52 protein-coding genes and 2 riboswitches (2 of these 54 cut by a window edge) are annotated in these 55,307 nt (G+C 67.8%); of the genes, 18 read left to right on the forward strand and 34 right to left on the reverse strand.

All coding sequences use genetic code 11. From position 1 onward, the window contains the following. Positions 1-774, forward strand: partial view of a long-chain fatty acid--CoA ligase gene (locus tag BM070_RS14075; protein ID WP_092940050.1) — the end only. The gene continues 915 nt to the left of window position 1, outside the view; only the last 774 of its 1,689 coding nucleotides appear in the window; its start codon lies beyond the left edge, outside the window; its stop codon occupies positions 772-774. Between the two features lie 37 nt (positions 775-811). Here the strand turns inward: BM070_RS14075 and BM070_RS14080 are convergent, their stop codons facing one another. Continuing rightward, the gene (locus BM070_RS14080; protein ID WP_092940051.1) at positions 812-1,192 is read right to left on the reverse strand and encodes a PilZ domain-containing protein; all 381 of its coding nucleotides are present in this window, start codon (positions 1,190-1,192) and stop codon (positions 812-814) included. A gap of 145 nt (positions 1,193-1,337) precedes the next feature. Between BM070_RS14080 and BM070_RS14085 the strand changes: the two genes are divergently transcribed. Together BM070_RS14085 and BM070_RS14090 are read left to right on the forward strand one after the other, a co-directional pair. After that, a complete protein-coding gene (locus BM070_RS14085) occupies positions 1,338-2,105 on the forward strand; it encodes a 2OG-Fe dioxygenase family protein (protein WP_092940052.1) in 768 nt (255 codons plus the stop codon). Between the two features lie 121 nt (positions 2,106-2,226). Then, positions 2,227-2,664, forward strand: a complete 438-nt coding sequence (locus BM070_RS14090) for a universal stress protein (protein ID WP_092940053.1) — start codon at positions 2,227-2,229, stop codon at positions 2,662-2,664. 141 nt (positions 2,665-2,805) lie between these two features. Here the strand turns inward: BM070_RS14090 and BM070_RS14095 are convergent, their stop codons facing one another. The 16 genes from BM070_RS14095 to gcvT all read right to left on the reverse strand — a co-directional run bounded on the left by BM070_RS14095 (position 2,806) and on the right by gcvT (position 20,475). Next, positions 2,806-3,789 carry a Bug family tripartite tricarboxylate transporter substrate binding protein gene (locus tag BM070_RS14095; RefSeq protein WP_092940054.1) on the reverse strand — a complete coding sequence of 328 codons (984 nt, stop codon included), beginning with the start codon at positions 3,787-3,789 and terminating at the stop codon, positions 2,806-2,808. A gap of 130 nt (positions 3,790-3,919) precedes the next feature. Further along, on the reverse strand, positions 3,920-4,720 hold the full coding sequence (locus BM070_RS14100; RefSeq protein WP_092940055.1) for an SDR family NAD(P)-dependent oxidoreductase: 801 nt from the start codon (positions 4,718-4,720) through the stop codon (positions 3,920-3,922). A gap of 180 nt (positions 4,721-4,900) precedes the next feature. Continuing rightward, on the reverse strand, positions 4,901-5,614 hold the full coding sequence (locus BM070_RS14105; RefSeq protein ID WP_092940056.1) for an RluA family pseudouridine synthase: 714 nt from the start codon (positions 5,612-5,614) through the stop codon (positions 4,901-4,903). Next, complete coding sequence (locus BM070_RS14110) at positions 5,601-7,850, reverse strand: PAS domain-containing hybrid sensor histidine kinase/response regulator (protein ID WP_092940057.1); 2,250 nt, start codon at positions 7,848-7,850, stop codon at positions 5,601-5,603. The genes BM070_RS14105 and BM070_RS14110 overlap by 14 nt, the downstream gene beginning before the upstream one ends. 113 nt (positions 7,851-7,963) lie before the next feature. Next, complete coding sequence (locus BM070_RS14115) at positions 7,964-8,392, reverse strand: FKBP-type peptidyl-prolyl cis-trans isomerase (protein ID WP_092940058.1); 429 nt, start codon at positions 8,390-8,392, stop codon at positions 7,964-7,966. A gap of 275 nt (positions 8,393-8,667) precedes the next feature. Continuing rightward, positions 8,668-9,414, reverse strand: coding sequence for a formyl transferase (locus BM070_RS14120; RefSeq protein WP_092940059.1), 747 nt, complete (start codon positions 9,412-9,414; stop codon positions 8,668-8,670). 18 nt (positions 9,415-9,432) lie between these two features. Further along, entirely contained in the window at positions 9,433-10,050 is a 618-nt protein-coding gene (locus BM070_RS14125) for a cold shock and DUF1294 domain-containing protein (RefSeq protein WP_092940060.1), read from the reverse strand. Positions 10,051-10,797: 747 nt separating this feature from the next. Next, the gene (locus tag BM070_RS14130; protein ID WP_175518500.1) at positions 10,798-11,178 is read right to left on the reverse strand and encodes an RDD family protein; all 381 of its coding nucleotides are present in this window, start codon (positions 11,176-11,178) and stop codon (positions 10,798-10,800) included. 149 nt (positions 11,179-11,327) lie between these two features. Beyond that, a complete protein-coding gene (locus BM070_RS24265) occupies positions 11,328-11,711 on the reverse strand; it encodes a hypothetical protein (RefSeq protein WP_139222833.1) in 384 nt (127 codons plus the stop codon). Positions 11,712-12,642: 931 nt separating this feature from the next. Further along, a complete protein-coding gene (locus BM070_RS24270; RefSeq protein ID WP_139222834.1) occupies positions 12,643-13,152 on the reverse strand; it encodes a hypothetical protein in 510 nt (169 codons plus the stop codon). A gap of 211 nt (positions 13,153-13,363) precedes the next feature. Next, a complete protein-coding gene (locus BM070_RS14135; RefSeq protein WP_092940062.1) occupies positions 13,364-14,005 on the reverse strand; it encodes a Type 1 glutamine amidotransferase-like domain-containing protein in 642 nt (213 codons plus the stop codon). Positions 14,006-14,106: 101 nt separating this feature from the next. Then, positions 14,107-14,475 carry a hypothetical protein gene (locus BM070_RS14140; RefSeq protein WP_139222835.1) on the reverse strand — a complete coding sequence of 123 codons (369 nt, stop codon included), beginning with the start codon at positions 14,473-14,475 and terminating at the stop codon, positions 14,107-14,109. Positions 14,476-14,599: 124 nt separating this feature from the next. After that, the gene (locus tag BM070_RS24275; RefSeq protein ID WP_139222836.1) at positions 14,600-15,010 is read right to left on the reverse strand and encodes a hypothetical protein; all 411 of its coding nucleotides are present in this window, start codon (positions 15,008-15,010) and stop codon (positions 14,600-14,602) included. Between the two features lie 803 nt (positions 15,011-15,813). Further along, a complete protein-coding gene (gene gcvP, locus BM070_RS14145) occupies positions 15,814-18,705 on the reverse strand; it encodes an aminomethyl-transferring glycine dehydrogenase (RefSeq protein WP_092940064.1) in 2,892 nt (963 codons plus the stop codon). A gap of 79 nt (positions 18,706-18,784) precedes the next feature. Continuing rightward, positions 18,785-19,159 carry a glycine cleavage system protein GcvH gene (gene gcvH / locus BM070_RS14150; RefSeq protein WP_092940065.1) on the reverse strand — a complete coding sequence of 125 codons (375 nt, stop codon included), beginning with the start codon at positions 19,157-19,159 and terminating at the stop codon, positions 18,785-18,787. A gap of 173 nt (positions 19,160-19,332) precedes the next feature. Next, a complete protein-coding gene (gcvT, locus tag BM070_RS14155) occupies positions 19,333-20,475 on the reverse strand; it encodes a glycine cleavage system aminomethyltransferase GcvT (protein WP_092940066.1) in 1,143 nt (380 codons plus the stop codon). Between the two features lie 66 nt (positions 20,476-20,541). Beyond that, positions 20,542-20,679: riboswitch (glycine riboswitch) on the reverse strand. Between the two features lie 16 nt (positions 20,680-20,695). Next, positions 20,696-20,795, reverse strand: a riboswitch (glycine riboswitch). A 204-nt stretch (positions 20,796-20,999) separates the two neighbouring features. On the opposite strand from gcvT, the gene BM070_RS14160 reads away from it, so the two are divergent. From BM070_RS14160 to BM070_RS14170, 3 genes are all read left to right on the forward strand, one after another. After that, the gene (locus BM070_RS14160; RefSeq protein ID WP_092940067.1) at positions 21,000-21,578 is read left to right on the forward strand and encodes a DUF3455 domain-containing protein; all 579 of its coding nucleotides are present in this window, start codon (positions 21,000-21,002) and stop codon (positions 21,576-21,578) included. Between the two features lie 117 nt (positions 21,579-21,695). Continuing rightward, on the forward strand, positions 21,696-22,262 hold the full coding sequence (locus BM070_RS14165) for a sigma-70 family RNA polymerase sigma factor (protein WP_092940068.1): 567 nt from the start codon (positions 21,696-21,698) through the stop codon (positions 22,260-22,262). After that, positions 22,259-23,032, forward strand: coding sequence for an anti-sigma factor (locus BM070_RS14170; RefSeq protein WP_092940069.1), 774 nt, complete (start codon positions 22,259-22,261; stop codon positions 23,030-23,032). Before BM070_RS14165 ends, BM070_RS14170 begins: the two co-directional genes overlap by 4 nt. Before the next feature lie 92 nt (positions 23,033-23,124). Here the strand turns inward: BM070_RS14170 and BM070_RS14175 are convergent, their stop codons facing one another. The 4 genes from BM070_RS14175 to BM070_RS14190 all read right to left on the reverse strand — a co-directional run bounded on the left by BM070_RS14175 (position 23,125) and on the right by BM070_RS14190 (position 27,872). Further along, positions 23,125-23,919: an ABC transporter ATP-binding protein gene (locus tag BM070_RS14175; protein ID WP_092940070.1), complete on the reverse strand. Its 795-nt coding sequence runs from the start codon at positions 23,917-23,919 to the stop codon at positions 23,125-23,127. 175 nt (positions 23,920-24,094) lie between these two features. Beyond that, entirely contained in the window at positions 24,095-24,976 is an 882-nt protein-coding gene (locus tag BM070_RS14180) for an ABC transporter permease (RefSeq protein ID WP_092940071.1), read from the reverse strand. Between the two features lie 91 nt (positions 24,977-25,067). Then, positions 25,068-26,036 carry an ABC transporter substrate-binding protein gene (locus BM070_RS14185; protein ID WP_092940072.1) on the reverse strand — a complete coding sequence of 323 codons (969 nt, stop codon included), beginning with the start codon at positions 26,034-26,036 and terminating at the stop codon, positions 25,068-25,070. A 129-nt stretch (positions 26,037-26,165) separates the two neighbouring features. Then, the gene (locus BM070_RS14190) at positions 26,166-27,872 is read right to left on the reverse strand and encodes an electron transfer flavoprotein-ubiquinone oxidoreductase (protein WP_092940073.1); all 1,707 of its coding nucleotides are present in this window, start codon (positions 27,870-27,872) and stop codon (positions 26,166-26,168) included. A gap of 136 nt (positions 27,873-28,008) precedes the next feature. On the opposite strand from BM070_RS14190, the gene BM070_RS14195 reads away from it, so the two are divergent. Both BM070_RS14195 and BM070_RS14200 read left to right on the forward strand, forming a co-directional pair. Beyond that, positions 28,009-28,791 (forward strand): SDR family oxidoreductase, encoded by a 783-nt coding sequence (locus tag BM070_RS14195; RefSeq protein ID WP_092940074.1) that lies wholly within the window; start codon positions 28,009-28,011, stop codon positions 28,789-28,791. 7 nt (positions 28,792-28,798) lie between these two features. Then, complete coding sequence (locus tag BM070_RS14200; protein ID WP_092940075.1) at positions 28,799-29,692, forward strand: DMT family transporter; 894 nt, start codon at positions 28,799-28,801, stop codon at positions 29,690-29,692. Positions 29,693-29,761: 69 nt separating this feature from the next. Here BM070_RS14200 and BM070_RS14205 read toward each other — a convergent pair whose 3' ends face one another. Further along, entirely contained in the window at positions 29,762-30,676 is a 915-nt protein-coding gene (locus BM070_RS14205) for a metal-dependent hydrolase (protein WP_092940076.1), read from the reverse strand. Positions 30,677-30,793: 117 nt separating this feature from the next. On the opposite strand from BM070_RS14205, the gene BM070_RS14210 reads away from it, so the two are divergent. After that, positions 30,794-31,471 carry a TetR/AcrR family transcriptional regulator gene (locus BM070_RS14210; RefSeq protein ID WP_092940077.1) on the forward strand — a complete coding sequence of 226 codons (678 nt, stop codon included), beginning with the start codon at positions 30,794-30,796 and terminating at the stop codon, positions 31,469-31,471. An 86-nt stretch (positions 31,472-31,557) separates the two neighbouring features. On the opposite strand, the gene garD is transcribed toward BM070_RS14210, so the two are convergent. Next, positions 31,558-33,132 (reverse strand): galactarate dehydratase, encoded by a 1,575-nt coding sequence (gene garD, locus BM070_RS14215; RefSeq protein WP_092940078.1) that lies wholly within the window; start codon positions 33,130-33,132, stop codon positions 31,558-31,560. Between the two features lie 215 nt (positions 33,133-33,347). Between garD and BM070_RS14220 the strand changes: the two genes are divergently transcribed. Next, positions 33,348-34,373, forward strand: a complete 1,026-nt coding sequence (locus BM070_RS14220; RefSeq protein WP_092940079.1) for a LacI family DNA-binding transcriptional regulator — start codon at positions 33,348-33,350, stop codon at positions 34,371-34,373. 96 nt (positions 34,374-34,469) lie between these two features. Here the strand turns inward: BM070_RS14220 and BM070_RS14225 are convergent, their stop codons facing one another. Further along, positions 34,470-35,060, reverse strand: coding sequence for a peroxidase-related enzyme (locus BM070_RS14225; protein ID WP_092940080.1), 591 nt, complete (start codon positions 35,058-35,060; stop codon positions 34,470-34,472). Between the two features lie 253 nt (positions 35,061-35,313). Between BM070_RS14225 and katG the strand changes: the two genes are divergently transcribed. Both katG and BM070_RS14235 read left to right on the forward strand, forming a co-directional pair. After that, positions 35,314-37,542: a catalase/peroxidase HPI gene (gene katG / locus BM070_RS14230; RefSeq protein ID WP_092940081.1), complete on the forward strand. Its 2,229-nt coding sequence runs from the start codon at positions 35,314-35,316 to the stop codon at positions 37,540-37,542. A 161-nt stretch (positions 37,543-37,703) separates the two neighbouring features. Then, positions 37,704-38,984, forward strand: a complete 1,281-nt coding sequence (locus BM070_RS14235; protein WP_092940082.1) for an NAD(P)/FAD-dependent oxidoreductase — start codon at positions 37,704-37,706, stop codon at positions 38,982-38,984. A gap of 51 nt (positions 38,985-39,035) precedes the next feature. On the opposite strand, the gene BM070_RS14240 is transcribed toward BM070_RS14235, so the two are convergent. Next, positions 39,036-39,431 (reverse strand): VOC family protein, encoded by a 396-nt coding sequence (locus BM070_RS14240; RefSeq protein WP_092940083.1) that lies wholly within the window; start codon positions 39,429-39,431, stop codon positions 39,036-39,038. A 65-nt stretch (positions 39,432-39,496) separates the two neighbouring features. After that, on the reverse strand, positions 39,497-40,042 hold the full coding sequence (locus BM070_RS14245; protein WP_092940084.1) for a PAS and helix-turn-helix domain-containing protein: 546 nt from the start codon (positions 40,040-40,042) through the stop codon (positions 39,497-39,499). A gap of 81 nt (positions 40,043-40,123) precedes the next feature. Here BM070_RS14245 and BM070_RS14250 point away from each other — a divergent pair, with 81 nt between their 5' ends. Then, positions 40,124-40,930 (forward strand): CoA transferase subunit A, encoded by an 807-nt coding sequence (locus BM070_RS14250; RefSeq protein WP_092940085.1) that lies wholly within the window; start codon positions 40,124-40,126, stop codon positions 40,928-40,930. 1 nt (position 40,931) lies between these two features. Continuing rightward, positions 40,932-41,570: a 3-oxoacid CoA-transferase subunit B gene (locus tag BM070_RS14255; protein ID WP_092940086.1), complete on the forward strand. Its 639-nt coding sequence runs from the start codon at positions 40,932-40,934 to the stop codon at positions 41,568-41,570. Between the two features lie 80 nt (positions 41,571-41,650). Here the strand turns inward: BM070_RS14255 and BM070_RS14260 are convergent, their stop codons facing one another. Further along, entirely contained in the window at positions 41,651-43,309 is a 1,659-nt protein-coding gene (locus tag BM070_RS14260) for a glucan biosynthesis protein G (RefSeq protein ID WP_092940087.1), read from the reverse strand. A gap of 356 nt (positions 43,310-43,665) precedes the next feature. On the opposite strand from BM070_RS14260, the gene bglX reads away from it, so the two are divergent. The 4 genes from bglX (at position 43,666) to BM070_RS14280 (ending at position 49,756) form a co-directional block, all read left to right on the forward strand. Next, a complete protein-coding gene (gene bglX, locus BM070_RS14265) occupies positions 43,666-45,963 on the forward strand; it encodes a beta-glucosidase BglX (RefSeq protein WP_092940088.1) in 2,298 nt (765 codons plus the stop codon). A gap of 135 nt (positions 45,964-46,098) precedes the next feature. Beyond that, positions 46,099-47,427: an HD-GYP domain-containing protein gene (locus BM070_RS14270; RefSeq protein WP_092940089.1), complete on the forward strand. Its 1,329-nt coding sequence runs from the start codon at positions 46,099-46,101 to the stop codon at positions 47,425-47,427. A gap of 153 nt (positions 47,428-47,580) precedes the next feature. Next, on the forward strand, positions 47,581-48,429 hold the full coding sequence (imuA, locus tag BM070_RS14275) for a translesion DNA synthesis-associated protein ImuA (RefSeq protein WP_139222837.1): 849 nt from the start codon (positions 47,581-47,583) through the stop codon (positions 48,427-48,429). Next, positions 48,395-49,756, forward strand: coding sequence for a DNA polymerase Y subunit UmuC family protein (locus BM070_RS14280; RefSeq protein ID WP_092940090.1), 1,362 nt, complete (start codon positions 48,395-48,397; stop codon positions 49,754-49,756). The genes imuA and BM070_RS14280 overlap by 35 nt, the downstream gene beginning before the upstream one ends. 81 nt (positions 49,757-49,837) lie before the next feature. On the opposite strand, the gene BM070_RS14285 is transcribed toward BM070_RS14280, so the two are convergent. The 7 genes from BM070_RS14285 to BM070_RS14310 form a co-directional block, all read right to left on the reverse strand. Further along, on the reverse strand, positions 49,838-50,905 hold the full coding sequence (locus tag BM070_RS14285; RefSeq protein WP_092940091.1) for an NAD(P)/FAD-dependent oxidoreductase: 1,068 nt from the start codon (positions 50,903-50,905) through the stop codon (positions 49,838-49,840). 12 nt (positions 50,906-50,917) lie between these two features. Continuing rightward, a complete protein-coding gene (locus BM070_RS24280) occupies positions 50,918-51,100 on the reverse strand; it encodes a hypothetical protein (protein WP_139222838.1) in 183 nt (60 codons plus the stop codon). A 4-nt stretch (positions 51,101-51,104) separates the two neighbouring features. Further along, complete coding sequence (gene fdxA / locus BM070_RS14290) at positions 51,105-51,428, reverse strand: ferredoxin FdxA (protein WP_092940092.1); 324 nt, start codon at positions 51,426-51,428, stop codon at positions 51,105-51,107. A 104-nt stretch (positions 51,429-51,532) separates the two neighbouring features. Continuing rightward, complete coding sequence (locus BM070_RS14295) at positions 51,533-52,906, reverse strand: sulfate adenylyltransferase subunit 1 (protein ID WP_092940093.1); 1,374 nt, start codon at positions 52,904-52,906, stop codon at positions 51,533-51,535. Next, on the reverse strand, positions 52,906-53,853 hold the full coding sequence (cysD, locus tag BM070_RS14300) for a sulfate adenylyltransferase subunit CysD (RefSeq protein ID WP_092940094.1): 948 nt from the start codon (positions 53,851-53,853) through the stop codon (positions 52,906-52,908). The genes BM070_RS14295 and cysD overlap by 1 nt, the downstream gene beginning before the upstream one ends. Before the next feature lie 54 nt (positions 53,854-53,907). Beyond that, positions 53,908-54,294 (reverse strand): DUF934 domain-containing protein, encoded by a 387-nt coding sequence (locus BM070_RS14305; RefSeq protein ID WP_092940095.1) that lies wholly within the window; start codon positions 54,292-54,294, stop codon positions 53,908-53,910. A gap of 28 nt (positions 54,295-54,322) precedes the next feature. Further along, positions 54,323-55,307, reverse strand: partial view of a nitrite/sulfite reductase gene (locus BM070_RS14310; RefSeq protein WP_092940096.1) — the 3' portion only. It continues 863 nt past the right edge of the window; only the last 985 of its 1,848 coding nucleotides appear in the window; its start codon lies off the right edge, out of view; the stop codon is at positions 54,323-54,325.

Raw genomic sequence — 55,307 nt, forward strand, 5'->3', positions numbered from 1 at the left:
ATCCCCACCATGGTCATCGACCTGCTGGGCAGCCCGCGCTTCGCCGAATACGACCTGTCGAGCCTGAGCTACATCGGCGGCGGCGGCGCGGCCATGCCGCAGGCCGTGGCCCAGCGCCTGTTCGATCAGTACGGGCTGCGCTATTCCGAAGGCTACGGCCTCACCGAGACCGCCGCGCCCTCGCATTCCAACCCGCCCGACCATCCCAAGCAGCAATGCCTGGGCATTCCCTTCATGAGCACCGATGCACGCGTGGTGGACCCGGACACGCTGCGCGAGCTGCCCGTGGGCGAGCAGGGAGAGATCGTCATCCACGGCCCCGAGGTGTTCGACGGCTACTGGAAGCGGCCCGACGCCACCGAGGCCGCGTTCATCGAACTGGACGGCAAGCGCTTCTTCCGCTCGGGCGACCTGGGCCACATGGACGAGGAGGGCTACTTCTTCCTCACCGACCGGCTCAAGCGCATGATCAACGCCAGCGGCTTCAAGGTCTGGCCGGCCGAGGTGGAGGCGCTGATGTTCCGCCACCCGGCGATCCAGGAGGCCTGCGTGATCGCCGCGCGCGACGCCTATCGCGGCGAGACCGTCAAGGCGGTGGTGGTGCTGCGCAGCGAGCAGCGCGGGCAGGTGTCCGAGGCCGACATCGTGGCCTGGTGCCACGACAACATGGCCGTCTATAAGGCCCCGCGCATCGTGCAGTTCGCCGACGCGCTGCCCAAGAGCGGCAGCGGCAAGGTGATGTGGCGCGCGCTGCAGGAGGCCGAGCCGGCCTAGGGCCCGTGCAGGCCCCGATCTGGCGAGCTTGGCCCGATCAAGCCCCTGGGTCCGCCAGTTCGGCCAGCTCCCGGTCCAGCAGGGCCGGGTCGTCCATCTGCAGCTCGATCAGGCGGCGCAGATGGGTCACGCTGTCCAGATCGATCACCCGGCACAGCAGGCCGGCCAGGGTGCCGTCCGCGCGGCTGTCCACATGCGCGAGCTCGGCTGACATGGAGATGTGCGCGTCCTCCGGCCCCAGCGGGATCGCCAGCAGGCAGGGCATGCCCACGGCCAGCGCCAGATCGGCCGGCACGCGCAGCAGCGCGCCCTTGAGCGAGAGGTCCAGTACCTGGGCCGCGACGGTGCCGTGGCCGGTGGTGAACTGGGCGGGTGCGTCGAACGCGATGCGGATGAACTGGCGGCGCTCTGAGGCCATGGGTGAACTCCTGGTGCTTGCCCGGCATGCTAGCGCAGGGCGTCCGGTACGGGCGCTGGCGTTCGATGCGCGAGCGTGATTTTCATCGCGTGGAGCGTCCCGCCCCGGCCAGCGCCCATCCGCCTTGCCTTAAGCTTGCCGCCCTATGAGCCAAGTGACCTTCTCGCCTCCCTACGCCCAACTGGGGGGCCTCGCCCAGCAATTGCAATCCGCCGGGCATGCCGTCGTCCGCCCGCAGGACGTGGCCGCCTGGGCCGGCGTTGAGTTGGCCGGGCTGCAGGCGCTGGGCGCGGGCTGGAGCGATCTGCCGCCCGATGAATTCCTGAAGGATGGCGGCCGCTACCGCCGCCGCCGGCACGCGAGCTTCGTGGCGGAGCCCGGCGCCGTGGGCGAGCCCTTCGCCCTGCACGCCGTGCCGCACCGCGCGCACTGGCAGCCTCTGGAATACAACGCGCTGCACGGCGGCATGGAGCGCTGGTTCACGCCCATGGAAGAGGCGGTGCTGGCCGCTCCGGCCTGGCAGCGGCTGATGGCCGCCCTGGCGGGGCTGGCGCAATCGGCGCTCGCATCCACGCCCGAGCGCTGGTTCATGGAGGCGCACCAGTTCCGCATCGACACCGCCGGCGGCATCGGCCGGCCCACGCCCGAAGGCGCACACCGCGACGGGGTGGATCTGGTGGCCGTCTTCCTCGTGGCGCGCGAGGGCGTCAAGGGCGGCGAGACGCGCATCTTCGAAGCCACGGGCCCGTTCGGCCAACGTTTTACCCTGACCGAACCCTGGTCGGTGCTGCTGCTGGACGATGCCCGCATGATCCATGAGACCACGCCCATCCAGCCCTTGGCAGAGGGCGGCTGGCGCGATACGCTGGTCGTCACCTGCCGGCGTGGCGGCTTTCAGCAGGCGGCCTCCTGAACCCGGGCCGAAAGCCCCGGGCTATGACAGACATCAAGAGGCAGGCCGGGCGGTGCTGCCACACTGTCGGCATGAACCCGGCCCTGCGGGGCCGTTCATCCACTTTCAAGGAGCACATCTCATGTTCAAGCACATTCTGATTCCCGTCGATGGTTCTGCTACCGCGCTGAACGCGGCGACCAAGGCGGCCGGCCTGGCCAAGGCTTTCGGCAGCAAGGTGACGGCGCTCTACGTGGTGGACCCGTACCCCTTCACCGGCGTCGGCGCCGACTTCGCCTACGGCCAGTCGCAGTACCTGACCGCTGCCACCGCAGAAGCCAACACCGCGCTGGATGCCGCCAAGGCGGTCTTCGAGCAGGCCGGCGTGGCGGTGGAGACCACCATCGGCGAAGGCCATGCCATCCATGACGGCATCGCCCGCGCGGCCGAAACCACCGGCGCCGACCTGATCGTCATGGGCTCGCACGGCCGGCGCGGCCTGGAAAAGCTGGTGCTGGGCAGCGTGACCCAGCGCGTGCTGGGCGTGGCCCACGTGCCGGTGCTGGTGGTGCGCGACTGAGCGTGCACCTGCGCGCTCGGCGCGCTGTTCTGTGATGCTCCTGCGCCCCGGGCTTTTGGGGGGCGACAGGGCGCTGCGGCTCCTGCGGGAGCCGCTTTCTTTGGTGCACAGCCTGGGCCCCGCGCCGGGGCCCTCCCAGGGTCAGTCGATCTTGGCGCCCGAGGCTTCGACGATGCCCTTCCACTTCGCGTGGTCGGCCTTGATCAGGGCGCCGAACTGCGCCGCCGTCATGGTTTCGGGCTCTGCGCCCTGGGCCTGGATGGCCGCCTTCACGTCGGGCATGGCCAGCAGCTTGTTGACTTCGGCATGGATGCGGTTGACCACGGCGGGCGGCGTGTTGGCGGGCGCGAGCAGGCCGTACCAGGTGCTGACGTCGAAGCCCGCGTAGCCCGATTCGGCCACCGTCGGCACGTCAGGCAGGCTGGAGCTGCGCTTGGCCGAGGTGACGGCCAGCGGGCGCAGCTTGCCGGACTTGATCTGGCCCATGGCCGAGGGCACGGACGACACCAGCAGGTCCACATTGCCCGAGAGCGCATCCATCAGCGCGGGGCTGGAGCCCTTGTACGGCACATGGACCAGCTTCACGCCTGCGGCCTTCTCGAACAGGTCGCCCGCCAGCTGGATGGAGGTGCCGTTGCCGGGCGAGCCGTAGGTGATGCTGCCGGGCTTGGCCTTGGCGGCGGCCACCACGTCGGCCAGCGTCTTGAAGCGCGAGTTGGCGCTGGTGGCGATCAGCACCGGCGTGTAGGCCACATGGGCGATGGGCGTGAGGTCGCGCGTCGGGTCCCAGGGCAGGTTCTTGTAGAGCCAGGGGCCGATGACCAGATTGTCCTTCTGGCCCATCACGATGTCGTAGCCGGTGGGTGCGGCCTTCACCGCTTCGGTGATGCCCAAGGTGCCGCCCGCGCCGGCGCGGTTGTCGGCCACCACCGTCCAGTGCGCGGTCTCGCCCAGCTTGGTGCCCACCAGGCGGGCCAGGATGTCGGTGCCGCCGCCGGGCGGGAAGGGCACGATCATGCGGATAGGCTTGGTGGGGTAGTCGGCCGGCGCGGCGGCGCCTTGCGCGTGCGCGCCGGTGGCGGCCACGAAGGCGAGGGCGGTGAAGGACAGCAGGGTGCGGATCATGTTGCTTTGTCTCCGTTGCAGGTGTTGGTCGGGTGGCAAGGGCGGATTGTGCCCGCAGCGCTTGCCGTTCAGGCGTCTTCAGCTATGGAATTGGTAGCGAATGCCGGATGGCTCGTAGCGCCTGGGGGGCTCAGCCCTCGCGCACGTCCGCCACCGGCTGCTGGCCGAAGTCGGGCCGCTGCAGCCAGGCCAGCACGCGGCGTGCGGCTTCTTCGGGCGAGGTGAGCATGCCCTGGCTTTTCAGCGCGGCGAAGTTGCCGGCGTCCGGAAAGCGCTCCGGCGCGGCGCCGCGCAGTTGGGTCTGCATGGCGGTGTCGATCACGCCTGGGGCCAGCGAGCACACGCGGGCCCCGTGGGGCCGGGCGGCCTCGTCCAGCGCCACGCAGCGGGTGAAATGGTCCATGCCGGCCTTGGCCGCGCAATAGGCCGATTGCGAGGCCATGGGGCGGCGGCCCAGGCCGGAGGAGATGTTAAGCACCTTGCGCGGCAGCGTCCAGCCGCTGGTCGCGCCCAGGAAGGCGCCCGTCAGCAGCATGGGCGCTTCCAGGCCCACGCGCAGGGCCTGGGCCAGGACAGCGGGGTCGCTGTCCGAGAGCGGCGCGATGGGCGGAATGACGCCTGCGTTGTTGATGAGGGCGGCACTGGCGAAGCGGCTGGCGTCCAGGCCGTCCAGCCACTGGCGCAGGCGATCGGCGGCGGCGGGTGCATCGGCCAGGTCCAGCGTCCACTGCTCCAGCGTGGCGCCTTGCGGCGCCTGTGCCTGCAGCTCGGCGCTGGCGGTGCGGGCGATGCCGATCAGCGTGTGGCCGGGCTGCAGCAGCTGCTGCGCCATGGCGAGGCCCATGCCGCGCGAGGAGCCGGAGAGGATGAAGAGGTGCTGGGGCGGCTGGGCGTGGGCCGCGTCGTTCGTGATGGGGGCGGAGGAGGGCATGCCGCGATGCTACTGCCATCCTCGCGGGGGCGAGGGCGCAGCTTTGCCGTGCGACGAGGTGGCGGAGAAAAGCGACACCAGGCATGAAGTTCGCATCGAAATAGGCCTGTAGCGCTTATTCAGATAGGGCTTATTGCTATGTTATTGATAGCAAATCGATGCTTGCTGCCGCGATGCCGCTCAGAAATCCGGGGCGGAGTGGAATGCACACCAGCCACCATGCCTTGGATGCGACAGGCCCATCTCGCAGGCGTGCAGCAGCAGGCGGGGCGCAGCGGCCAGCGCCTCGGCGCCGGCATAGAGCGCATCGCCCAGGATGGGGTGGCCGATGGCGGCCAAATGCACGCGCAGCTGGTGGGTGCGGCCGGTGACGGGTTCCAGTTCGACGCGGGTCGTCGGGCCGAGTGGGTTGTTGTTTGCCGCCGCGCCCTGCGCCAGCGCGCGCCAGTGGGTGAGGCTGGGCTTGCCCTGGGCGGCATCGACGATGCGCAGCGGGCGGCGCTCCCAGTCGGCGGCGATGGGCAGGTCGATCGACTGCCATTCGCTGCCTTCGGGCGGCGCGGGCATCAGGCCCTGCACCACGGCCTGGTAGCGCTTGTGGATCTGCCGCTGCTCGAAAGCCAGGCTCAGGCGGCGCTGGACCTCGGGGTGGCGGGCCATCAGCACGAGGCCCGAGGTGGCCTGGTCCAGCCGGTGGACGATCAGCGCGCCGGGCCAGTGCTGCTGGGCGCGGGTGCTCAGGCAGTCCTGCTTGTCGGGGCCGCGGCCGGGCACGCAGAGCAGGCCGGAGGGCTTGTCCAGCACCAGCAGGTCGTCGTCCGCATGCAGGCAGCGGGGCGGCGGGTAGCGGCCGGGCGGCGGCGCAGCTTCGCCCGGGGTCTCACTCGCCGCCATGGACCAGGCGGTGGACGGTGGCGCAGAGCTCTTCCACGTCGTTGGGCTTGTGGATCAGCGCCTGAGCGCCTTCGGCGAGCGCGGCCTGTTCGATCTCGGTCGTGATGTAGCCCGAGGCCAGCGCCACCGGCAGGCCGGGGCGGATGCGCCGGGCCTCGCGCACCAGGTCCACGCCGCAATAGCCGGGCATGTTGTAGTCGGTGACCACGAGGTCGTAGGCCTGCGGATCGGCCCGCAGCGCGGCGGTAGCCTCGTGCGGATCGGTGAAGCCGCTGACGCGGTAGCCGCGCCGGCGCAGCAGCCGCTGCACGAGGAAGACCAGGGCCTGGTCGTCGTCCACGTACATGACGTGGCGCAGGCGGGGCTCTTCCTCTGCCTGCGTGGCGGCGGCTTCTTCCGTGGCGGGCGGTGCGGGCGCGATGGCCGCCGGGGGCGGCACAGCGGGCGCTCTGGTATCCGCCACGCTGGCGCCAGCGTCCTGCGGTAGGGAGTCGGTGGTGCCCGGCCCGGCGCTGGGAAAGTAGAGCGTGAAGCTGCTGCCTTCGCCCGGCAGGCTATAGACATCCACCGCGCCGCCGTGGGTGCGCATCACGCCGTGGACCACGGCCAGGCCCAGGCCCGTGCCCTGGCCGACCGGCTTGGTGGTGAAGAAGGGCTCGAAGATGCGCTGCTGGGTGGCGGCATCCATGCCCGGGCCGTTGTCGCTCACGCGCAGGCAGACGTAGTCGCCGGGCAGCAGCGACAGCCGCTCGCACACGCGCGGGTCGGGCTGGGCGTAGGTGGCCTGCAGCAGCACGGTGCCGCGCTGGTCGCCCAGCGCGTGGATGGCGTTGGTGCAGAGGTTGAGCAGGGCCTGCTCGACCTGCGTGGGGTCGGCCAGCATGGGCGGCACGCCGGGGTCGATGCGCACCTGCAGGTCCACGGCGGGCGGCACGGTCACGCGCAGCAGGCGCACGGTGTCGTTCAGCGTCTCCTGCACCGGCACGGCGGTGCGTTTGGGCGGCTCGTTGCGGCTGAAGGTGAGGATCTGCCGCACCAGGTCGCGCGCGCGGCGGCCGGCTTTCTCGATCTCCAGCAGGCTCTCCAGCATGGGCGCATCGGCGCCGGCATCGGCCTTGGCCAGTTCCACGTTGCCGAGGATGGCGCTCAGGATGTTGTTGAAGTCGTGCGCGATGCCGCCGGCCATGGTGCCCACGGCCTGCATCTTGTGCGATTCGCGCAGCTGCGCTTCGAGTTCGTTGCGGTGCGCCTCGGCCTTCTTGCGGCCGGTGAGGTCGCGCGCGAACACGGTGGCGCTGGTGCCGTCGCCCTGGTTCTCGAACGACAGGCTCACTTCCACCGCCAGCTCGCGGCCGGTGGCCGTGAGGGCCGTCACCTCGCCCAGCACGGCCTGCGTGGTGACCTGCGCCATCGCCATGGCCTGGGCCGCGTCGGGCAGAAAGCGCTCCAGCGGGCTGCCCAGGGCGTCTTCCTGCGCGCACACGAAGAGCGCCGAAGCCGTGGGGTTGAACACCGTGATGCGGTGCTGCGGGTCCACGCAGATGATGGCGTCCAGCGCGGAATTGATGACCGCCTCCAGCCGCCGCTCGCTCGCCAGGATCTGCGCATTGCGCTCTTTGAGCGTCGCCGCGCTGTCCTGCAGCGCACGGCGCTCGGCCAGCAGCGGGCCCTGGTCGATCACGGCGCAGAGGAACTGCAGCGCGGTCGGGTCGTCGTCTTGCTTGGCCTCGATGCGGGCTATGTGCAGGTCGCCATTGATGCGGGCGCTCTCGCCGGTGTGGAAGACCACCTCCGTGACCTCGGCGCTGCCGGCCGAGCGGGCGGCATCGAAGGCCTCGCGCACGCGGGGCGCGTCGGCCTCGCTCACGAAGGGCATCAGCGAGGTGAGCGGCCGGTCGGCCTCGGTCGGCTGGAAAGACCGGTGGGCCATGGAGTTGGCCTGCACCACCATGTCGTGCTCGTCCAGCACCATCAGCGCCAGGGGCACGCTGGCGAACAGCGTCTCGAAGCGCTCGGAGGCGCTCTCGGCCGCGGCCTGGCTGAAGCTCAGGACCCGGTTCTGCACCTCCAGCTCGGCCTGCGAGGCGCGCAGTTCGGCGATGAGCTGGCCCACCTCCTCCGTGGCGCGGCCGGGCCGCCGCCGCTCGGGCTGGCCGGGCGGCAACGAACTTCCGCCGTCTGCGGAGGAGGAATCCTGCAGATGGCGGAACAGCGAGGACAGGTCGGGGCGCGTCATGAAGGCTCGGCAGGCGAGTCAGCCCGGCATGCTTGCGGGCAAGCCGCCGAGTGTACGGGGACGGCGAGAGGAAGGGCGCGGGCAGGCAGGCGCGGCACAGCCCGCGCGGCCGCTCAGCGCTTCACGGAAATCAGCTCGATCTCGAAATTCAGCGTGGCGTTGGGCGGGATCACGTTGCCGGCACCGCGCGCGCCATAGGCAATCGCCGGCGGGCAGGTCAGCCGCGCCTTGCCGCCCGGCTTCATGCGCTGCACGCCTTCGGTCCAGCAGGGGATGACGCGGTTGAGCGGGAACTCGGTGGGCTCGCCGCGCTTGTAGGAGCTATCGAACTCCTTGCCGTCGGGGAAGCTGCCGCGGTAATGCACCTTGACGGTGTCGGTGGCCTTGGGGGATTCGCCGCTGCCTCCCTTGAGGGATTGGTAGATCAGGCCGGTGGAGGTGGTGACGGGCGCGGCTGCGGTGGTTGCCGGAGCCGTGGCGGTCTGTGCCATGGCTGCCGGGGCGATGGCGAGGCAGGCGAGCAAGGGGAGGATGAGGCGCATGAATGGAGCTTCTTTAAGAGGCAAAGGGCTGATGTTAGGGCCTGATGACGAATGGGCTCCGATGAGCCCCCGCTCGACACGGCCGGACGTGCTGGGCCCTATCTCTCTGCGCTCGGGAAAAGATCGCAAACCAAGTCGAATGTCTTGGTCGCAATGGCCACCTGCGTGGCGCTTCTTTCGACGATGAAGCCCGGTGGGTGGACGCTCTGGTGGTCTGTGACCCGAGGGTTGCTCAATTGGAGGCCCTCGACCGTCGGCACCTGGAAGGCTGGAAATTAAAAGGCACGCAATTGCCTTGATAGCTCTTCGGCAGTCACATTGCAGTCGATATTCAAGTTGCCGTAATCTATCGATGCCTTGGAGAAATAGGTCGCCCCCTCTCCCTGTGGCTTTCCTATGGCCGTGCCATCCAGCAAGGTCGGTAGGTTTTTTTGCAGCAGAAGAATCCCTTGGGTCTGGTATTTTTCATAAAGGGATTCTGCCGTTTCATCGGTTGAAAGCGCGAAGTGGGCTTGATCGACGATGGGCCCGGTATCGATCCCGCTGTCGATTTCATGCAGGGAAACGCCTGAGTGGGATTCTCCGTTGAGAATAGGCCATGCGGAAGTGTAGACGCCGCGATATCGGGGCAGCAGCGAGAAGTGGATGTTGTAGGCCCTGCAGCCTTCGATGTGCTCGGCCTTGATGATTCGATCGAACTCAAGCGATATGAACAGATCGACATGGGACTGCGCAAGGGCATCAAGCTCAATCAACTCGATGCCCAGTTGAGCCGCGGCTTTCTTGAATGAAGGCTGCGATCCATCATGGCCCTGATCGGTTCTGTTGGCGATTGCCAGGAATTCGTTCGAGGGGTGGTTCTTCGATATGAAGCGAAGGGAATCAACGGCGATTCTGTTTTTTCCTGCGATGCACACTCTCATCTTTTGATCCTTCGTTTTTTGGGTGGATGGATTGGGCTGCTCATAAAAAATCCGGTGTATGGCCTGGGCCACTATCCAGTTTTCCAGCCGATCATCCATCCAGGCGGAATTTGATGCCTAGTGCCTGATGATGTGCGATGCATATGGGCTTGCCAAGAAGATGAACGCCATGACGTTGAGGCCAACTGTGCCCCAGAAGACCGAACGGAACTCCTGCTTCGCGGACTTGTGCCGCAGCATTTGTTGGGCAAGCAAGGCTCCAGGCCAGCCGCCTGCCAGCGCCAGAAGATGCAATGTCTGCTCCGATATTCGCCATGCGCCACTTTGCGCGGCTGATTTGTCAATGGCATAGACCAGGAAGGTCAAGATGCTGGCTCCCAGGTACACCCCAAGCAGCCAGAGCGGCGGTTGGCCCAATGCATAGCCCAGCAGGACGACGATGCCAAATGCCGGAATGACAAAGAGAGTGGCTGTTCCCCATGAGGCTGGATTGCCGCGACGTGTAGATGGTCGTGATGCAGGGGCCGCCCGGATCAGCTCGGCATTGATCGCTCGCTTCTTGCCCTGCGGCCCCACTTCGACCTGAAAGCTGACGCGTTGGTGGGTGCGTGGACGCTCATGAAGGCCTCTGAAGGCCTTTATATGCACGAAGATTTCCTGCCCGCCTTGAGTGGGCTCGATGAAGCCAAAACCGCGTTCATCGTTCCATGACTTGATTTTTCCGTCGAAACGCATGGTGTAAGCTGCTTGGTAGTGATTTCCGTAGGTGTTGAATGTGATTTGCTATGAAAATATTTATTTCATATCGAGGTGATTTTAATATGTTGGTGATTGTGTTGAGGTGATTTTGTTGCGCTGCATTGAATTCCAAAAATTAAAAGGACCAGGCTTTGCGTGTCTCGGCGTGTCGTAGATCGAGTGGCCGAAATGACTTGGGAATTCGGGGTGCTCCAAATCTTGAGAAGGTGGCCTTGCAATCAATGCAAAGTATTCACCAAAAGAGGGCGGTTGGTTCGATTGGTGCTGAAGTATCAGGACGAATGCTAATCGCACTGATTGGCGATCGAATCGATTTTCGGGGGGCGTCTGTTTGGTGGAGACGCTATGCAACTGGGCGCGTCACTCCAAGCGTAATACAGACGAATGGCAAAGGCTGATAGGCGCTGGGCCCGCTGAGCTGGTGTGTAGGTAAGAGAGCCGGTCGGTGTACGGCGTGCGCAAGGTCGGGCGGGTGGGTTTGGTGTATTGGTGCAAAAAACGCTTGCTGTGGTCGATCGGAATCGTTCCGGCAGCAAAAGCCGAAGATGCTCACTAACGACAGAAAACTGCTTAAGCCGAAGCTGCGTGAATCAAGCCAACCAGTCTCCTAAATTCCCGGGGTGGTTCAAGATCTCGAATAATAATAAGGCACCTAACGTTTGAGTTAACCGGCCCGAACGCCGCAATGGTTTCGTGTGAGCGAATAGTTAGGTTGCATTCGTTTTAATTGACTGCCTTGACGACTTTCGTTTTGGCCAGGAAGTCCCCAAGCCGTCTTCGCTGTTTTCCGACAATGAAGAGTGCATCGATGACACCGAGCACAAGGATTGGAGAATTTCTGACCACTGATTGCCAGTACCTACATGGTTCTTCCGTCTCAACATGCACAACCGATGACTTGGTGAATCGTTTGCCCAAGCTTTGTCCGCCGGGGAGGGCGTCGCAAACGAGTAGGTAGAGAAGCCAGCCCAGGAACATGATTTCAATTGGCCACGAAAGAGCTTTTGCCGTGTAATAGAAGACTGCGCCAACGGCGAAGGCAACCAGTCCGTCTATGAATTGAGCGGTAAATCGCTCGCCTATGGATGCAAGGGGTCTAGCCATGTTTTTTGGACTGCTGGAGGGTGGAGGGTGTGGACCTGTGCGGCCTAACGCCCAGGTTATCCGGCAAAAATGCAGAGCATTTTTGTCCGCGTTGAACTGTCGGTTAGGCATCGACGCGCCATGAAATTCTTGGATTTGTGCATTGACATTTATGCCGGTTCGATGTTGATTAAGAAGGCCCAGTCAGAGACTTCAACAGGTGACTGCTCAATTTTTCCAGGGTGCTCCTCGGCGTTCACGACGAACGCTCGGCCATCCGCAAGTTTGACCGTGTAATCGAGTCCGTGTGTGTCGATGGATTGAACCTCACCAAGTTGCAGATGCGTGATGGATAAAATTTTGCAACGGTAATTTGCTGTGTGAATGGCCGGGCCTAAAAGTGTATTTGCGAACACTAGGGTCATATCATTTTGGATAGGCGCATTCATTGCTGCAGCGTAGTGCGGATCGACAAAAAAATCGAAGTTCCGATCTGCGCCGACTTCAATCGGCTGGTCTAGCTCATAGAAGCGGAATTTGTAAAGCGCAATCATGTCAATGCGATGCCTAACGTTTGAGGTAAGCGGCTTGCGGTAGGCAAGTCCGCTTGACCGAATGGTTAGGTCTCATTCGCACAAGCACCCCTGCGTTGACCATGGTCTTTTGCTCTCTGGAGAAGATCCTTGATTGGGCGGGAGGCACTCTTGGGGTCGCACCGCTCAAAGAATGCATCCATAAACTGATGAGCCGCCTCCGCAGCCCACCGAGCGCACCCTGCGCCTAGACATTTGTACGGCCAAAACGGAGCGTCCTTGTGGCAAAGAGGGTTCTCCGCAAACTTGCCCCGGAGTCTCCGCATGAGCTTGTGTGGTGGGAACTCACCACTACTCTCGTGGGCCGGAACTGGCTCCCAAGTAGGTTCGTAGTGCACTAGCCAGTTGCGCAACTCGACCAGCAATCGGGCACTCTGAAATGGCTCGGAGCCTTCGTCGAACTCGGCAGAGCCTGTGAGGGCTAGACCTATCTGATACTTCTGAAGTATCTGGAACGAGGCAGTCCTAGGCACTCCCAGTGCCCACAGGCGCTGGATCCGAAGCCCATTTGCGGGGCGTGGTCTTGACGCAATCTCCTCGGGATAACTAAACCACTCATTAATCGTGGACTCGAGCGCGCAAGCGGACGATAGAAGACTGCTTGTCACGAAAGACCGATGGACCAAGGTCCACTCAAAACCGTCCGGCGGGGGCGATGCTTCTACCTGACCTGCTTGTTCAGCGAGGAAGAACGCGGACTTCAGGTAGTCCGCGCCCATTGGCGAAGAGATCGCACCGACTTCGCGTGCCTGCATGTTTGAGACCTAACGCCCGCGTTAAGGGGCGGCGACCCGCGTAGCGGGTTGACGTCCCCTTGAAAAACCAGTTAGGCCAATTTCTTTATTGCTCATTTTTGGTGTTGCACTTGATGTATTAATCTGCATGTGTCAATCTAAGCCACATGCACTGCACATGCGGCCTCTAGTTCAGGAACGAGCGTGCGTAAGATGACGAGACTTTCTTGAACCAGCATTCGATCTCGCTCGACGCTTGGGTCTTTAGAGCCATGGAGAAGATTGCAGCGAACTTGATAAATCACTGCGGCAACGGCAGCAAGTCTGCCGACTGTTGATTCAGCCTTGTTGCGATACATGGCGCTGTACCGTTGAGATGCAGCGCGAAAGCCTGGGTGCCAGCGATCTAGCTGCGTGTTGCCCGGAGGAATGGCAAGAATACGATCAACTGCTTTGGTGACCTTCCGAAGCACCCTGAGCGCGGATCGTTCAGTCATATGCCGCCGTATAGAAGCAATTACACGAGCCCTCTCTCTTGCGTCTGGTTCGCCCCCGTATATCGCATTGAATGCCATCCAGAGATTAGAGAACTCGTTCCATTCAGCCGGCGCGGCTGTGCGGATGCGGAATGCAAGCTCGGCACGTAATGCATTCGTCAAAGTAGCCATAGCTGCTCCATGAGGCCTAACGCCCGGGTTAACCGGCGCCGGAGCGCGAAGCGCGTAGGGCACCAACACTGGCCATAAAAATGCCGAAGGCATGGCCAGTGTTGGCGTCCGCGTTGAACCGACAGTTAGGCTGGGGCACGTAGGCAGGGTATGGCAATTTCACTCCAAATGCGTTAGGTTTGGCTATCCACAAAAATCGGGCAAGCGCCGGTTAGGCGCCACCATTCAGGATTTCAACCTGGCCATAAAGTTCTACCGTTCCGGCGTCGACAATGATTCCGCCACCGTCGGCACAAGCATAGACCGGCTCATTCGCATCCTTAAGCGGCTTCCATAGAGAATCTGGAACACTGGTCGGTGTGAAGTGCGGGAGAAAATGGAACTGGGTAAGGCCCAACGAAGTGTGGTCGGTGAGCAGTGGGTCGGGAGCGTCGCCACACAGTGCAGCGGTGGAGATGTTTGGAGACATCAGGATTGCTCCAGCGCTAACTCCGATGAGGACGCCGCCCTGCACAACGTACTTACGAAGTTCGGGTAAAAGGCCATGCTGTTGCAACCACCGAAGGAATCCGTAGGTGTTGCCGCCTGAGAGGTGCACAGCATCGCATTGAAGCGCGGTCGCTGTGAGGTCGCCAATGTTCTGCGAGTCTGGACCGACATAGAAGTCAAGGCTTACACCGCGATCAGCGTAGTAGGCACGCGCTGTCTCGAAGTATTGACGATTCGTCTCTGCGCTAGAGGCGAAATATGCGATCCGAGGACTGGATTTGCCAATGAGCCGAAGCAATCGAGCGTCGAGCACCGGGTTTCCAAGTGCTTGTTGATCGCTGTATAGAGCGAGTCGGGGAGTCATGGCGTTTGCGATGCCTAACGAATAGATATGCCTGGTGATTTGGGAAAGCCTAACGCCTGAATTAAGCCGCGCCGCGAAGCGGCGTCGGCTTGGACGAATTGTTAGCTGACAACCGTGGAAAGGAAGACCGCCAGTTCACGGTTGCCGCGAATCAGCCCGGCGGCAACTGCGTAAGGATCGAACTCTCGTGCCACACCCGGGATGATAGATAGCCTTACGGCGGGACGAGCTTCCACCACTAGCGCGTCGGCGCCAACCACCTGCACAAGATATTGGACGATGAATCCACCGACGATCATCACCAAGAAGCCAACATCTTCCTCGGGGATGGCCTGCGCCTTGAGCCAGCCGTCGAGTTGCGGAACAATCACGGCAGGGTTTAGCGGCGTGCCGGTTTGGTGTAGGCCGATACGACCCAGAACATCGTCGAGCATCGGCGCTGTTTTTTCGAGTAACTCGTTTGCATCCATTGGCAGCTAACGCTCGCGGTAAGCCGCGCCGCAGTGCGAAGCACGGAGGGTACCCGCAAGCGAAGCTTGTGGGTGTCGGCTTGACCAACCGGTTAGGCTGGTGACCGATGATTGGTTGGTTGCATCACTCATGTTGTTCAGCTTTCAGGGATGCCGGCCAAAGGCGTATCGCATGCCAGAAGGTCGGGTATAGCGCTAGCGGTACCGCTGAGATGTAAAAGAAAAATAGAGGTAGGAAGATCACGGTCGATACAAAGCCAGTGGATGCGCCTATGACCAGCCAAACCCAATGGCAGGGTTGATTCTTCAGCCAACTACGCGTCATTGCTGCCAAGCAGACCCAGGCAAGCAATGGCATGGGATAGACGTAGGCGCTGATGCCTTTAGGACCCGCATCCGCGCCTACGTTTGATCCGAGGGGAATTAATGCGAAGAAGAAGGAACTGCCTACTGCCAAGCTTGCAAAGCACCATGAAAGCAATGCAAAAGCAAAACGTCGACCAGAAACTGCTGCATGGGTAGGTTGCGCGGCCATTCGTCAGTGTATAGAACCGGTTATGAGAGGCCTAACGGACTAGGTAAGCCGCCCGCAGAATGCGGGTCGGCTTGACTGACGGGTTAGCCTGCACGGCCAGCCCCCAAACGCTTGCTGCGCGCAGCAAATGCGACGACGACGAATACGCATGCAAGCAACCAAAAGAACAAAGGTTGGCCCCAAAGTCCGAACCAAGAGTACAGAAGCGAGCTGAGAAGAGCCCCCTACCTCCGGCAGGTGGATGGTGAGGCTGAACAATCAGGATAAGGCCAAATATCGTCATGACCACGGCCAAGATGGAACAAATACGCTCAGCATTTTTGGCGCCCGGAACAAACCCGCGTTCCATTGATGTCCGCGGGAGCGGCTTCACGGATGTGCTCCGATTTCGAAAGCTCTCCCAGAGGATGAAAGCTGCAAGCGAACCGAGCGTCATAAAAAGGAATAAAGCCTCAAGCATTTGAATGTTGGCTAACTAGATTTAGACGACAGTCATTGTGCCGTCTGCAGTCTGCTAAACAAAGTTCTTTTCGCTGCACCAGACGTCGAGCAGCGGGATTCCCCGTTTAGGCAAACCTAAAAATTTCCGGATGGCGAAGCAGCCTCAGGGGGCATTGCACCCGAAATGTATCGCGGATGGATACCTGCTTTCACTACTCATACCGGGAATCACAGCAGGCTTGCCCTTCAAGGCCCGACAGACATCCGCATCCGGCCCCCAAAAGCACAAAGGCCTGGTCACCCAGGCCTTTGTCTTTCAGATCGCAGCGCGCTTCAAGGCGCCGCATGCTGCGGCGGCAGTGTTACGAAGCCAACTCGCTCACCGGCACGCAACTGCAGAACAGATTTCGGTCGCCATACACGTTATCCACCCTTCCCACGGGCGACCAGTACTTGGCCTGGCGCAGTGCAGTCACGGGGAAGGCCGCGGTTTCGCGGCTGTAGGCGCGGGCCCAGTCGGCGCCCAGCAGGCTTTCCGCCGTGTGCGGGGCGTTCTTGAGCGGGTTGTCGTTCTGCGGCCAAGTACCGGATTCGATCTGGCGGATCTCTTCGCGGATGGCGATCATGGCGTCGATGAAGCGGTCCAGCTCGGCCAGGGTTTCGCTTTCGGTGGGTTCCACCATCAGCGTGTTGGGCACGGGGAAGGACAGCGTGGGCGCGTGGAAGCCGTAGTCGATGAGGCGCTTGGCCACGTCTTCGGCCATGACGCCGCTGGTTTCCTTGAAAGCCCGCAGGTCCAGGATGCATTCGTGCGCCACGTGGCCGTTGGCGCTCGCGTACAGCGTGGGGTAGTGGTCCTTCAGGCGCGCGCTGATGTAGTTGGCGCTGAGGATGGCGGTTTCGGTCGCGGCCTGGAGGCCGTCGGCGCCCATCATGCGGATGTACATCCAGCTGATGGGCAGCACGGCGGCGTTGCCCAAGGGCGCGGCGCTGACGGCGCCGTTGCCGCCGGGCACGCCGGCCGTTGCGTGGCCGGGCAGGTAGGGCACGAGGTCTTCGACCACGCAGACGGGGCCGACGCCGGGGCCGCCGCCGCCGTGCGGGATGCAGAAGGTCTTGTGCAGGTTGAGGTGGCTCACGTCGCCGCCGAATTCACCGGGTGCGGCCACGCCGACCAGGGCGTTCATGTTGGCGCCGTCCACATACACCCGGCCGCCGTGCTGGTGGACCAGCTGGCAGAGTTCCTTGACCTGCGTCTCGAACACGCCGTGGGTGCTGGGGTAGGTGATCATCACGCAGGCGAGCTTGTCGGCGTGCTGTTCGCACTTGGCCTTGAGGTCGGCCAGGTCCACGTTGCCGCTGGCGTCGCAGGCCGTGACCACCACCTGCATGCCGGCCATCTGGGCGCTGGCGGGGTTGGTGCCGTGGGCGCTGCTGGGGATCAGGCAGATGTTGCGGTGGCCCTGGCCCCGTGCCCGGTGCCAGCCGCGGATGGCGAGCAGGCCGGCGTATTCGCCCTGGCTGCCGGCGTTGGGCTGTAGGCTGATGCCGGCGTAGCCCGTGGCCTGGCACAGCCAGGCGCGCAGCTGCTCGTCCAGCTCGGCATAGCCCTGCAGCTGGTCGGCGGGCGCGAAGGGGTGGACGTGCGCGAATTCGGGCCAGGTGATGGGGATCATCTCGCTGGTCGCGTTGAGCTTCATGGTGCAGGAGCCCAGCGGGATCATGCTGCGGTCCAGCGCCAGGTCTTTGTCGGACAGCTGGCGGATGTAGCGCAGCATGCCGGTTTCGCTGTGGTGGGTGTTGAACACCGGGTGCGTGAGGAAGGCGCTGCTGCGCTGCAGGGCGGCGGGGATCAGCGCTTCCACGCCGGCTTCGGCGTAGTCGGCGAAGGTGGGCAGGGTCTGGCCGTCCTGGGCGAAGATCTTCCAGAGCAGCTCGACGTCAGCGCGGGTGGTGGTCTCGTCCAGCGAGATGCAGAGGTATTCCTTGAAATAGATCCGCAGGTTGGCGCCCATGGAGACTGCGCGGGCAGCTGTCGTTTCCGTAGCGGCGCCGGTGTGCAGCGAGAGCGTGTCGAAGGTCGGGTGCTCGCGCAGCGGCGCGCCCAGGGCCTTGAGGCCCTGCGCCAGGATGGCGGTGTAGGCGGCCACGCGGCGGGCGATGCGGGTCAGGCCTTCGGGGCCGTGATAGACGGCGTACATGCTGGCGATGACGGCCGGCAGCACCTGGGCCGTGCAGATGTTGGAGGTGGCCTTCTCGCGGCGGATGTGCTGCTCGCGGGTCTGCAGTGCCAGGCGGTAGGCGGGCTTGCCGTGCACGTCCACGCTCACGCCCACTAGGCGGCCGGGCAGGCTCCGCTTGTATTCGTCGCGGCAGGCCATGAAGGCGGCGTGCGGCCCGCCCGCGCCCATGGGCATGCCGAAGCGTTGGGTGGTGCCCACGACGATGTCGGCGCCCCATTCGCCGGGCGGGGTGATGAGGGTCAGGGCCAGCAGGTCGGCCGCGGCGATGAAGGCGGCGCCACGGGCGTGGGCCTTCTCGGCATCGGCCGCCAGTTCGTCGATGCGGCCGCTGGTGGCGGGGTACTGGGCCAGCACGGCGAAATAGTCGCCGTCCAGCGCGTCGTTCCATTCGGCCAGCGAGTTGGCCAGCACCACCTCGATGCCCAGCGGCTCGGCGCGGGTCTGGATCACCTCGATGGTCTGCGGGTGCGCGTCGCCCGCGACGATGAAGCGGTTGCTCTTGGACTTGACCGAGCGCTTGGCTAGCGTCATGGCTTCGGCGGCGGCGGTGGCCTCGTCGAGCATGGAGGCGTTGGCGATCGGCATGGCCGTCAAATCGCACACCATGGTCTGGAAGTTGACCAGCGCTTCCATGCGGCCCTGGCTGATCTCGGCCTGGTAGGGCGTGTAGGCGGTGTACCAGGCGGGGTTCTCCAGGATGTTGCGCAGGATCACGCCGGGCGTGTGCGTGCCGTAGTAGCCCTGGCCGATGAAGCTCTTCAGTAGCTGGTTCTTGCCCGCGATGGCCTTCAGCTCGGCCAGCGCGCCGGCTTCGGTCGTGGCGGCGGGCAGGTCCATGGGCTGGCTGCGGGCGATGGAGCGGGGCACGATGCCGTCGATGAGCGCACGGCGCGAGGCCTCGCCGATCACGGAGAGCATGTGGGCTTCGTCCGCCGCATCGATGCCGATGTGGCGGGGCTGGAATTCGGTGGCGTTCTCCAAGGCGGAGAGCGGGGGCAGGGCGGTGGTCATCGGCGGCGTTCGGTCGGGGCGTGGCGGGGAGGGCCGCCGCACCCGGCGGCGGCCGGGGGGCGCAGCGGCAGCGGCGGGGTCAGGCGTTCTGGGCGAACGCGGCGTAGGTGGTTTCGTCCATCAGGCCGTCCAGCTGGGCGGCGTCGGAAACGCGCACCTTGAAGAACCAGCCGGCGCCCAGCGGGTCGCTGTTGGCGAGCGACGGGTCGGCGCGCAGGGCCTCGTTCACTTCGACGATCTCGCCCGACACGGGCATGTAGACGTCGGCCGCGGCCTTGACGGACTCGACCACGCCGGCCACTTCGCCCTGCTCGAAGGTCTTGCCGACTTCGGGCAGGTCCACGAACACCACGTCGCCCAGCGCGTCTTGCGCATGCTGGGTGATGCCGACGATGGCGGCGTCCGCCTGGGCCGTGTCGATCCACTCGTGGTCTTTGGAAAATTTGACGCTCATGGGGAAACTCCAGAAAAAAGAGGAAGGAAGACGATGTTTGAAACGATGGCGCCGATGCCAGCAGCGACTGTAGCCGTCCGGCAGCGGGGCGCGGGCCTCATGGTGTGCGGCCCGCGCGAGCCGGCGCTGCGCAGAGGCGGTGCAGGCCGCAGCCGGCCGGGGCGGGCCGCGCTTCAGCCGCGGTAGTAGCGGGCGGGGGTGAAGGGCATGGCCGCCACTTCCATCGGCACGGCCTTGCCGCGCACGATGGCGTTCACCCGCGTGCCAAGCGCCGCGAAGGCGGGCGCCACGTAGCCCATGGCGACGGGCCGGTCCACGGTGGGGCCCAGCAGGCCGCTGGTGACTTCGCCGATGCGCTGGCCGTCCGGCGACTGCAGTTCGGTGTGCTCGCGCACCGGCACGCGCTCCAGCGCCACCAGGCCCACGCGCTTGCGGGCGAGCAGGGCCGGGTCGTCGATCTGGGCGAGCACCTTGTCGGCGCCGGGAAAGCCGCCGGCGCGGGCGCCGCCCGTGCGGCGCACCTTCTGGATGGCCCAGTTCAGCGCGGCTTCGGGCGGGGTGGTGGTGGTGTCGATGTCGTTGCCGTAGAGGCACAGGCCCGCCTCCAGCCGCAGCGAGTTGCGTGCGCCCAGGCCGATGGGCTGGACCTCGGGCTGGGCCAGCAGGGCGCGGGCCAGCGTCTCGGCCTGCGCGGCGGGCACGGAGATCTCGAAGCCGTCTTCGCCCGTGTAGCCGCTGCGGGTCACGTAGCAGTCGCAGCCGGCGATGGAGGCGGCCGTGCCGGTCATGAAGACCAGGGACAGCACTTCGGGCGCCAGGCGGCCGAGCGCGGCGGCGGCCTGCGGGCCTTGCAGCGCCAGCAGGGCCTGGTCGGGCAGGGGCTGTACCTGGCAGAGGTGGCCGATGCGTTCCTGGATGTGGGCGATGTCGCCGACCTTGCAGGCGCCGTTGACGATGATGAAGAGGTCGTCGCCCCGGTTCACGAACATCAGGTCGTCGATGATGCCGCCCGCGTCGTTGAGCAGCAGGCCGTAGCGCTGGCGGCCGATGTCCAGGCCCTGCACGTCCACCGGGATCAGCGTTTCGAAGGCGGCGGCGGCATCGGGGCCCGACAGGCACAGCTGGCCCATGTGCGAGACGTCGAAGAGGCCTGCGGCAGTGCGCGTGTGGTGGTGCTCGGCCATCAGGCCTGCGGGGTACTGCACGGGCATGGAATAGCCCGCGAAGGGCACCATGCGCGCGCCCAGTTCCAGGTGCAATGCGTTGAGCGGGGTGGTCAGCAGCGGGGCGGCTGACGCGGGGGAGGACGAGGACATGGCGGCAATCTCCACAGGGGCGAACAGTGACGCGGCCGGCCCCGGTGAGGAGGCCTTGGCCGCTGCATGTGCCCCGCTGTCCGCTTTACCTGAGAGATTCACCGTGCCGGGCGGCCGTCGATGCGGCTGCGGGGCGGGGTTTGCTCCTTCGGTGGGCCGCTGCCTGCATTGCGTGGGCGGCGGCCTCTCTCCAGCAAGGGAAACGCCCGCATCCCTGCGGGCGCTCCTGTCAGTCCTTTTGCCTGAGCGTTCGGGCGGTTGGTGCCCTGCGCCTTCGGCGGCTGCCGCATGGCGCGGCAACTCTCTCCTGACGAGTAGGCGGAGTATAGCGGCGCCACGGCGGGCCCAGCAGCCGGTTGACGATCGCCTCTGGAATTGTCAACCGGCATCGTGAAGCAATTTGTTGCATCTGGCGCCGCATCCAAACGCAGGCCTGGTGGGTAGAGCCTGGGCAGACCCGTGAAAAGCACAGGCTGCCATCGATTCCATCCACTGTTGTTTCACACGATTCCAAGGAGCACCCCATGCGCAACATCCGCCTCTCCCGTATCGCCACCCTGGCCGGTACCGTGTCCGCCGCTGCCCTGCTGGCCGCCTGCGGCTCGATGTCGTCGTCGCCGTCCTCCGGCATGGCCTTCTCGCAGGCCAGCCTGCCCGCGTCCATCCAGGTGCCGGCCGGCAACAAGGTGGCCTGGGAGACCGTGGGCAAGGGCGACATCACCTACGAATGCAAGGACAAGGCCGGCATGCCCGGCCAGGTGGAATGGACCTTCGCTGGCCCGGACGCCAAGCTGATGGACCGCAGCGGCAAGCAGGTCGGCAAGTACTACGGCCCACCCGCCACCTGGGAGGCGAACGACGGCTCCAAGCTGACGGCGACCCAGCTGGCCGTGGCGCCTTCCACCGCCGGCGCGCTGCCCTACCAGCTGGTCAAGGCCAACCCCGCCATGGGCAGCGGCGCGCTGACCGGCGTCACCTACATCCAGCGCGTGAACCTCACGGGCGGCGTAGCCCCGGCCAACATGGCTTGCACCATGGCCAACAAGGGCCAGAAGACCACCGTGCCCTACCAGGCCGACTACATCTTCTACAAGGCGGTCTGACCGGAACCGCTGCGCGGGGCAGCATCGGCCGCCCCAGGCGAGCAAGGGGAAGGGCGGCGGGGCCTGCGGCATGCACTACGATGCCGCAGATCCCTCCACCACCCTCCCAGCCCGCCCTTGAACGCTGCAGCCGACCCTTTCGACTACGACGCCGCTCTGGGGGCTTGCGCCCGGGGTGACCACCAGGCCCTGCAGCGCATCTACGAGCGCGAAGGCCGCTACCTGCTGGGCGTGGCCCTGCGCATCGTGCGCGAGCGTGCCCAGGCCGAGGATGTGCTGCACGACGCCTTTCTCAGCATCTGGCAGCGCGCCGGCAGCTTCGACGCTGCGCGCGGCGCGGGCCGGGGCTGGATCTACAGCGTGGTGCGCCACGCGGCGCTGAACGTGGTGCGCGGCAGCGGACGCGACGTGCGCCTGGACGAAGAGGCCGTGGAGGCCATCGACGACCAGGCCGCGCTGCAGAACTACCGCAGCCGCATCGACCCCTATGAACTCGGTGCCGACCTGGGCCGGCTCGACACCTGCCTGGGCCGCCTGGAGCCGGCGCGGCGCGATTGCATCGTGCTGGCCTACGTGGAAGGCTGCTCGCACGGCGAGATCGCCGAACGCACGCAGACGCCGCTGGGCACCGTGAAGGCCTGGATTCAGCGCGGCATGCGCGCGCTGCGGGAGTGCATGGCATGACGAGCCGATCGACACCGGATTTTTCCGACGCTTCCAGCCCCGAGGATCTCGACGCCCTGGCCGGCGCCTACGTGCTGGGCACGCTGCCCATCGCGGGCCGCCGCTCGGTCGAAGCGCGCCTGCCGCGCGACGCGGCGCTGCGCGCGGCGGTCGAAGCCTGGGAAGAGCGCCTGCATCCGCTGGTGGCGCTCGCGCCCGCCGTGGAGCCATCGCCCGCGCTCTGGCCGCGCATCGAGCGCAGCGTGGGCGGGGCCGGCGCGGCTGCTGCCCGCCGCCCGCGTGCCGCTGCCGCGGCGCCTTCGGCCCTCGGCGCGTGGTGGAACGATCTGCGCCTCTGGCGCGGGCTGGCCGCAGGCGGCTTTGCCGCCGCCGCCGTGCTGGCGACGGTGCTGGTCGCGGGGCCGGGCCTGCGCGGCGCGCCCGCCGGGCCGCAATACATGGTGGTGCTGGTGGCGCCGGGCGGCACTTCGCCCGGCTGGGTGGTGCAGGCCTCGTCGCGCTCGGGCCAGCTGCAGCTCAAGCCCCTGGCCGACACACCCGTGCCGCCCGGCAAATCGTTGCAGTTCTGGACCAAGGCCGACCAGTGGCAGGGGCCGAAATCGCTGGGCCTGGTGCGGCCGGGCGAGCCGGTGCAGGTGCCGATCGACCGCCTGCCGCCGCTGGAGGCGAACCAACTCTTCGAGCTGACGCTGGAGCCCGAGGCCGGCTCGCCCATCGACCGGCCGACCGGGCCGATCGTGTTCATCGGGCGCGCCGTCAAGATGATCTGACGGCGCTCTTATTTCGATAGCTGCCTGCGCAGGAGGGGCGGGCGCCAGGGCCGGATTTTCCCGGTACCCTGGTTCCCCTGTTGCGTACGTCTTCAGCCCAGCAGCAGCGCGTCGTCCGCCAGCTTCTCGCCGCGCACCTTCTCGAACATCTGCAGCAGGTCGGGCACGTCCAGGCGGCTGCGTTCCTCGCCGGCCACATCGAGCACCACCTGGCCCTGGTGCAGCATCACCGTGCGCTGGCCCACGTCCAGCGCCTGGCGCATGCTGTGCGTGACCATCATGGTGGTGAGCTGGTTCTCGGCCACGATGCGGGCGGTGAGCTGCAGCACGAAGTCGGCCGTGCGCGGGTCGAGCGCGGCGGTGTGCTCGTCCAGCAGCAGGATGCGCGAGGGCTGCAGCGCGGCCATCAGCAGGCTAACGGCCTGGCGCTGGCCGCCCGAGAGCAGGCCGATGCGGTCCGTGAGGCGCTTCTCCAGGCCCAGGCCCAGCGTGGCGAGGCGTTCGCGGAAGGTCTCGCGCTGTTGCGCCTTCACCGCGCCGCGCAGGCCGCGCAGCGTGCCGCGCTGCTGGGCGAGGGCCATGTTCTCCTCGATGGTCAGGTCTTCGCAGGTGCCGGCCATCGGGTCCTGGAAGACGCGCGCCACGCGCTTCGCGCGCGCCCAGACGGGCTGGCGGGTCACGTCTTCGCCGTCGATGGCGATGCGGCCCGTGTCCACCGACAGGTCGCCCGAGATGGCGTTCAGGAAGGTCGATTTGCCGGCCCCGTTGGAGCCGATGACGGTGACGAACTGCCCGGCCGGAATGTCCAGCGACATGCCGCGCAGCGCGCGCGTCTCGATGGGCGTGCCGGGGTTGAAGGTGATGTGCAGGTCTTGTGCGCTCAGCATGTGGCGACGTTCCTATTCGTGAATCAGAGTGTTTGCCATGCCGCGGAGCTTTCTGCCCGCACGGCCCAGGCCAGCGGCCGCCGCGCAAGGGCCGCCCCGCCGCGCTGGCGGCGTCCCCCTTCCCGGCGCAGCCGAGAGAAGGGGGAAGGCGCGTAGCGCCTCAGGGGGATGTTCTTCACTTCGAGGCCAGCTTGCGTTTGATCTGGGGGATCACCAGGGCGATCGTCACCAGCACGGCCGTGACCAGGTTCAGGTCTTGCGCCTTCAGGCCGATGAAGTCGCTGTTGAGCGCCAGCGCGATGAAGAAGCGATAGACGATAGCGCCGATGATGACGGCGAGCGTCGCCCACACCAGCCGGCGCGAGGGCAGGATGCTCTCGCCCACGATCACGGCGGCCAGGCCGATCACGATGGTGCCGATGCCCATGGAGATGTCCGCGCCGCCCTGCGTCTGCGCGAAGAGCGCGCCGGCCAGGGCCACCAGCGCGTTCGACACGGCCATGCCCAGCAGCACCATGGCGCCGGTGTTCACGCCCTGGGCGCGGGCCATGCGGGCGTTGGAGCCGGTGGCGCGGATGGCCAGGCCCCGCTCGGTGGCGAAGAACCAGTCCATGGCGAGCTTGGCGACGATGACGATCACCAGCAGCAGGGCGGGGCGGGCGACGTAGTCGGCCATGCCTTCGGGCTGCAGCAGGGTGAAGAGCGTCGGGTCGTTGATGAGCGGCACGTTGGGACCGCCCATGATGCGCAGGTTGATCGAATACAGCGCGATCATCATCAGGATGCTGGCCAGCAGATCCATGATCTTGAGCTTGACGTTGAGCCAGCCGGTGATGAGGCCCGCGCCCGCGCCCGCCGCCGTGGCCGCGAGCGTGGCGACGTAGGGGTTGGTGCCCGTGGAGATGAGCACCGCGCAGACCGCACCGCCCAGCGGGAAGCTGCCGTCCACCGTCAGGTCGGGAAAGCGCAGCAGCCGGAACGAGATGAAGACGCCCAGCGCGACCAGGCTGAAGATCAGCCCGATCTCGACGGCGCCGAGCAGGGAGAAGAGGGACATGGCAGAGGGCCTTGCAAAAGCAAAGCAGGAGCCGAAGCTCCTGCGGTCATGGGGGTGCTTGCGGCACGCGCCGCAAGCGCAGCCGTGAACCTTACTTCACGATATGGGCGGCGGACTTGATGAACGCGTCGGAGAGCTTCACGCCCTGCTTTTCGGCGGCGCCGGGGTTCACCGTCAGCTCCAGCTTGGTGCTGATCTCGGGCTTGATGTCGCCGGGTTTTTCGCCCTTGAGCACGCGCACCACCATGCGGCCGGTCTGCTCGCCCAGGTCGCGGTAGTTGATGCCGAACGAAGCGATGGCGCCGCGCTTGACGCTGTCGGCATCGGCGGCGATCAGGGGCAGCTTGGCTTCCTGGCCGACCTTGACCAGCGATTCATAGGCCGAGACCACGTTGTTGTCGGTGCTGGTGTAGATCACGTCGGCCTTGCCGATCAGGCTGCGCGCGGCGCTGCCCACATCGACGGAGCGGGGCGCGGCGGCCTCGACCAGGGTCATGCCCATCTTGGGCAGCAGGGCCTTGAGTTCCTTGACCACCACGGCGGAGTTGGCCTCGCCGGGGTTGTAGACCACGCCCACGCGCTTGGCATTGGGCACGACCTGCTTGACCAGTTCCATCTGCTTGTCCAGCGCCAGCAGGTCGGACACGCCCGTCACATTGGTCTTGCTGGGCTCCCAGTCCTTGACCAGCTTGGCGGCGACCGGGTCGGTCACGGCCGAGAAGATCACCGGCACCGTCCTGGTGGCGGCGACCACGGCCTGGGCCGAGGGCGTGGCGATGGCGACGATGGCGTCGGGCTGGTCGCCCACGAACTTGCGGGCGATCTGCGCGGCCGTGCCGGTGTTGCCCTGGGCGCTCTGGTACTGCCACTTGAGCGTCTTGCCCTCTTCGTAGCCGGCGGCGGCCAGGCTGGCCTTCACGCCGTCGCGGATGGCGTCCAGCGCGGGGTGTTCGACGATGGCCGTCACGGCCACGGACTTCTGCTGGGCCTGCGCCAGCGGAGCGGCGGCCGCCAGGGCCAGGGCGATGGCGCCGAGGGGCGCCCAGGACGATTGCTTCATGGTGTCTGTCTGCTTTCGGGGTCAGGGGAGAAGCGCCGTGCTTCCATGGCAAAAGAGGCCGCCAGCGCAGGTGTTACCTGCGCCAGCAGCTATCTTTTCAGTAGCGTTGCGGCAGGGGCTATTGTCGCCTTACATGCCGGAGTAGTTCGGGCCGCCGCCGCCTTCAGGGGTGACCCAGACGATGTTCTGCGTCGGGTCCTTGATGTCGCAGGTCTTGCAGTGCACGCAGTTCTGCGCGTTGATCTGCAGGCGCTGGGCCGTGCCGCCCTGGGCTTCGTCGGGCACGAATTCATACACGCCCGCCGGGCAGTAGCGGGCCTCGGGGCCGGCGTACTTGGCGAGGTTGATGTCCACCGGCACGCTGGCGTCCTTGAGCGTCAGGTGGGCGGGCTGGTTCTCGGCGTGGTTGGTGTTGCTGATGAACACGCTGGAGAGCCGGTCGAAGGTGAGCTTGCCGTCGGGCTTGGGATAGACGATGGGCTTGCACTCGGCCGCGGGCTTCAGGTAGGCGTGGTCGGGCTTGTCGCGGTGCAGCGTCCAGGGGATGTTGCCCTTGAGCACGAACTGCTCGATGCCGTTCATCAGCGTGGCCGTGACCAGGCCCTTCTTGAACCAGGCCTTGAAGTTGCGCGCCTTGTTCAGCTCGGCGTAGAGCCAGCTCTTCTCGAAGGCCTCGGGGTAGGCGCTCAGTTCGTCGTGCTGGCGGCCGCCCTGGATGGCGTCATACGCGGCCTCGGCGGCCAGCATGCCGGTCTTGATGGCGGCATGGCTGCCCTTGATGCGGCTCACGTTCAGGAAGCCCGCGTCGCAGCCCACCAGCGCGCCGCCGGGGAACACGAACTTGGGCAGCGACAGCAGGCCGCCGGCCGTGATGGCACGCGCGCCGTAGCCGATGCGCTTGGCCGGCTTGATGCCCTGGGCCTCGTCGCCTTCCAGGTAGTAGCGGATGTTGGGGTGGGTCTTCCAGCGCTGGAATTCCTCGAACGGGCTCAGGTAGGGGTTGGAATAGTCCAGCCCGGTGATGAAGCCCAGCGTGACCTTGTTGTCTTCCGCGTGGTAGAGGAAGGCGCCGCCGTAGGTGTCGGCATCCATCGGCCAGCCGGCGGTGTGCATCACGAAGCCGGGCTGGTGGCGCTTGGGGTCGATCTCCCAGAGTTCCTTCACGCCGATGCCGTAGGTCTGCGGGTCGCGCCCTTCGTCGAGCTTGTAGCGGGCGATCAGCTGCTTGCCCAGGTGGCCGCGCGCGCCTTCGGCGAAGATCGTGTACTTGGCGTGCAGCTCCATGCCGAGCTGGAAGTCGGCGGTGGGCTCGCCGTCCTTGCCCACGCCCATGTTGCCGGTGGCCACGCCCTTGACGGAGCCGTCCTCGTTGTAGAGCACTTCGGCCGCGGGAAAGCCCGGGAAGATCTCCACGCCCAGCTCTTCGGCCTGCGCGGCCAGCCAGCGCACCACGTTGCCCAGGCTGACGATGTAGTTGCCGTGGTTCTGGAAGCACTGCGGCAGCAGGAAGTTGGGCGTGCGCCAGGACGACTTCTCGCCCAGGAAGATCATGGCGTCGTCGGTCACCGGCTGGTTCAGCGGCGCGCCGCGCTCTTTCCAGTCGGGAATCAGCTCGCTCAGCGCTTTCGGGTCCATGATGGCGCCCGAGAGGATGTGCGCGCCGGGCTCGGAACCTTTTTCCAGCACCACGACCGACAGCTCCTGCCCCTTTTCGGCGGCCAGCTGCTTCAGGCGAATGGCGGTGGCCAGCCCGCCGGGGCCGCCGCCGACCACGACCACGTCGTATTCCATGGCTTCGCGCGGGCCGTACGTGCTGAGGATTTCGTCTTTCGTCATGGGTTGTCTCTTGGTGATTTGATAATCGTCGAGGGGCAGCGAGGGTTCATCCAGGCCGTGCCTGGATCTGCGCTGATTGTATGCATTGAAGCGTAACAATCGAACGATCGTTCTTTTTTCGAGGGAGATACCGACAATGGCTTACAGCATCGACCTGTCCGGCCGCGTGGCCCTGGTGACCGGCGCATCCAGCGGCCTGGGGGCGCAGGCCGCGCGCACCCTGGCCCGCGCGGGCGCCGGCGTGGTGCTGGCCAGCCGGGATCTGGAGAAATTGAAGGAACTGCGCGCCCGCATCGAGGGCGAGGGCGGCGACGCGCACGTGGTGGCGCTCGACGTGACCGACCACGACTCCATCCGCGCCGCCGTGGCCCATGCCGAGACCGAGATGGGCTCCATCGACATCCTGGTCAACAACTCGGGCGTCTCCACCTCGCAGCGCATCGAGGACGTGACGCCCGAGGATTTCGACTACGTCTTCGCCACCAACGCGCGCGGCGCCTTCTTCGTCGCTCAGGAGGTGGGCCGCCGCATGCTGGCGCGCTCGCGCGGGGCGGCGCCGGGCAGCTTCACGGGCGGGCGCATCATCAACATCGCCTCCATGGCCGGGCTCAAGGTGATTCCGCAGATCGGCGCCTACAGCATGAGCAAGGCCGCCGTGCTGCACATGACGCGTGCCATGGCGCTCGAATGGGGCCGCTACGGCATCAACGTGAACGCCATCTGCCCCGGCTACATCGCCACCGACCTGAACCAGCACCATTGGCAGACCGACCAGGGCCGCAAGCTGGTGGACATGCTGCCGCGCAAGCGCCTGGGCGAGCCGCACGACCTGGACGCGCTGATCGTCATGCTGGCCAGCGACCAGAGCCATTTCGTCAACGGCGCGGTCATCGCGGCCGACGACGGCTTCGCGCTCTGACTGGCCGATGTTCGCAGGCATTCTGGCGGGGCTCGCCGCGGGCGCGCTCTGGGGGCTGGTGTTCGTCGCGCCGCACATGGTGCGCGGTTTTTCCTCCATCGATCTGGCGGCCGGCCGCTTCGTGGCCTATGGCGCCACGGCGCTGGGCATGCTGCTCTGGGGGCTGCGCGGCACGCCGCTGCGGCCCACGCTGCGGCAGGCGGGCGCGGCGCTCTGGCTGTCGGTGCTGGGCTTCACGGGCTACTACCTGCTGCTGGCGCTGGCCATCCGGCATGCGGGCACGGCGATGCCGGCGCTCATCATCGGCACCATTCCGCTCTGGGTGATGCTGCTGGGCAAGCCGCAGGGGCTGCGCTGGCGCGCCTTGCTGCCCGGCCTGCTGCTGACGGTGGCGGGCCTGGCGTTGATGTCCGAGGTGCCGCAGGCCGGCGGCGGCGAGGCGGCGGCCGCGTACGGGCAGGGCGTGTTGCTGGCGCTGGTGGCGCTGGTGTGCTGGACGGCGTTCGCGCTGCTGAACGCGGCCTGGCTCAAGCGCCATACGGAAGTGAGCGCATCCGACTGGGCCAACTGGCTGGGCATCGCCACGGGCGTAGGCGGGCTGCTGCTGTGGCTGGCGCTGGGCAGCCCGCTGCATGAACTGGCGCAGCGGCCGGGCTTCGGCGGCTTCGTGCTGGTCTGCGCGGCGATCGGCATCGGCTCCAGCTGGCTCGCGACCATTCTCTGGAGCATCGCCAGTCAGCGCCTGTCGGCCAGCCTCTGCGGCCAGCTGATCGTGAGCGAGACGCTGTTCGCGCTGCTCTATTCCTTCGCCTGGGAGGGCAGCTGGCCCACGGCGACGCAGTGGGCGGCCAGCGTGCTCTTCACGTTGGGCATTCTGGCTTCCATCAAGGCGCACCGCTGACCGTTGGCCATTGGCCATTGGCCTCTCCTGCGGTGGCGGCTGCGGCGCGCTGCTGCTGTTGCCGCGGCTTCAGCGAACGACCCGGAACCGCCCGGCGTGCGCGGCCAGCCAGTCCTGCGCCAGTTCGGCCGCGCCCGGCGACTGGGTTTCGTGGTCGGGATGGAAGTCGCGCCGCAGGTAGCGCAGCAGCGCGGGCAGGGTGCGCCAGACCAGCCCGTCGCGGCCCCAGAACAGGTCCAGCGCCTGCAGCCAGGTCGAGGGCCGCCAGAGCGTGCCGTCGTGGTGCAGGTTCAGCACCGTCTGGCGCATCGAATCGCGGGCGAAGTTCAGGCACACGAGGAGGAACCAGCGCACCCGCCAGCGGTAGTCGCCGCCCGCGGCCTGGTAGAGCGCGAAGGCCACCGAGCGGTGCTCGGTCTCCTCGGCGGCATGCCAGCGCCAGAGCAGCTGCATCTCGGGCTCGGCGCCTTCCAGCCAGCGGCCGTGGCGCAGCGTGCCGTCGGCCAGCAGTGCGGTGAAATGCTCGTAGGCGCAGGTGGCGGCCAGCGCATGCAGCGGGTGCGGGGCCTTCTTCTGCAGCAGGGCGATGCGGTCCCGCGCCCAGTGCTGCCAGCGGTTGACCAGACCCTGTTTTTCCAGCTGCGCGTTGTAGAGGCCGTGGATGTGGCGGTGCGTGGCCTCCTGCCCGACGAAGCCGCGCATCTGCTCGTGCAATTCCTCGCGCAGCGCGGCGTGCTCGGGGCCTTGCGGCAGCAGCGGCATGGCGTTGCGCACCGAGTCGATGAAGAACTGCTCGCCCACCGGAAAGCTCATCGACAGCGCGTTGAAGAACTGCGTGTGGAAGGCCTTGCCGCTGTGCCAGTGGCGGCCGAAGCCGTTTTCGAGGTGCACGGCCAGCTTGCGGATGGGCAGCGGGCTGGCGCGGCGGGCGTCGGCCTCGGTGTCTTGATCGGCGTGGCGGGCGGTTGCGGTGCTTGCGTTCATGGCGGTCTCTTGGTTCGGGCCGGCGCCGTCTTGCGGCTTGGTCCGTTTATGAGCATTATTCAGATTTGCGGCGCCGCCCGCTACTCGCCTAAAGCTCATGTTTTCAGAGGCCCGCCCATGAAGAAGACCGACGCCCCCAAACCCAGGCCCGCCCTGCGCCGCCAGCCCACGCAGGAGCGTGCGCTGCAGACCATCGAGACGATTTTCGGCGCCACTGCTCAGATCGTGGAGCAGCAGGGCGAGGCCGCCGTGACCACCAACCGCATCGCCGAGGTGGCCGGCTTTTCCATCGGCACGCTCTACCAGTACTTCCCGTCGAAGGAAGCCATCCTGCTGGCCATGGTGGAGCGCGAGCGCAACCGCGTGCAGCAGGAGATCCAGCAGCTGCTGGATGCGGCCGTGGCCGAGCGGCGCGAGGTGCGTGCCGTGCTGCGCGAGATGGTGGGCCTGCTGGTGTCCGCCTTCGGCACCGGGCGTTCGCTGGCCGGGCGGCAGATGGTGCGCCTGGGCTGGCGCATCGACCACCATGACCGCATCACGGCCGCGCTGCGCGAAGGGGCCGAGCGCAACGCGCTGGCGCTGTCGCGGCTGGTGGAGGAGGGCGGCAACGCCTCGGTGCGACTGCCCACGCCGGCCATGATGTTCGTGGCCACGCGCGCGGTGATGGGCGCCATCCGCAGCGCCGCGCTGGAGAATTCGCCGCTCCTGGGCACGCCGGTGTTCGAGGAGGAACTGGTACGCATGGTCTGGGGCCTGCTGCGCGCCGATGGCGATGCGCCCCAGGCTGCGGCTTGATAGGGCATGGAAATGGGCCGCAGCCCAGGCCAATCAAGCGCCATTCGCTATTCAAACCATAGCGTATTGACTGAAATCAGCTGATTTCAGGTCACCGGCGCCGGGTTGAACAGCACCAGCTGGTTGGCCAGCTTCCAGTGCTCGGCCCAGGTCTTGCGGCGCCCGCTGGCCACGTCCAGCATCAGGCGGAACATCTCCCAGCCCAGCTCCTCGATGGTGGCTTCGCCGTCGGCGATGCGGCCGGCGTTCACGTCCATCAGGTCGTGCCAGCGCCGCGCCAGGTCGCTGCGCGTGGCGACCTTGATGACCGGCACCTCGGCCAGGCCGTAGGGCGTGCCCCGGCCGGTGGTGAAGACATGCAGGTTCATGCCGGCCGCCAGCTGCAGCGTGCCGCAGATGAAGTCGCTGGCCGGCGTGGCGGCGTAGAGCAGGCCCTTGCCCCGCGCCTTCTCGCCCGGCGCCACCACGCCGCTGATGGGCGCGCTGCCGCTCTTGACGATAGAGCCCATGGCCTTCTCGACGATGTTCGAGAGGCCGCCCTTCTTGTTGCCCGGCGTGGTGTTGGCGCTGCGGTCCACCCGGCCCTGGCTGAGGTAGGCGTCGTACCAGGCCATCTCGCGGATCATGGCCTGAGCCACCTCGGGCGTGGCCGCGCGCGCGGTGAGCTGGTCGATGCCGTCGCGCACCTCGGTCACCTCGCTGAACATCACCGTGGCGCCGGCGCGCACCAGCAGGTCGGTGCAAAAGCCCACGGCCGGGTTGGCGGTGACGCCGCTGAAGGCATCGCTGCCGCCGCACTGCACGCCCACCACCAGCTCGCTGGCGGGCACGGTCTCGCGGCGGCGGCGGTTCAGGCGCTCCAGGTGCGCCTCGGCCTGGCGCATCACCGACTCGACCATGGACATGAAGCCCACATGGGCCTCGTCCTGCAGGCAGACCACGTCGAGCGGGCTCTCTTCGAGCGTGCGCTCGTCCACCAGCGGGATGGCGCCGGGCGGCAGCAGGCGTTCGGGCTGGAGCTTCTCGCAGCCCAGGCTGACGACCATCACCTCGCCGCCGAAGTTGGGGTTGAGGCTGATGTTGCGCAGCGTGCGGATGGGGATCACCGCGTCGGGCGCGTCGATGGCCACGCCGCAGCCGTAGCTGTGGGCCAGGGCCACCACGTCATCGACGTGCGGGTATTGGGGCAGCAGCTCGGCCTTGATGCGCTTGACGGCGAACTCCGTCACGCCGGCCACGCACTGCACCGTCTCGGTGATGGCGAGGATGTTGCGCGTGCCCACCGAGCCGTCGGCATTGCGGTAGCCCTCGAAGGTGTAGCCCTTGAGCGGCTCCGGCACGGGCGGCCGGACGGTGGCGATGGGCAGGCCTTCGAGCGAGCGCGCATCGGGCATGTGCAGCAGCTTTTCATGCACCCAGCTGCCAGCGGCGATGGGCTGCACGGCATAGCCGATGGGCACGTTGTAGCGCCGCACCGCGCCGCCCGCGGGAATGTCTTCCAGCGCCACCTTGTGGGCCTGGGGCACGTGGTCCCGCAGCACCGGGCCGCCGGGCAGGGCGGTGCCGGCAGGCAGGCCGCCGTCGTTGGCGACGATGGCGACGTTGTCGGCCGCGTGCATCTTGATGTGCAGCGGGGGGCGGGCGGGCGTGGAGGCGTTCATGCGGCGGGGCGAAAGAGGAGGGCGATGGGTGGCCGGGATGGTCTGGCGATGCAAAATGATAACGTTGTCATCGCCCGCGTGAAGGCCGGGTTTGCCCTGCAGCCAGGAGGCTGGCAGCGCGGAGCGATCCATCTGCTAACGTCGCTGGCCTTCCATGCCGTTTTGATCCGTTCCTCCCCGATCCGCCCCTATCCGCAGGCCCGGTGCCTGGCCCCATGACTGCTGCCACCCCGCCTTCTTCCAAGCCCGCCACGCTGCACGATGTCGCCCGTGCGGCGGGCGTGTCGCTCATCACCGCCTCGCGGGCGCTGGGCCAGCCGGCCATCGTGTCGGAGGCCACGCGCGCCCGCGTGCAGGCGGCGGTCGAGGCCACGGGCTACATCCCCAACCTGCTGGCGGGCGGGCTCAAGTCGCGGCGCAGCCGCATGGTGGCGGGCATCCTGCCGGCGCTCTCGGTGTCGCAGTTCCTGCCCACGGTGCAGTCGCTGACCGTGGCGCTGCACGAGGCCGGCTACCAGCTGATGCTGGGCCAGACCTTCTACGACGCCGTGCGCGAGGACGAGGTGCTGGCCGCCATGGCCAGCCGCCAGCCCGACGGCATCGTGATGATGGGCCTGGTGCAGTCCGAGCGCTCCCGCGAGCGGCTGCAGCGCCTGGGCGTGCCGGTGGTGGAGACCTGGGACATCACCGACCGCCCGGTGGACATGGTGATCGGCTTTTCGCACCACGCGGTGGGCGCGGCGGTGGCGGACTACTTCCGCGCCCGCGGCGTCGAGCGCGTGGGCATCGCCACCGGCAGCGACCACCGCGCCCTGCAGCGGCGCGACGGCTTCGTGGCCGCCTGGGGGCGCGATGTGCCCACGGCCATCGTGCCCGCGCCCAGTTCCCTGGCGCTGGGCCGGCAGGCGCTGGGCGAGCTGCTGGCGCGGCAGCCCGGCCTGCAGGCGGTGGCCTGCAGCTCCGACATGCTGGCCCACGGCGTGCTGGTGGAGGCCGCCGCGCGCGGCCTGCGCGTGCCGCAGGACCTGGCCGTGGCGGGCTTCGGCAATGCGGAGTTCGGCGAGCACATGCTGCCTTCCATCACCACCGTGCATGTCGATGGGCCGGAAATGGGGCGGCTGGCCGCGCAGCTCATCGTGCAGCGCTGCCAGGGGCAGGTGCCCGAGCGCGCGGCTTTCGATCTGGGGTTTCGGCTGATCGAGCGGCAGTCCACGGCCGGGGGCGCTCCGGCAGGTTCATAGTGAAATGTGCCTGCAGCGCAGGTGGATCAAGCGCCTTCAGCTATCGTTTACATAGCAAATGAGCGGCGGCTGCACCGCGCTGGCGGCTCTGGTGGATCAGCCGGCCTTCCCGGCCTGCTTCTCGCGCGGCACGCGGCCCATCAGATAGAACTCCGGGTTCGGCGCCATGCCCGCGAAGCTCGCCATGCGGTTGGAGAGGCCGAAGAACGCCGTGATGGCGGCGATGTCCCAGGCGTCCTCGTCGTCGAATCCATGGGCGTGCAGGGCCTCGAAGTCGGTGTCGTCGATCTCGTGGCTGCGCTGGCAGACCTTCATCGCGAAGTCCAGCATGGCGCGCTGGCGCGGGGTGATGTCGGCCTTGCGGTGGTTCACCGCCACCTGGTCGGCCACGAAGGGCTTCTTCTCGTAGATGCGCAGCAGCGCGCCGTGCGCCACCACGCAGTAGAGGCACTGGTTGGCCGCGCTGGTGGCGGTGACGATCATCTCGCGGTCGCCCTTGGTCAGGCCGCCTTCCTCCTTGAGCATCAGCGCGTCGTGGTACGCGAAGAAGGCGCGCCATTCGGCCGGGCGCCGCGCGAAGGCGAGGAACACGTTGGGGATGAAGCCGGCTTTGTCCTGCACTTCGATGATGCGTGTGCGGATGTCGTCCGGCAGGGTGTTCAGGTCGGGAAAGGCGTAGCGTGGCATGGGGTTATGTCTCCTGTCTTGTCGGGGCCCGGGGGCCTCGGGGTGCCGGCCGAAACGGTAGCACGGCCGTGCCGCCCGGGGTTGTGCCGCCCATCTGCCGGCAACGGGCGCTTTCTGCGGCGATCCTTTTTTCGTGACGGTTGCAGCATGGCCCTGATGCGAAAAAGCTATGTCCGCCATGTTTTTTATTTGCTTCGTTCCGTCGCGCGGCATGACTACCATTTCCTTCGTCAACAGCCCCAGAGGAAGCCCCATGACCGAAGCAAGCAAGTGCCCCTTCCACGCCGCAGCCGCCAACGGTGGAACCATCAACAAGGACTGGTGGCCCAACCAGTTGCGCGTCGATCTGCTGAACCAGCATTCGTCCAAGTCCGACCCGCTGGGCGGCACCTTCAACTATGCCGAAGAGTTCAAGAAGCTCGACTTCGAAGCCCTCAAGCGCGACCTGCGCGCCCTGATGACCGATTCGCAGGACTGGTGGCCGGCCGACTTCGGCCACTACGGCCCGCAGTTCATCCGCATGGCCTGGCACTCCGCCGGCACCTACCGCACGGGTGACGGCCGTGGCGGCGCAGGCCGCGGCCAGCAGCGCTTCGCCCCGCTCAACAGCTGGCCCGACAACGTCAACATCGACAAGTCGCGCCGCCTGCTCTGGCCCATCAAGCAGAAGTACGGCCAGAAGATCTCCTGGGCCGACCTGCTGGTGCTGACCGGCAACGTGGCGCTCGAAACCATGGGCTTCCGCACCTTCGGCTTCGCCGGCGGCCGCGAAGACACCTGGGAACCCGATCAGGACGTGTACTGGGGCAGCGAAAAGACCTGGCTGGGCGGCGATGACCGCTACGGCAAGGGCAAGCCCGGCGACGGCACCCTGGTGGCCGAGCCCGCCATGCACGGCAGCGAGAAGGATCGCGTGCTCGAGAACCCCCTGGCCGCCGTGCAGATGGGCCTGATCTACGTGAACCCCGAAGGCCCCGAAGGCAACCCCGACCCGGTCGCCGCCGCGCACGACATCCGCGAGACCTTCGCCCGCATGGCCATGAACGACGAGGAAACCGTCGCGCTGATCGCCGGCGGCCACACCTTCGGCAAGACCCACGGTGCCGGCCCGGCCGACCACGTGGGCGCCGAACCCGAAGCCGCAGGCCTGGAACAGCAGGGCCTGGGCTGGGCCAGCAGCTTCGGCTCCGGCAAGGCCGGCGACGCCATCACCAGCGGCCTGGAAGTGACCTGGACCAGCACCCCCGCGCAGTGGGGCAACGAGTTCTTCGAGAACCTGTTCAAGTTCGAGTGGGAACTGACCAAGAGCCCGGCCGGCGCCCACCAGTGGCAGGCCAAGAACGCGCCCGCGACCATCCCCGACGCGCATGACCCCAGCAAGAAGCGCGTGCCGACCATGCTCACGACCGACCTGTCGCTGCGCTTCGACCCGGCCTACGAGAAGATCTCGCGCCGCTTCCTGGAGAACCCGCAGGCCTTCGCCGAAGCCTTCGCCCGCGCCTGGTTCAAGCTGACCCACCGCGACATGGGCCCGCGCGTCCGCTACCTCGGCCCCGAAGTGCCGAAGGAAGAGCTGGTCTGGCAAGACCCGATCCCGGCCGTCACCCACGACCTGATCGATGCCGCCGACGTGGCCGCCCTCAAGGAACGCGTGCTGGCCTCCGGCCTCACGGTGCAGGAACTGGTCGGCACGGCCTGGGCCTCGGCCTCCACCTTCCGCGGCTCCGACAAGCGCGGCGGCGCCAACGGTGCGCGCATCCGTCTGGCACCGCAGAAGGACTGGGCCGCCAACCAGCCTGAGCAGCTGGCCCGCGTGCTGCAGGTGCTCGAAGGCGTGCAGCGCGACTTCAACAAGGGCGCCGACGGCGACAAGCGCGTCTCGCTGGCCGACCTGATCGTGCTGGCCGGCGCGGCCGGCGTGGAGCAGGCCGCCAAGGCCGCAGGCGTGCAGGTGACCGTGCCCTTCAACCCGGGCCGCGCCGATGCGCGCCAGGACCAGACCGACGTGGAATCGTTCTCCGTGCTGGAGCCGGTGGCCGATGGCTTCCGCAACTACACCAAGGCCCGCTACAGCGTGCCGGCCGAGGTGCTGCTGCTGGACAAGGCCCAGCTGCTGACCCTGACGGCGCCCGAGATGACGGTGCTGGTCGGCGGCCTGCGCGCCATCAACATCAACGTGGGCGGCTCTACGCACGGCGTCTTCACCGCCACCCCCGGCGCGCTGACCAACGACTTCTTCGCCAACCTGCTGGACATGTCCACCGAGTGGAAGTCCGCCGGCGACGTCTTCGAAGGCCGTGACCGCAAGACCGGCGAGAAGAAGTGGACCGGCACGCGCGTCGATCTGGTCTTCGGCTCCAACTCGGTGCTGCGCGCCGTGGCCGAGGTCTATGCCAGCGCCGACGCCAAGGACAAGTTCGTGCGAGACTTCGTGGCCGCCTGGGCCAAGGTGATGGATCTGGACCGCTTCGACCTCGCCTGATGCATGCATGTGCGCACCGCTGGCCGGCCTGCCCGGCCGGCCGGTGCAGTGCCTGCCGCAAGAGCCCGCCTCCTGCAAGGGAGGGCGGGTTTTTCTTTTTGCTGAAAGCAATCAGGGTAAGCCCTAAACTTGACGCATTGCAAAGACGTGAGGGAAAAGGTATGCATTCAGACATCGTGATCGTGGGCGGCGGAGCTGGCGGGCTGGAACTGGCCGCGCGCCTGGGGCGCCGGCTCGGTGCCAAGCTGGGCCGCGAACGCGTGCTCCTGGTGGACCGCTCGCCCTTCCACATCTGGAAGCCCACCCTGCACGAAGTGGCCGCGGGCACGCTGGACGCGCACCAGGAAGGCCTTTCGTACCCCGTGCTGGCGCGGCGCAACCACTTCGGCTTCGCCATCGGTGACCTGGTGGGGCTGGACACGGCGCACAAGACCATCGAGCTGGGCGAGATCCGCAACGCCGAAGGCGAGCTGCTGGTGCCGCGCCGCACGGTGAGCTATACCCGGCTGGTGCTGGCCATCGGCAGCGGCTCCAATGCCTTCGGCACGCCGGGCATCGAACACGCCTACCTGCTGGAAAACGTGCGCGATGCGCAGCGCTTCCACACCGACTGGCTGGGCGCCTGCGCGCGGGCTTCGTTCTCGGACAGCCGCGCGCTGTCCATCGCCATCGTCGGCGCCGGTGCCACGGGCGTGGAGCTGTCGGCCGAGCTGCTCGAAGCCCATGCCGAACTGCTGGAGAGCCTGGGCAGCAGCCAGCGCTTCCGGCTCGACATCTCCCTGGTCGAAGGCGGCGGCCGCATCCTGGGCGGCCTGCCCGAGAAGATTTCCGCGCAGGCCGAAGTCGCCCTGCGCCGCAAGCAGGTGCAGGTGCTGACCAACACCCGCGTGACCGAGATCCGCCGTGGCGCGCTGGTCACGCCGGCCGGCGAGATCCCGGCCGACCTCATCGTCTGGGCCGCCGGCATCAAGGCCGCCGACGGCAACGCCCGCCTGGGGCTGGAGGTGAACCGCCTCAACCAGTTCGTCGTGGACGACCGCCTGCGCACTTCGGCACCCGACGTGCTGGCCCTGGGCGACTGCGCTGCCTGCCCCTGGGAAGACGGCAAGACCGTGCCCGCCCGCGCGCAGGCTGCCCACCAGCAGGCCGATTACCTGGCGAACGTGCTGGGCGCGTTGCTGCGCGAGCAGGAAGTGACCGAGCCCTTCGTGTACAAGGACTTCGGCTCCCTCGTCTCGCTGGGCGACAACAAGGGCGTGGGCAACCTCATGGGCGGCCTGGGCGGGCGCAACTTCTTCGTCGAAGGGCTGATCGCCAAGTGGATGTACATCTCGCTGCACCTGAACCACCACCGAGCCATCCTGGGCACGGGCAAGACGGTGGTGCTGGCGCTGGCGCGGCTGCTGCAGAAGCGGGTTTCGGGGCGGCTCAAGCTGCATTGAGCCTGCAGCGAATGCGGGAGGGGCCGGCGGCCTTGCCTGCCGCTTTCCCTTCTACAGGTGGCTCTGGCGGTACAGGTCGCCTTCGCCCGAGCGTGCGCGCCGCCAGATCTCCGCATCGTCCAACAGCGTTTCGATGAGTTCCACGGGCACGCCCGCATCGTCGATGATGGCGACCCGGTAGCCATCGATGGGTTCGTAGGGGCCCAGCAGCAGCGTTTCGCCTTCGATCGCGGCTTGCAGGTCATCGACCTTGAAGGCCGGATGGGGCACCGTCCTGATGAGCGGGTGCAGCGGTGAGTCGGGCGTGAATCGATGCCACTGGATGCGGAAACGGCCGCCGTTGTCCGTGGTGAACATGCCGGCCGCCTGGCTGAACTGTTCCTGTGCCCGGGGTTCCTCTGTCGGAATGCCGAGATGGTGGAACTCGTAGCGGATATGCGGCTTCATGTCTGTCGTTCTTTCAGGGCCCGTTGACGCGCTTTCGCTGGGCGAGGGAGCCTCCTGGCTGCCTGTCAGCCCGCCAGCAGCTTCTGCACCAGATCGCCCGCCGTCGAGGCGCTGTATTTGCGCATCAGCCGCGCGCGGTAGATCTCCACCGTGCGGTGGCTGATCTCCAGCGCCCGGCCGATCTCCTTGGAGGTCATGCCGTCCAGCAGGCGGGCGGCCACCTCGCGCTCGCGGCCCGTGAGCTCGGCCTTGACCGGGCGCTGCGCGCTCAGGTCCTCGAAGCTCCAGATGCCCGATTCGTGCGGCGCCTCGCGGTTGATCGCGCGGCCCGATACGTGGCACCAGAACACTTCGCCGTTGGCGCGCTTCATGATGCGGTTGTCGGCGTAGTGGCCCCGGGCGTTCAGGATGGGCTCCATGCGCTTGCCCAGCCGCTCGTATTCGTCGGCACTGGGGTAGAGAATGCGGAAGGACTGTCCGATCAGCACCTCGCGCGAGGCGCCGAACATCTCGCAGACATGGCGGTTGCAGTCCACCATGGTGCGATGGCGCGAGATGACCAGCCCGACGGGGGCCATGTCGAACGCGAGGCGGTAATCGGCGGTATCCATGAAAGTCTTTAGGGAGAACTACGTAGTAATGTACGTAGTATCGTAGCGTTCATCCATCCTGTCTCGATGAGGAGTCTTTCAGTGAACAAGCTATTTCCTTCGGCAGACGCGGCGCTCAAGGGCGTCGTGGCCGATGGCCAGATGCTGGCCGTCGGAGGTTTCGGGCTGTGCGGCATTCCGGAGGCGCTGATCGACGCATTGCGCGATTCCGGCGCCAAGGACCTCACGGTCATCTCCAACAACGCGGGCGTCGATGACTTCGGCCTGGGCAAGCTGCTGCGCACGCGGCAGATCAAGAAGATGATCTCCTCCTACGTGGGCGAGAACAAGGAGTTCGAGCGCCAGTACCTGGCCGGCGAACTGGAGCTGGAATTCACGCCCCAGGGCACGCTGGCCGAGAAGCTGCGTGCGGGCGGCGCGGGCATTCCGGCCTTCTTCACCAAGACCGGCGTGGGCACCATCGTGGCCGAGGGCAAGGAGCTGCGCGAATTCGATGGCGAGACCTACGTGATGGAGCGCGCCCTGGTGCCCGACGTGTCGCTGGTCAAGGCGCACCGGGCCGACAAGTCGGGCAACCTGCAGTTCCGCCTCACGGCGCGCAACTTCAACCCGGCGGCGGCCACGGCCGGCAAGCTCTGCATCGTCGAGGTGGAGGAGGTCGTCGAGGTCGGCGAGATCGCCCCTGACGACGTGCACCTGCCCGGCATCTACGTTCATCGCATCGTCCACAACCCGACGCCCGAAAAGCGCATCGAGAAACGCACCGTGAGCGCAGCCGCGCCGGTCGATGTGGTGGCCGCTAAGGTCGAGGCCCAGGCCGTCATCGCCCAGGCCGCCGCCTCCGCCGAAGCCCCTGCGGTGCCCGCCAACAAGAAAGAAGGAGCCTGACATGCCCTGGACCCAAGACCAGATGGCCGCGCGTGCGGCGCAGGAGCTGGAAGACGGCTTCTACGTGAACCTCGGCATCGGCATTCCCACCCTGGTGGCCAACCACACGGGCGACAAGGAAGTGTGGCTGCAGTCCGAGAACGGCATGCTGGGCATCGGCCCGTTCCCCACCGAAGACGCGGTGGATGCCGACCTCATCAACGCCGGCAAGCAGACGGTGACGACCATCCCGGGCTCGTCCATCTTCGGCAGCGACCAGTCGTTCGCCATGATCCGCGGCGGCAAGATCAACCTGTCCATCCTGGGCGCCATGCAGGTCAGCGAAAAGGGCGACCTCGCCAACTGGATGATCCCCGGCAAGATGGTCAAGGGCATGGGTGGCGCCATGGACCTGGTGGCCGGCGTCAAGCGCGTGATCGTGCTCATGGAGCACGTCGCGAAGAAGAAGGACGGCACCGAGGACCTGAAGATCCTGCCCGCCTGCACGCTGCCCCTGACGGGCGTGGGCGTGGTGGACCGCATCATCACCGACCTGGCCGTGATGGACATCACGCCCGAAGGACTGAAGCTGGTGGAGCTGGCGCCCGACGTGAGCTTCGAGGCCGTGCAGGCCAAGACGGGCGTGCCGCTGATCCGCTGAGTCTTTCGGCGCCTTGCGCCCCAAGCACAAAAAAGCCCGGCATCACCGGGCTTTTGGCTTTGGGGCTGTCGCTCCTGCTCTCAGGGGGTGGTGGCGGCCTTGTCCGGCGCTCCCGGCGCCGGTGGCTGCGTGAGCGTCTGCGGTTGCGCGGGCGCGGGTGGGTTGGCCGGAATCTGGTAGCTCCAGGTCTCGCTGACGGCCTTGTCGCCCTGCATCAGCGTGGCGCGCATCTCCACCGGCAGGGCCGGGTTCTTCACCCGCACGCGCACCGTCACGCGCCAGCCCTGGATGGCTGGGTTGCGTTGCAGGCTCACGCCCAGCAGGTCGGCGTTGCTGTCCACGCTGACCTGGGGCGTGATGGCCGTGCCTTCCGGCAGTTGGGCCACGGCGGGGCCTTCGAAGTCGATCAGGAAGGCGCTGGCGCCGTCGGGCTTGCGGATCAGGTTGGCCTGCAGCTCCTCGCTTTCGGTGTGCAGGGTCTGCCTGACCCAGGCGTTGTCGGCGCCGTGCAGCGCGGGCTCGTCCGTCGTCCAGTGCATGCGGTAGGCGAACTGCAGCATGTCGCCGCGGCGGGCCGGCGCGTCGGGCGTCCAGAAAGCGGCGATGTTGTCGTTGGTCTCGTCGGGCGTGGGGATCTCCATCAGCGTCACATGGCCCTTGCCCCAGTTGCCCTGGGGCTCGATCCAGGCGCTGGGGCGCAGGTCGTAGCGGTCCTTGAGGTCTTCGTAGCGGGAGAACTCGCGCCCGCGCTGCAAGAGGCCGAAGCCCTTGGGGTTGTCCACCTCGAAGGAGCTGATCGCCAGCTGGCGCGGGTTGTTCAGCGGGCGCCAGATCCATTCGCCCGTGCCGGTGCGGATGGCGAGGCCGTTGGAGTCGTGGATGGCCGGGCGGAAGTTGCCGCGCTTGAGTTCGGACTGCTGGTTGGGGCCGTAGAGGAACATGCTGGTCAGCGGCGCGATGCCCAGCGTCCTGACGTCGCCGCGCAGGAAGATGTTGGCCTGCACGTCCACCACCGCATCCTTGCCGCCGGGCACCACGGTGAAGCGGTAGGCACCGGTGGCGCGCGGCGAGTCGAGCAGGGCGTAGATGACCAGCTGGCGGTCCTGCGCAGCGGGGCGCTGGATCCAGAACTCGCGGAAGTTGGGGAACTCCTCGCCGCCCGGTGGCGCCGTGTCGATCGCCAGCCCGCGGCTGGACAGGCCGTACACCTGGCCCTTGCCGATCACGCGGAAGTAGCTCGCGCCCAGGAAGCTCACGATCTCGTCGAGCTTGCCGGGCTGGTTGATGGGGTAGAGCACGCGAAAGCCCGCGTAGCCCAGGTTGCTGGTGGCGCTGCGGTCGAAGTTCAGGTCGCCGAAGTCGAAGCGCCCGGCGTCGTAGCGGATCTCCTGCACGCCTTCGGGCGTGATCTCGTTGATGCGCACCGGGGCGTTGAACTGCATGCCCTGGTGGTAGAAGCTCAGGCGGAACGGCGTGGGCTGGTCGCGCCACTCGAAGCGGTCCGCGCGCGGCTGCATCTTCTGGTAGTCGGCGAACTGCATGCCGCTGAAGACGGGCGGCAGGTTGTTCGCCGGGGCCACGTAGGGCTTTTCCATCAGGTCGCGGGCCTGGCGGGTGACGTCGGCGAGCGAGAACGTCTGCGCCTGGCCCGCAGCGGGCAGGCAGAGCAGGGTGGCGAGACCGGCGAGGGCCAGGAGCGATCGGGCGCGCAGGCGTGCGGCGGCAAACAACAGGGTCATGGGCAGGGACGGTAGTTCAGTGGACAGGCTGCGGCGTGACGGAGCGTAACGCGGCGGCGCGGCGCCAGGCGCCTGCTCCGGCCAGGGGCGGCGCCCTCGGCGCCGGTGCGTGGCGCGTGCGATGGAGCCGAAGCAAGCTTCCTGCCGGGCCCCGGCATGTTGCGGCATGCAACAGTTCGGGGGCCGGGTTCGGGCGCGGAACGCGGACTTGAGCTTAGCATTCGCCACCCGCCGTGCCGCCTTGTGTCTGGCCGGCCGCATGCCCTGGCATGCAAAGCCCCGGTGGCCGATCGCCCGCACGTTCCCCGAGCGCGGCGAGCCCGCACCACCCGCGCCAACCATCCGAAAGTGACTGAATGAAGCAATCGTGGATTCTTGTGCTGTCCGCTGCGCTGGCGGCCCCCGCCGCCTGGGCGCAGGCGCCGCAGCCGAACCCCGCAGAGGCGAAGAAGACCTTCGTGGCCGACCTGGTCGGCCGCATGACCCTGGAAGAGAAGATCGGCCAGCTGCGCCTGATCAGCATCGGCCCGGACATGCCCATCGCGCAGCTGGCCGACGAGATCACCGCCGGCCACGTGGGCGGCACCTTCAATTCGGTGAACCGCCCCGACAACCGCCGCCTGCAGGATGCGGCCATGAAGACGCGGCTGAAGATCCCGATGTTCTTCGCCTACGACGTCATCCACGGCCACCGCACCACCTTCCCGATCGGCCTGGGCCTGGCGTCCACCTGGGACATGGCTTCCGTGGAGCGCATGGCGCGCACGGCCGCGCGGGAGGCTGCGGCCGATTCGATCGACATGACCTTCGCGCCCATGGTGGACATCTCGCGCGACCCGCGCTGGGGCCGCACCTCCGAGGGCTTCGGCGAAGACCCGTACCTGGTGTCGCAGATCGCCCGGGCCACGGTGCAGGGCTTCCAGGGCCCGCAGCGGCCGCTGGCGGCGGACCGCATCATGGCGAGCGTCAAGCACTTCGCGCTCTACGGCGCGGTGGAAGGCGGGCGCGACTACAACGCCGTGGACATGAGCCCGATGCGCATGTACCAGGACTACCTGCCGCCCTACAAGGCCGCGATCGACGCGGGCGCGGGCGGCGTGATGGTGGCGCTGAACTCCATCAACGGCGTGCCGGCCACCTCCAACACCTGGCTGATGCAGGACCTGCTGCGCCGCGACTGGGGTTTCAAGGGCGTGACGGTGAGCGACCACGGCGCCATCGTCGAGCTGACGCGCCACGGCGTGGCCCGCGACGAACGCGAGGCCGCCAAGCTCGCCATCCGCGCCGGCATCGACATGAGCATGGCCGACTCGGTGTACTGGAAGGAACTGCCCGGCCTGGTGCGCTCCGGCGAAGTGCCGATGCAGCAGATCGACAACGCGGTGACCGAGGTGCTCGGCGCCAAGTACGACATGGGCCTTTTCAAGAACCCCTACCTGCGCATCGGCGCGGCCAAGGACGATCCGGCGGACCTCAAGGCCGACAGCCGCCTCGACCGGCCGGCCGCGCGCGAGGTGGCGCGCCAGTCGCTGGTGCTGCTGGAAAACCGCAACGGCACGCTGCCGCTTTCCAGGAAGGCCTCCATCGCCCTGGTCGGCCCGCTGGCCGATGCGCCGATCGACATGCTGGGCAGCTGGTCCGCGGCCGGCTACGACAAGCTGGCCGTCACCCTGCGCGCCGGGCTGAACGCCGCCATCGGCCAGGGCGGGCGGGTGACGTATGCGCGGGGTGCCAACATCACCGGCGACGAAGCCATCGTCAAGTACCTGAACTTCCTCAACTGGGATGCGCCCGAGGTCACGCAGGACCCGCGCACGCCGGCCGAGATGATCCAGGAGGCCGTGCGCGTGGCGCAGCAGTCCGACGTGATCGTGGCCGCCGTGGGCGAGGCGCGCGGCATGTCGCACGAGTCGTCGAGCCGCACCAGCCTGGACCTGCCACAGAGCCAGCGCGACCTGATCACCGCCCTCAAGGCCACCGGCAAGCCGCTGGTGCTGGTGCTGATGAACGGCCGCCCGCTGGCGCTGCAGCGCGAGCAGAAGGAGGCCGATGCGATCCTGGAGACCTGGTACGCCGGAACCGAGGGCGGCAACGCCATCAGCGACGTGCTCTTCGGCGACTACAACCCCTCGGGCAAGCTGCCGATCTCGTTCCCGCGCTCGGTGGGCCAGATCCCCACCTACTACAACCATGCGCGCCTGGGCCGCCCGTTCACCGAGGGCAAGCCGGGCAACTACACCTCGCAGTACTTCGAGGAAGTGACCGGCCCGCTCTATCCCTTCGGCTACGGCCTGAGCTACACCGACTTCGCGCTGTCCGACGTCGTGCTCTCCAGCCCCACGATGGAACGCGGCGGGCAGATCGAGGCCGCGGTGACGGTCAGGAACACCGGCCGGCGCGCGGGCGAGACCGTGGTGCAGCTCTACATCCAGGACGTGGCCGCCTCGGTGGTACGCCCGGTCAAGGAACTCAAGGGCTTTCGCAAGCTGATGCTGCAGCCGGGCGAGGAGCGCGTGCTGCGCTTCCCGATCACCGAAGAGCAGCTGAAGTTCTTCAACGCCCGCCTGGAGCATGTGGCCGAGCCGGGCCGCTTCAACGTGCAGATCGGCCTTGACTCGCAAGCGGTGCGGGAGCAGGGCTTCGAGCTGCGCTGAAGCCATCTGTGCGCGGGTGTGAGGCAGGCCCGCATGCACGGGCCGCAGGGCGGGCGCAGACTCGTTTCGGAGGGCGGAAAGCGGCTTATATTCCCCGCCACAGCGCTCGTTTCGAAGCCTGCTCCTTCTGCCTGAATGAACGCTCTTTCCCAGAACGCCGACTCCCTTGACGATGGGGATCAGGCCGGCGACGCGCACTACCTGCGCGCCGTGACCGACATGGCCCAGCGGTGCACGGTGGTGGCGCGCGACGCCCTCTATACCGACAGTGGCATCAAGCTCCTGGACAAAGGCGCCCGCGTGGACAGCCGGCTCTACGAGCGGCTGGTGCAGCACAAGCTGCGCGGCTCCATCGACGAGCAGCTGAGCGTGGAAGATGCGGTCACCGTGCCGGATCTGACCGCGATGGCACGGGCGCAGTGCGCCAGCGAAGCGCTGGCCCGCATGCTGGTGGAGGCCGCGGGCGGCGCGGATCGGCTGCTGGCCCCGCTGCGTTCCCTGCCGCTGCCCGCGCCCATGGCCTTCAAACTGACCGTGATGCGCGAGCAGCGTCCCGAATTGCTCGCGCACAGCGTGCTCATGATGCTGACGGCCCTGTTCCTGGGCCTGCAAAGCGGCTGGAGCGAGCGCGAATGCACGCCACTGGCCGCTGCCGCGCTGCTGCACGACATCGGCGTGCTGCACATGGACCCGGTCTGGCGCGACCCGGTGCACAAGGTCACGGGCCCGGGCCGCAAGCACCTGGTGGCGCATCCGGTGACGGCGATGGTCGTCATCCGCGCGCTGCACGTGTATCCCAAGTCGGTCGAAACCGCCGTGCTGGAGCACCACGAGCGCATGGACGGCACCGGCTACCCCCGGGGCCTGGCGGGCGGGCAGATCTCGCCCATCGGCCAGATCCTGCTGCTGTCGGAGGTGGTGGCCGCCTTCTTCGAGAAATACCGCAATGCGCCGGCCCAGCGGCTGTCGCTGTCGCTGCGGCTGAACCACCGCAAGTTCCCGCCGGCGCTGACGGCGTTGCTGCTGCCCCTGTTGCAAAAGCTCCCCACGGGCGCGGCCGACCCCATTGCGCTGCAGCGCGAGGTGTCGCTCGGCATCGAGGTGCTGTCGGAGGCTTTTGGCTCATGGGACACGCTGCGCGCGGGGCTGCCCGCCGACTGGCTGGCCCTGTCGTCCGGCAAGGCCTGCGCCTTCATCGACCTGCGGCTGATCGCCCTGCAGAAAGCCCTGTACGAGGCCGGCTCGCACCCGCACCAGCAGGCCGAAATGCTGCCCTCCCTGCACGGCGACCCTCAGGGCCTGGCCGAGCTGGAACTGCTGGGCCGCGAGGCGCTGTGGCAGCTGCAGAGCATCCTCAACGCCAGCCACAGCCGCTGGCCGCAGCTGGCCCAGCGCGCCGACGCGTGCGATGCCGCCGTGGCCGACTGGCGCGACGCCTGCGCGCAGGGCCTGGGCACGGTCTGAGATCGTGAACACGTTCTGAAGGCCTGATTCCCGAGGCGGCGCCGCAGAGCCTGGAGCCGCCCTGCATGAGGGCCCATGGCAGACCTGAGGCCCACCCGGATGGCCCGGGATGCATCAATACTGTATATTTGAACAGTATTTCGTTGCCGCCCCATGTCCATCCCCGCCCCGCTCCATGCCGTGACCGCTGCCGCCCTGCGGCAGCCGGGCCGTGGCGTGCCCGAGGTGCCGGGCGTCTGGCAGGGCGGATCGTGGGGGGCGGCGGCGCCGCAGCGCGTCCGGCCCACGGGCCATGCATCGCTCGATGCCCAGCTGCCCGGCGGTGGCTGGCCGCTGGGGGCGATGGCGGAGCTGCTGCTGCCGGCGCAGGCCGCGCAGGCGTGGCCGCTCGTCCTGCCGGGCCTGGCCCTGGCGGTGGCGCAGGGCGAGCCTGGGCGCGTGGTGCTGGTGGCGCCGCCCCACGAGCCCTTCGCTCCCGCGCTGCAGGCCGCCGGCCTGCCGGCCCAGCGGCTGTGCGTGGTGCTGCCCGGCACCTGCCAGGCCGCAGAAGCCTCCTGGGCGAGCGAGCAGGCGCTGCGCTGCCGCGATGTGCTGGCCGTGCTGGCCTGGCTGCCGCAGGCGCGGCCGGAGATGCTGCGGCGCCTGCAGCTGGCCGCCGCCCAGCAGGGGCGCTGGCTGTGGGTTTTGCGCCCGGAGGCGCTGCGCGCCCAGGCTTCGCCCGCGCCGCTGCGGCTGTGGGCGCAGCGGGCCGGTGCGGATCTGCTGCGCGTGCAGGTGATCAAGCGGCGCGGGCCGCCCTTGCTCGAACCCGTGCTGCTGCCGCTGCGCCCCCCGGCGCTGCCGGCCGTGCTGGAGGCCCAGGCGCGCCGCCAGCAACAGGCGCGGGAGGATGCCGGCCGGCTGCTGCAGGCGCGCCGCCCGCCGGTGGCCGCCGCCCCGTCTTCCCCGCTGCCATCGGGACTGCTGCATGCACTGGGTCGCACTGCCCCTGTGCGCGGATGAGTCCGCCGCGCCCGGCGTGCCGGCCGAGGCCGGTGCCTGGTGGGCGCTGCGCTTTTCCCCGCGCGTGGCCGTGATCGACGAAGCGGTGCTGGCCGAGGTTTCGACCACCGCGCGCCTCTGGGGCGGCCTGCCGGCGCTGCTGGAGCAGCTGCGCGCCCAGGCGCCCGGCACCGCCGCTCCAACCGATCTGCCGCTGGCGCAAGGCCCTACGGCCCTGCAGGCCCTGGCCCGGCTGCGCCTGCAGCAGGCCGGCCATCCGCTGCCGCGGCGCCTGCCGCACGACCTGCCGCTGCGCACGCTGAGCGCGGCGCGGCCCCATGCCCAGGGCCTGGAGCAGCTGGGCTGCCGCACCTGGGGTGCCTTGCGGGGGCTGCCGCGTGCCGGGGTGGCGCGGCGCTTCGGCGGGCCCCTGCTGCATGCGCTGGACCAGGCCTGGGGCGACGCGCCGCACCAGCCGCCGTGGGTGGCGCTGCCCGAGACCTTCGCGCTGGAGGCCGAGCTGCCCGCCCTGGCCGAATCGGCTCCGGCCCTGCTGTGGTCCGCCAGCGCGCTGCTGCAGGCCCTGCAGGGCTGGCTGCAGGGGCGCCACCAGGGCGTGCTGGCCCTGCGCCTGCAATGGCACCACCACCTGCGCCGCCTGGACGGCGTGGATCTGCCGCCCTGGGACGGCATGGATCTGCGCACGGCAGAGCCCGCGCAGGAGATGGCGCACCTGCGGCGGCTGCTGGCCGAGCGGCTGGGGCACTGCCGGCTCTCGGCCCCGGTGGACCGCATCGCCCTGCGCGTCCTGCAGACCGGGCCGGCGCCTGCGGCCAGCAGCAGCCTGCTGCCGCCGGGCCCGCACGAGGAGGCGGGCGAGCCGTGGCATCAGCTGCAGGAACGCTGGTCCGCCCGGCTGGGCGCGCACCGCGTGCAGGCCGTGCAGCTGCATGCCGACCACCGGCCCGAACGCATGCAGTCCTGGCAGGCCATGGAGGGGGGCAGTGCAGGCCGGGCCGATGCGGCTTCGGCGGCAGGCACAGGCGGCACCAGCCTTACCCGTGCCACCGACCCGCGCGCCGCGCTCTGGCCGGCCTGGCTGGTGCAGCCGCCCGAGCCGCTGGCGGTGCAGCGCCACCGTCCCTGCCTGCATGGGCCGCTGCGCCTGCTGGCCGGGCCGGAACGCTTCGAGGCCGCCTGGTGGGAGGCCGCCGGCACCCCGGACGATGCATCGGCCGAAGGCCCGGCGCGCCGCGACTATTTCGTCGCCCATGGCGATGCGGCGGGCTATGTGTGGGTGTTCCGCGACCTGGAGGGGCGGTGGTTCCTGCACGGCCTCTACGGCTGAGAGCGAACGGGGCGGCGAAGGGTGAACGCGGGAGTGAGCAGGCCGGCAGCCGGCCGCCGGTGCCCGGTGCGGCAGGTGATTTCAGGCCGCAGGCGCTGCCACGCCCAGCCGTTCGTGCAGGCGGGTGCTGGTGGTGGTGTATTGCAGCGCCACCGGGCCGCCGCTCAGGGTTTCGGCGGCGGCGAAGGCGGCCAGGGTGGCTTCGTGGAAGGCACAGAGCAGCAGCTTGCGCTTGCCGGGGTAGGTGTTGATGTCGCCCACCGCGTGGATGGCGGCGATGCTGGTGCGGAAGCTGGCAGGGTCCACCACGAGCTGCTTGCGCTCGATGGCCAGGCCCCAGTCGGCCACCGGCCCCAGGCGCGGCGAAATGCCCAGGTAGGCCAGCAGCAGGTCGAGCGGCAGGCGCGACGTGCCGCCTTCGGGCAGGGCCAGCTGCAGGGCCTGCAGGCGGCCGCCCGCGGCCTCGATGCCCGTGATCTGCCCGGCCACCACGCGGATGCGGCCTGCCTCGCGCAGCGCGGCCAGTTCTGCCAGCGCCTCGGGCGGCGCCTGGAAAACGTCGCGCCGGTGCAGCAGGGTGACGCTCGCGGGAGCCTCGGCGCTCTCTGCTCGGGCGCAGGCGATGGCGGCCAGCACGGCGCCGTCTTCGCCGCCATGCACCACCACATGGCGGCCGGCGGCGCGCGCGGGGAGCGTGGCGGTATCGGGGTGGTAGAGCAGCTGCGAGCCGGCGAAGGCATCGATGCCTTCGGCCTTGACCGCGCGCGGCACGAAGGCGCCCACGCCGGCCGCGATGAACACGGTGCGCGCCAGCAGCCGGGTGCCGGCGCTGGTCTGCAGCCGCACGCGGCCATCGGGCTGCAATGCCAGTTCGGCCACGGTCTGGCCCAGGTGGCGCTGCAGCGGAAAGGGGGCGATCTGCCGCTCCAGCAGCGCGACCAGCTCGCGCCCGGTGCAGACCGGCACGCCTGGGACGTCGTAGATGGGCTTGTCGGGATAGAGCTCGGCGCACTGGCCGCCCGTGTGGGGCAGGGCGTCTATCAGGTGGGCGGCAATGCCCTGCAGCCCGAGCTGGAAAACCTGGAAGAGGCCCGCAGGCCCTGCGCCGATGACGACGGCATCGGCTTCGATGGCGTGCGCGTTGTCCATCACGTCTTCAAATCAAGGGTTGGCGACGCCATCGGGCACGGCCATGCGGATCGCCGTGCCGGAGCCGATCACGGCCCAGGCCGGCAGATGCCGCGCCAGGGCCGCCCCGCCGCGCTGGCTTCGCCCCCCTTCCGGCCGGCGCAGCGCCGCCAGAGAAGGGAGGAGCAGCGAAGCCGCCCGGGGGGATCTATCCATCGCTTCAGCGGATCAGTTCGGCGAGCTTGCCGGGCTTGCCGTTCCACTCGTCGGCGTCGGGCAGTGCGGCCTTGCGCTTGGTGATGCTCTTGAACTGCGGCGAGAGTTCGGCGTTGAGCTTGATGAAGGCGATCTGGTCGGCCGGCAGGTCTTCCTCGGCGAAGATGGCGTTGGCCGGGCATTCGGGAATGCAGACGGCGCAGTCGATGCATTCGTCGGGATCGATGACGAGGAAGTTCGGGCCTTCGCGGAAGCAGTCCACGGGGCACACGTCCACGCAATCGGTGTACTTGCACTTGATGCAGTTTTCGGAGACGACGTGAGTCATGTTCGGTATCTGGGTATTCGGGGGTAACCCGCGATTTTAGGCGGGATCGAAAGACGGGCCGCAGCCCGTCTTTTCACGGCAGGGTCAATGCGCCTTGACGCGGCTCAATTCACCAGCACGGCGCCGGCCGTCTTGTGGCTGGCGGTATCGACCAGGATCAGCGAGCCCAGCACGCGGGCCTGGCTGAAGGGCGCTGCGGGCAGGGCTTCCTGCAGCAGCAGCTCGACGTGGCCGATGGCGTTGGGATCGAGCTGGGTCGCTTCCTCTTCAGCCAGGGTGTTGATGTCGAGCCGGTGGACCACGCGGCGCACCTTGGCCTTGACCCAGCGGTGGCCGTGCAGCGCCCAATAGACGCGGCCGGCGACCAGCGGCTCGTCGTCCATCCAGGCGACGGTGGTGCGCAGTTCGCGCTGGCCGGGCCAGGGCGATGCGGCGGCGGGTGCATCGCCGAAATCGTCGTCGGCAGCGGCCTCGGCCGGCGCTGCGGGCGCGGCCAGAAGCCAGTCGCCGCGCGAGACATCGACCTCGCGGTCCAGGATGATGCCGGCGCTGGTGCCGGCCGCCACGTCGCCGGGGCGGCGTGCATGGTCCAGCACCTGGGCGACGGTGGCCAGCTGGCCGCTCGGGAAGATCTGCACGGCGGTGCCGGGCGCCACGCTGCCTGCGGCCACGCGGCCCCAGAAAACGCGCCGGCCCTGGGAGGTGTCGGCGGACGAGGAGAACTTCTCCACCCACTGCACCGGGAAGGCCAGCGGCAGGGCCGTGTCGGCCGGCGTGCCGGGCAGCGATTCGAGGATCTGCAGCAGGCTGGGGCCTTCGTAGCCGCACCAGCCGGCATGCGCATCGACCACGTTCCAGCCCTTGAGGGCCGACACGGGCACGGTGGCGCGCACGGCGATGCCGGCGGCGCCGGCGAAGGCGGCGAGCGCGGCGCGGATGTGCGCGAAGGCGAGGGCGGGGTCTTCGACCGCGTCCAGCTTGTTCACGGCGAACACCAGCGAGGGCACGCGCAGCAGGTTGACCAGCAGCGAGTGGCGGCGCGTCTGCGGCAGCAGGGCCAGCTGCGGGTTCTTCCAGTCGAGCTTGGTGGCATCGACCAGCACCACGGCGGCATCGGCGCTGCTGGCGGCGGTGACCATGTTGCGGGTGTACTGCTCGTGGCCCGGCGCGTCGCCGATGATGAACTTGCGCGTCTCGGTGGCGAAGTAGCGGTAGGCCACGTCGATGGTGATGCCCTGCTCGCGCTCGGCGGAGAGGCCGTCGGTCAGCAGCGCCAGATCGGTCTCGCCACCGCGCTGCACGCCGGCAAGGTGGTCCTGCAGCACGGCGCGGCTGTCCACCAGCAGGCGGCCGATGAGCGTGCTCTTGCCGTCATCGACCGAGCCGCAGGTGATGAACTTGAGCGCGGATTGGTGGTCGTTCTGGCCTGCAGCGCTTGCTGCGCCTGCGTTGTCAGCTATCGAATTCATAGTCGTCATCAGAAATATCCGTCCTTCTTGCGCTTTTCCATGGAGGCGTCGGAGGTCTTGTCGTCCATGCGGGTGGCGCCGCGTTCGCTCACGTCGGCGGCCAGCGTCTCGATGACGATGTCGGCGGCGGTGGCGGCGGGGCTCTCCACGGGGCAGGTGCAGGTGATGTCGCCGACGGTGCGGAAGCGCACGTCGCGCGTTTCCACCGTTTCGCCGTCGCGCGGCGGGGTGAGTTCGGTCACGGGCACCAGCAGGCCCTTGCGTTCGACCACCTGGCGCTTGTGGGTGTAGTAGAGCGAGGGCAGGGCGATCTGCTCGCGGTCGATGTACTGCCACACGTCCAGCTCGGTCCAGTTGCTGATCGGGAACACGCGGAAGTGTTCGCCGGGCGCGAGGCGGGTGTTGAACAGGGTCCAGAGCTCGGGCCGCTGGGCCTTGGGCTGCCACTGGCCGAAGCTGTCGCGGTGGCTGAAGATGCGTTCCTTGGCGCGGGCCTTTTCCTCGTCGCGGCGGGCGCCGCCGATGAGGGCGTCGAAGCGGAATTCCTCGATGGCTTCGAGCAGCGTCACCGACTGGTGGACGTTGCGCGATTCGCCCGGATGGGCCAGGCGCACGGTGCCGCGGGCCATCGAATCCTCCACGTTGCGCACGATGAGTTCGGCGCCCAGTTCCTTGGCGCGGAAGTCGCGGAAGTCGGTCACTTCGGGGAAGTTGTGGCCGGTGTCGATCATCAGCAGCGGGTAGGGGATGCGGCCCGCGCCGAAGGCCTTTTCGGCGCACTTGAGCATGACCAGCGAGTCCTTGCCGCCCGAGAACAGCAGGGCGGGGCGTTCGAAGGCGGCGGCCACCTCGCGCAGGATGAAGATGGTCTCTTCTTCCAGCGCGTCCAGGTGGCGGTTGCTGAGCTGGCTCAGGGCCGCCGTGGCGGCCAGGGGTTCATCGATGCGGGCGTTCATGCGCGGGGCTTCTTTCGCTGGGTCGTGTCGGGTGTGGTGCGGTGCAGAGGGGGCTCAGGCCGCCTCGGCCTGGCGGAAGTGCGGCAGCGCGTGCTGCGCATCGCCCTGGTAGAAGGCCGGGAAGCGGTGCAGCTGGCGTTCGGCGGCGGCGACGTCCTGGTCTTCGCGCAGCACGGCCACGTCGAAGCCGCAGCGGGCCATCAGCAGCACCTGGTCCACCAGCACGTCGCCGGTGGCGCGCAGCTCGCCGGTGAACTTCAGGCGGCCGCGCAGCAGGCGGGCCTGGCTGAAGGCGCGGCCGTCGGTGAACTTGGGGAAGTGCAGGTCGATGCGGGTGACGCCGGCCAGGTCTTGCGCGAGCGGGTCGGCATCGTTGGCAAGTTCAAGCACTTTCTGGCCTTCTGCGCCCGTGGAATGCGCGCTGCTAGCTATTATTTTCATAGTGATTCTCGGAAAGAGTTCGGGCGGTTCAGGCTGCGGTGGGCGCGGCTTCGGCCGGATGGCGGGCGGCATTGCCGGCGGCCTTGAAGGGCTCCAGGCCGATGCGGCGCACGGTGTCGATGAAATGCTCGTGGCGCGGGCCGCTGGCGGCGTCTTCGGCCACGGTCTGGCGGTGCTCGCGGTAGGTCGCCAGCAGCGCCTCGATCACGCCGGGCACCTCAGAGGCGCTGAACGACGGGCCGATGACCTTGCCCGGCTGGGCGGGGCCCGAGAGGTCGGAGCCGTCGGCGCCGCCCAGCGTGATCTGGTACCACTCCTTGCCGTCCTTATCGACGCCCAGGATGCCGATGTGGCCGCTGTGGTGGTGGCCGCAGCTGTTGATGCAGCCGCTGATGTGCAGGTCGATCTCGCCCAGGTCCCAGAGCTCGTCCAGGTCCTGGTAGCGCTCGGTGATGGCTTCGGCGATGGGCAGCGAACGCGCGTTGGCCAGCGAGCAGAAGTCGCCGCCCGGGCAGGCGATCATGTCGGTCAAGAGGCCGATGTTGGGCTGGGCCAGGCCCAGCGCCTTGGCGGCCTTGTAGAGGGCGGGCAGCTGGTCGCGGCGCACCCAGGGCAGCACCAGGTTCTGCTCGTGCGTCACGCGCAGCTCGCCGGCCGAGAAGCGGTCGGCCAGGTCGGCGGCGGCATCCATCTGGTCGCCGGTGGCGTCGCCGGGCGCATAGCCCAGGCGCTTGAACGACAGCACGACGGCGCGCAGCTGCGGCAGGCGGTGCGGCAGCACGTTGCTTTGCAGCCAGCGGCCGAAGTTGCGGTCTTCTTCGCCGGCCGCGCGCAGCAGGGCCAGGGTTTCGGCCTCGGCGTCGGCGAGGGAGAGGTCGAGCGCCGGGTCCTGGAAGTTGGATGCCACGCGGTCGTACTCGGCCTGGGTGATGGTGTGCGGGCCGCCTTCGACCTCGACGATCTGGCGGAATTCCTCATCGACCTGGTCGATGAAGGTCTGGCCCTCGGCCTTC

It is taken from the genome of Paracidovorax wautersii (genome assembly GCF_900113035.1).
Taxonomy (GTDB): Bacteria; Pseudomonadota; Gammaproteobacteria; order Burkholderiales; family Burkholderiaceae_C; genus Paracidovorax; species Paracidovorax wautersii.

What these genes read in the sequence shown, in the direction of transcription:
- BM070_RS14080 (WP_092940051.1), bottom strand. Translation starts at nt 1,192, where the DNA reads ATGGCCTCAGAGCGCCGCCAGTTCATCCGCATCGCGTTCGACGCACCC.
- BM070_RS14085 (WP_092940052.1), top strand. Translation starts at nt 1,338, where the DNA reads ATGAGCCAAGTGACCTTCTCGCCTCCCTACGCCCAACTGGGGGGCCTC.
- BM070_RS14090 (WP_092940053.1), top strand. Translation starts at nt 2,227, where the DNA reads ATGTTCAAGCACATTCTGATTCCCGTCGATGGTTCTGCTACCGCGCTG.
- BM070_RS14095 (WP_092940054.1), bottom strand. Translation starts at nt 3,789, where the DNA reads ATGATCCGCACCCTGCTGTCCTTCACCGCCCTCGCCTTCGTGGCCGCC.
- BM070_RS14100 (WP_092940055.1), bottom strand. Translation starts at nt 4,720, where the DNA reads ATGCCCTCCTCCGCCCCCATCACGAACGACGCGGCCCACGCCCAGCCG.
- BM070_RS14105 (WP_092940056.1), bottom strand. Translation starts at nt 5,614, where the DNA reads ATGGCGGCGAGTGAGACCCCGGGCGAAGCTGCGCCGCCGCCCGGCCGC.
- BM070_RS14110 (WP_092940057.1), bottom strand. Translation starts at nt 7,850, where the DNA reads ATGACGCGCCCCGACCTGTCCTCGCTGTTCCGCCATCTGCAGGATTCC.
- BM070_RS14115 (WP_092940058.1), bottom strand. Translation starts at nt 8,392, where the DNA reads ATGCGCCTCATCCTCCCCTTGCTCGCCTGCCTCGCCATCGCCCCGGCA.
- BM070_RS14120 (WP_092940059.1), bottom strand. Translation starts at nt 9,414, where the DNA reads ATGGATGATCGGCTGGAAAACTGGATAGTGGCCCAGGCCATACACCGG.
- BM070_RS14125 (WP_092940060.1), bottom strand. Translation starts at nt 10,050, where the DNA reads ATGCGTTTCGACGGAAAAATCAAGTCATGGAACGATGAACGCGGTTTT.
- BM070_RS14130 (WP_175518500.1), bottom strand. Translation starts at nt 11,178, where the DNA reads ATGGCTAGACCCCTTGCATCCATAGGCGAGCGATTTACCGCTCAATTC.
- BM070_RS24265 (WP_139222833.1), bottom strand. Translation starts at nt 11,711, where the DNA reads ATGATTGCGCTTTACAAATTCCGCTTCTATGAGCTAGACCAGCCGATT.
- BM070_RS24270 (WP_139222834.1), bottom strand. Translation starts at nt 13,152, where the DNA reads ATGGCTACTTTGACGAATGCATTACGTGCCGAGCTTGCATTCCGCATC.
- BM070_RS14135 (WP_092940062.1), bottom strand. Translation starts at nt 14,005, where the DNA reads ATGACTCCCCGACTCGCTCTATACAGCGATCAACAAGCACTTGGAAAC.
- BM070_RS14140 (WP_139222835.1), bottom strand. Translation starts at nt 14,475, where the DNA reads ATGGATGCAAACGAGTTACTCGAAAAAACAGCGCCGATGCTCGACGAT.
- BM070_RS24275 (WP_139222836.1), bottom strand. Translation starts at nt 15,010, where the DNA reads ATGGCCGCGCAACCTACCCATGCAGCAGTTTCTGGTCGACGTTTTGCT.
- gcvP (WP_092940064.1), bottom strand. Translation starts at nt 18,705, where the DNA reads ATGACCACCGCCCTGCCCCCGCTCTCCGCCTTGGAGAACGCCACCGAA.
- gcvH (WP_092940065.1), bottom strand. Translation starts at nt 19,159, where the DNA reads ATGAGCGTCAAATTTTCCAAAGACCACGAGTGGATCGACACGGCCCAG.
- gcvT (WP_092940066.1), bottom strand. Translation starts at nt 20,475, where the DNA reads ATGTCCTCGTCCTCCCCCGCGTCAGCCGCCCCGCTGCTGACCACCCCG.
- BM070_RS14160 (WP_092940067.1), top strand. Translation starts at nt 21,000, where the DNA reads ATGCGCAACATCCGCCTCTCCCGTATCGCCACCCTGGCCGGTACCGTG.
- BM070_RS14170 (WP_092940069.1), top strand. Translation starts at nt 22,259, where the DNA reads ATGACGAGCCGATCGACACCGGATTTTTCCGACGCTTCCAGCCCCGAG.
- BM070_RS14175 (WP_092940070.1), bottom strand. Translation starts at nt 23,919, where the DNA reads ATGCTGAGCGCACAAGACCTGCACATCACCTTCAACCCCGGCACGCCC.
- BM070_RS14180 (WP_092940071.1), bottom strand. Translation starts at nt 24,976, where the DNA reads ATGTCCCTCTTCTCCCTGCTCGGCGCCGTCGAGATCGGGCTGATCTTC.
- BM070_RS14185 (WP_092940072.1), bottom strand. Translation starts at nt 26,036, where the DNA reads ATGAAGCAATCGTCCTGGGCGCCCCTCGGCGCCATCGCCCTGGCCCTG.
- BM070_RS14190 (WP_092940073.1), bottom strand. Translation starts at nt 27,872, where the DNA reads ATGACGAAAGACGAAATCCTCAGCACGTACGGCCCGCGCGAAGCCATG.
- BM070_RS14195 (WP_092940074.1), top strand. Translation starts at nt 28,009, where the DNA reads ATGGCTTACAGCATCGACCTGTCCGGCCGCGTGGCCCTGGTGACCGGC.
- BM070_RS14200 (WP_092940075.1), top strand. Translation starts at nt 28,799, where the DNA reads ATGTTCGCAGGCATTCTGGCGGGGCTCGCCGCGGGCGCGCTCTGGGGG.
- BM070_RS14205 (WP_092940076.1), bottom strand. Translation starts at nt 30,676, where the DNA reads ATGAACGCAAGCACCGCAACCGCCCGCCACGCCGATCAAGACACCGAG.
- BM070_RS14210 (WP_092940077.1), top strand. Translation starts at nt 30,794, where the DNA reads ATGAAGAAGACCGACGCCCCCAAACCCAGGCCCGCCCTGCGCCGCCAG.
- garD (WP_092940078.1), bottom strand. Translation starts at nt 33,132, where the DNA reads ATGAACGCCTCCACGCCCGCCCGCCCCCCGCTGCACATCAAGATGCAC.
- BM070_RS14220 (WP_092940079.1), top strand. Translation starts at nt 33,348, where the DNA reads ATGACTGCTGCCACCCCGCCTTCTTCCAAGCCCGCCACGCTGCACGAT.
- BM070_RS14225 (WP_092940080.1), bottom strand. Translation starts at nt 35,060, where the DNA reads ATGCCACGCTACGCCTTTCCCGACCTGAACACCCTGCCGGACGACATC.
- katG (WP_092940081.1), top strand. Translation starts at nt 35,314, where the DNA reads ATGACCGAAGCAAGCAAGTGCCCCTTCCACGCCGCAGCCGCCAACGGT.
- BM070_RS14235 (WP_092940082.1), top strand. Translation starts at nt 37,704, where the DNA reads ATGCATTCAGACATCGTGATCGTGGGCGGCGGAGCTGGCGGGCTGGAA.
- BM070_RS14240 (WP_092940083.1), bottom strand. Translation starts at nt 39,431, where the DNA reads ATGAAGCCGCATATCCGCTACGAGTTCCACCATCTCGGCATTCCGACA.
- BM070_RS14245 (WP_092940084.1), bottom strand. Translation starts at nt 40,042, where the DNA reads ATGGATACCGCCGATTACCGCCTCGCGTTCGACATGGCCCCCGTCGGG.
- BM070_RS14255 (WP_092940086.1), top strand. Translation starts at nt 40,932, where the DNA reads ATGCCCTGGACCCAAGACCAGATGGCCGCGCGTGCGGCGCAGGAGCTG.
- BM070_RS14260 (WP_092940087.1), bottom strand. Translation starts at nt 43,309, where the DNA reads ATGACCCTGTTGTTTGCCGCCGCACGCCTGCGCGCCCGATCGCTCCTG.
- bglX (WP_092940088.1), top strand. Translation starts at nt 43,666, where the DNA reads ATGAAGCAATCGTGGATTCTTGTGCTGTCCGCTGCGCTGGCGGCCCCC.
- BM070_RS14270 (WP_092940089.1), top strand. Translation starts at nt 46,099, where the DNA reads ATGAACGCTCTTTCCCAGAACGCCGACTCCCTTGACGATGGGGATCAG.
- imuA (WP_139222837.1), top strand. Translation starts at nt 47,581, where the DNA reads ATGTCCATCCCCGCCCCGCTCCATGCCGTGACCGCTGCCGCCCTGCGG.
- BM070_RS14280 (WP_092940090.1), top strand. Translation starts at nt 48,395, where the DNA reads ATGCACTGGGTCGCACTGCCCCTGTGCGCGGATGAGTCCGCCGCGCCC.
- BM070_RS14285 (WP_092940091.1), bottom strand. Translation starts at nt 50,905, where the DNA reads ATGGACAACGCGCACGCCATCGAAGCCGATGCCGTCGTCATCGGCGCA.
- BM070_RS24280 (WP_139222838.1), bottom strand. Translation starts at nt 51,100, where the DNA reads ATGGATAGATCCCCCCGGGCGGCTTCGCTGCTCCTCCCTTCTCTGGCG.
- fdxA (WP_092940092.1), bottom strand. Translation starts at nt 51,428, where the DNA reads ATGACTCACGTCGTCTCCGAAAACTGCATCAAGTGCAAGTACACCGAT.
- BM070_RS14295 (WP_092940093.1), bottom strand. Translation starts at nt 52,906, where the DNA reads ATGACGACTATGAATTCGATAGCTGACAACGCAGGCGCAGCAAGCGCT.
- cysD (WP_092940094.1), bottom strand. Translation starts at nt 53,853, where the DNA reads ATGAACGCCCGCATCGATGAACCCCTGGCCGCCACGGCGGCCCTGAGC.
- BM070_RS14305 (WP_092940095.1), bottom strand. Translation starts at nt 54,294, where the DNA reads ATGAAAATAATAGCTAGCAGCGCGCATTCCACGGGCGCAGAAGGCCAG.